The sequence below is a fragment of the Ruegeria sp. BB7 genome (genome assembly GCF_056539365.1).
In genome coordinates, this window is record NZ_JBQFUV010000004.1 from 169,364 (window position 1) to 225,236 (window position 55,873).

At 58.5% G+C, this 55,873-nt stretch carries 59 protein-coding genes and 1 pseudogene (2 of these 60 cut by a window edge); 25 read left to right on the top strand and 35 right to left on the bottom strand.

What is annotated here, in order from left to right; genetic code table 11:
• A protein-coding gene (locus tag ACR0D7_RS10060; protein ID WP_480678946.1) for a uracil-DNA glycosylase crosses the window boundary here: on the bottom strand, positions 1-52 show its start. 713 nt of this gene lie to the left of the window's left edge; 52 of the gene's 765 nt are visible here — the first part of the coding sequence; it begins with the start codon at positions 50-52; its stop codon lies beyond the left edge, outside the window.
• A 774-nt stretch (positions 53-826) separates the two neighbouring features.
• On the opposite strand from ACR0D7_RS10060, the gene ACR0D7_RS10065 reads away from it, so the two are divergent.
• From ACR0D7_RS10065 to ACR0D7_RS10100, 8 genes are all read left to right on the top strand, one after another.
• On the top strand, positions 827-1,762 hold the full coding sequence (locus ACR0D7_RS10065; protein ID WP_480678895.1) for an aspartate carbamoyltransferase catalytic subunit: 936 nt from the start codon (positions 827-829) through the stop codon (positions 1,760-1,762).
• A complete protein-coding gene (locus tag ACR0D7_RS10070; RefSeq protein WP_480678896.1) occupies positions 1,759-2,277 on the top strand; it encodes a hypothetical protein in 519 nt (172 codons plus the stop codon). Before ACR0D7_RS10065 ends, ACR0D7_RS10070 begins: the two co-directional genes overlap by 4 nt.
• A complete protein-coding gene (locus ACR0D7_RS10075; RefSeq protein WP_480678897.1) occupies positions 2,262-2,648 on the top strand; it encodes a hypothetical protein in 387 nt (128 codons plus the stop codon). Before ACR0D7_RS10070 ends, ACR0D7_RS10075 begins: the two co-directional genes overlap by 16 nt.
• Positions 2,645-3,106 (top strand): hypothetical protein, encoded by a 462-nt coding sequence (locus ACR0D7_RS10080; protein ID WP_480678898.1) that lies wholly within the window; start codon positions 2,645-2,647, stop codon positions 3,104-3,106. Before ACR0D7_RS10075 ends, ACR0D7_RS10080 begins: the two co-directional genes overlap by 4 nt.
• Positions 3,103-4,383 (top strand): dihydroorotase, encoded by a 1,281-nt coding sequence (gene pyrC / locus ACR0D7_RS10085; RefSeq protein WP_480678899.1) that lies wholly within the window; start codon positions 3,103-3,105, stop codon positions 4,381-4,383. The genes ACR0D7_RS10080 and pyrC overlap by 4 nt, the downstream gene beginning before the upstream one ends.
• Positions 4,383-4,988: a glycerol-3-phosphate 1-O-acyltransferase PlsY gene (plsY, locus tag ACR0D7_RS10090; protein ID WP_480678900.1), complete on the top strand. Its 606-nt coding sequence runs from the start codon at positions 4,383-4,385 to the stop codon at positions 4,986-4,988. Before pyrC ends, plsY begins: the two co-directional genes overlap by 1 nt.
• Entirely contained in the window at positions 4,985-5,254 is a 270-nt protein-coding gene (locus ACR0D7_RS10095) for a hypothetical protein (RefSeq protein WP_480678901.1), read from the top strand. The genes plsY and ACR0D7_RS10095 overlap by 4 nt, the downstream gene beginning before the upstream one ends.
• Before the next feature lie 195 nt (positions 5,255-5,449).
• On the top strand, positions 5,450-5,923 hold the full coding sequence (locus tag ACR0D7_RS10100; RefSeq protein ID WP_170385615.1) for a YHS domain-containing (seleno)protein: 474 nt from the start codon (positions 5,450-5,452) through the stop codon (positions 5,921-5,923).
• Positions 5,924-6,055: 132 nt separating this feature from the next.
• Here the strand turns inward: ACR0D7_RS10100 and ACR0D7_RS10105 are convergent, their stop codons facing one another.
• Positions 6,056-7,039: a quinone oxidoreductase family protein gene (locus ACR0D7_RS10105; RefSeq protein ID WP_480678902.1), complete on the bottom strand. Its 984-nt coding sequence runs from the start codon at positions 7,037-7,039 to the stop codon at positions 6,056-6,058.
• A gap of 192 nt (positions 7,040-7,231) precedes the next feature.
• Between ACR0D7_RS10105 and ACR0D7_RS10110 the strand changes: the two genes are divergently transcribed.
• Positions 7,232-8,089, top strand: coding sequence for a DUF2189 domain-containing protein (locus ACR0D7_RS10110; protein ID WP_480678947.1), 858 nt, complete (start codon positions 7,232-7,234; stop codon positions 8,087-8,089).
• Positions 8,090-8,111: 22 nt separating this feature from the next.
• Here the strand turns inward: ACR0D7_RS10110 and ACR0D7_RS10115 are convergent, their stop codons facing one another.
• Together ACR0D7_RS10115 and ACR0D7_RS10120 are read right to left on the bottom strand one after the other, a co-directional pair.
• Positions 8,112-9,098: an NAD(P)H-quinone oxidoreductase gene (locus tag ACR0D7_RS10115; protein WP_480678903.1), complete on the bottom strand. Its 987-nt coding sequence runs from the start codon at positions 9,096-9,098 to the stop codon at positions 8,112-8,114.
• Between the two features lie 55 nt (positions 9,099-9,153).
• The gene (locus ACR0D7_RS10120) at positions 9,154-9,846 is read right to left on the bottom strand and encodes a COQ9 family protein (protein WP_480678904.1); all 693 of its coding nucleotides are present in this window, start codon (positions 9,844-9,846) and stop codon (positions 9,154-9,156) included.
• 111 nt (positions 9,847-9,957) lie between these two features.
• Here ACR0D7_RS10120 and rpsU point away from each other — a divergent pair, with 111 nt between their 5' ends.
• Positions 9,958-10,164 carry a 30S ribosomal protein S21 gene (gene rpsU / locus ACR0D7_RS10125; protein WP_005614280.1) on the top strand — a complete coding sequence of 69 codons (207 nt, stop codon included), beginning with the start codon at positions 9,958-9,960 and terminating at the stop codon, positions 10,162-10,164.
• A 297-nt stretch (positions 10,165-10,461) separates the two neighbouring features.
• Complete coding sequence (locus ACR0D7_RS10130; RefSeq protein WP_480678905.1) at positions 10,462-11,466, top strand: CAP domain-containing protein; 1,005 nt, start codon at positions 10,462-10,464, stop codon at positions 11,464-11,466.
• 131 nt (positions 11,467-11,597) lie between these two features.
• On the opposite strand, the gene ppk2 is transcribed toward ACR0D7_RS10130, so the two are convergent.
• Complete coding sequence (gene ppk2 / locus ACR0D7_RS10135; RefSeq protein WP_170385600.1) at positions 11,598-12,515, bottom strand: polyphosphate kinase 2; 918 nt, start codon at positions 12,513-12,515, stop codon at positions 11,598-11,600.
• 290 nt (positions 12,516-12,805) lie between these two features.
• Between ppk2 and ACR0D7_RS10140 the strand changes: the two genes are divergently transcribed.
• Entirely contained in the window at positions 12,806-13,645 is an 840-nt protein-coding gene (locus ACR0D7_RS10140) for a CPBP family intramembrane glutamic endopeptidase (protein ID WP_480678906.1), read from the top strand.
• A 2-nt stretch (positions 13,646-13,647) separates the two neighbouring features.
• Here ACR0D7_RS10140 and ACR0D7_RS10145 read toward each other — a convergent pair whose 3' ends face one another.
• Entirely contained in the window at positions 13,648-14,106 is a 459-nt protein-coding gene (locus ACR0D7_RS10145; RefSeq protein ID WP_480678907.1) for an Lrp/AsnC family transcriptional regulator, read from the bottom strand.
• A 137-nt stretch (positions 14,107-14,243) separates the two neighbouring features.
• Between ACR0D7_RS10145 and ald the strand changes: the two genes are divergently transcribed.
• On the top strand, positions 14,244-15,359 hold the full coding sequence (gene ald / locus ACR0D7_RS10150) for an alanine dehydrogenase (protein ID WP_170385592.1): 1,116 nt from the start codon (positions 14,244-14,246) through the stop codon (positions 15,357-15,359).
• A 188-nt stretch (positions 15,360-15,547) separates the two neighbouring features.
• On the opposite strand, the gene ACR0D7_RS10155 is transcribed toward ald, so the two are convergent.
• On the bottom strand, positions 15,548-16,354 hold the full coding sequence (locus ACR0D7_RS10155) for a mechanosensitive ion channel family protein (RefSeq protein ID WP_480678908.1): 807 nt from the start codon (positions 16,352-16,354) through the stop codon (positions 15,548-15,550).
• Positions 16,355-16,569: 215 nt separating this feature from the next.
• On the opposite strand from ACR0D7_RS10155, the gene ACR0D7_RS10160 reads away from it, so the two are divergent.
• On the top strand, positions 16,570-17,268 hold the full coding sequence (locus tag ACR0D7_RS10160) for a glutathione S-transferase N-terminal domain-containing protein (protein WP_480678909.1): 699 nt from the start codon (positions 16,570-16,572) through the stop codon (positions 17,266-17,268).
• 59 nt (positions 17,269-17,327) lie between these two features.
• Here the strand turns inward: ACR0D7_RS10160 and ACR0D7_RS10165 are convergent, their stop codons facing one another.
• From ACR0D7_RS10165 to ACR0D7_RS10205, 9 genes are all read right to left on the bottom strand, one after another.
• On the bottom strand, positions 17,328-17,777 hold the full coding sequence (locus ACR0D7_RS10165) for a YtoQ family protein (RefSeq protein ID WP_480678910.1): 450 nt from the start codon (positions 17,775-17,777) through the stop codon (positions 17,328-17,330).
• A gap of 104 nt (positions 17,778-17,881) precedes the next feature.
• On the bottom strand, positions 17,882-20,278 hold the full coding sequence (pheT, locus tag ACR0D7_RS10170) for a phenylalanine--tRNA ligase subunit beta (protein ID WP_480678911.1): 2,397 nt from the start codon (positions 20,276-20,278) through the stop codon (positions 17,882-17,884).
• 78 nt (positions 20,279-20,356) lie between these two features.
• A complete protein-coding gene (locus tag ACR0D7_RS10175; RefSeq protein ID WP_480678912.1) occupies positions 20,357-21,151 on the bottom strand; it encodes a CE1 family esterase in 795 nt (264 codons plus the stop codon).
• A 202-nt stretch (positions 21,152-21,353) separates the two neighbouring features.
• On the bottom strand, positions 21,354-21,866 hold the full coding sequence (locus tag ACR0D7_RS10180) for a hypothetical protein (protein WP_480678913.1): 513 nt from the start codon (positions 21,864-21,866) through the stop codon (positions 21,354-21,356).
• Positions 21,863-22,936, bottom strand: a complete 1,074-nt coding sequence (gene pheS, locus ACR0D7_RS10185) for a phenylalanine--tRNA ligase subunit alpha (protein WP_480678914.1) — start codon at positions 22,934-22,936, stop codon at positions 21,863-21,865. Before pheS ends, ACR0D7_RS10180 begins: the two co-directional genes overlap by 4 nt.
• 71 nt (positions 22,937-23,007) lie before the next feature.
• Entirely contained in the window at positions 23,008-24,378 is a 1,371-nt protein-coding gene (locus ACR0D7_RS10190; protein ID WP_480678915.1) for a glutamate--cysteine ligase, read from the bottom strand.
• Positions 24,379-24,443: 65 nt separating this feature from the next.
• Positions 24,444-24,971 carry a hypothetical protein gene (locus ACR0D7_RS10195; protein WP_480678916.1) on the bottom strand — a complete coding sequence of 176 codons (528 nt, stop codon included), beginning with the start codon at positions 24,969-24,971 and terminating at the stop codon, positions 24,444-24,446.
• Complete coding sequence (locus ACR0D7_RS10200) at positions 24,968-25,816, bottom strand: GNAT family N-acetyltransferase (RefSeq protein WP_480678917.1); 849 nt, start codon at positions 25,814-25,816, stop codon at positions 24,968-24,970. The genes ACR0D7_RS10195 and ACR0D7_RS10200 overlap by 4 nt, the downstream gene beginning before the upstream one ends.
• Positions 25,813-26,538, bottom strand: coding sequence for a 16S rRNA (uracil(1498)-N(3))-methyltransferase (locus ACR0D7_RS10205; RefSeq protein WP_480678918.1), 726 nt, complete (start codon positions 26,536-26,538; stop codon positions 25,813-25,815). The genes ACR0D7_RS10200 and ACR0D7_RS10205 overlap by 4 nt, the downstream gene beginning before the upstream one ends.
• Positions 26,539-26,550: 12 nt before the next feature.
• On the opposite strand from ACR0D7_RS10205, the gene ubiA reads away from it, so the two are divergent.
• The 4 genes from ubiA to ACR0D7_RS10225 all read left to right on the top strand — a co-directional run bounded on the left by ubiA (position 26,551) and on the right by ACR0D7_RS10225 (position 30,736).
• Positions 26,551-27,513: a 4-hydroxybenzoate octaprenyltransferase gene (gene ubiA, locus ACR0D7_RS10210; protein ID WP_170385559.1), complete on the top strand. Its 963-nt coding sequence runs from the start codon at positions 26,551-26,553 to the stop codon at positions 27,511-27,513.
• A 64-nt stretch (positions 27,514-27,577) separates the two neighbouring features.
• Complete coding sequence (locus ACR0D7_RS10215) at positions 27,578-29,494, top strand: OmpA family protein (protein WP_480678919.1); 1,917 nt, start codon at positions 27,578-27,580, stop codon at positions 29,492-29,494.
• 1 nt (position 29,495) lies between these two features.
• Positions 29,496-29,816, top strand: a complete 321-nt coding sequence (locus tag ACR0D7_RS10220; protein WP_170327275.1) for a hypothetical protein — start codon at positions 29,496-29,498, stop codon at positions 29,814-29,816.
• A 101-nt stretch (positions 29,817-29,917) separates the two neighbouring features.
• Positions 29,918-30,736: an isocitrate lyase/PEP mutase family protein gene (locus ACR0D7_RS10225; protein ID WP_480678920.1), complete on the top strand. Its 819-nt coding sequence runs from the start codon at positions 29,918-29,920 to the stop codon at positions 30,734-30,736.
• Positions 30,737-30,773: 37 nt separating this feature from the next.
• Here the strand turns inward: ACR0D7_RS10225 and ACR0D7_RS10230 are convergent, their stop codons facing one another.
• Genes ACR0D7_RS10230 through pgsA form a run of 3 tightly spaced genes read right to left on the bottom strand, consistent with a single transcriptional unit; the run spans position 30,774 to position 32,136 of the window.
• Positions 30,774-31,217: a molybdenum cofactor biosynthesis protein MoaE gene (locus tag ACR0D7_RS10230; protein ID WP_480678921.1), complete on the bottom strand. Its 444-nt coding sequence runs from the start codon at positions 31,215-31,217 to the stop codon at positions 30,774-30,776.
• Position 31,218: 1 nt separating this feature from the next.
• A complete protein-coding gene (moaD, locus tag ACR0D7_RS10235; RefSeq protein ID WP_170386136.1) occupies positions 31,219-31,464 on the bottom strand; it encodes a molybdopterin converting factor subunit 1 in 246 nt (81 codons plus the stop codon).
• Between the two features lie 3 nt (positions 31,465-31,467).
• Positions 31,468-32,136 carry a CDP-diacylglycerol--glycerol-3-phosphate 3-phosphatidyltransferase gene (gene pgsA / locus ACR0D7_RS10240; RefSeq protein WP_480678922.1) on the bottom strand — a complete coding sequence of 223 codons (669 nt, stop codon included), beginning with the start codon at positions 32,134-32,136 and terminating at the stop codon, positions 31,468-31,470.
• 183 nt (positions 32,137-32,319) lie between these two features.
• On the opposite strand from pgsA, the gene ACR0D7_RS10245 reads away from it, so the two are divergent.
• Positions 32,320-33,204: a DMT family transporter gene (locus ACR0D7_RS10245; RefSeq protein ID WP_480678923.1), complete on the top strand. Its 885-nt coding sequence runs from the start codon at positions 32,320-32,322 to the stop codon at positions 33,202-33,204.
• Here ACR0D7_RS10245 and uvrC read toward each other — a convergent pair.
• The 6 genes and pseudogenes from uvrC to ACR0D7_RS10275 form a co-directional block, all read right to left on the bottom strand.
• Positions 33,201-35,075 (bottom strand): excinuclease ABC subunit UvrC, encoded by a 1,875-nt coding sequence (gene uvrC, locus ACR0D7_RS10250; protein WP_480678924.1) that lies wholly within the window; start codon positions 35,073-35,075, stop codon positions 33,201-33,203. The two genes, ACR0D7_RS10245 and uvrC, sit on opposite strands and share 4 nt — an antisense overlap.
• A gap of 290 nt (positions 35,076-35,365) precedes the next feature.
• Positions 35,366-36,148: pseudogene (locus ACR0D7_RS10255) on the bottom strand (SDR family oxidoreductase); the annotation flags it as partial.
• 18 nt (positions 36,149-36,166) lie between these two features.
• On the bottom strand, positions 36,167-37,129 hold the full coding sequence (locus ACR0D7_RS10260; protein ID WP_170385534.1) for a calcium/sodium antiporter: 963 nt from the start codon (positions 37,127-37,129) through the stop codon (positions 36,167-36,169).
• A gap of 168 nt (positions 37,130-37,297) precedes the next feature.
• The gene (locus ACR0D7_RS10265; RefSeq protein WP_480678925.1) at positions 37,298-38,095 is read right to left on the bottom strand and encodes a S49 family peptidase; all 798 of its coding nucleotides are present in this window, start codon (positions 38,093-38,095) and stop codon (positions 37,298-37,300) included.
• A 114-nt stretch (positions 38,096-38,209) separates the two neighbouring features.
• Entirely contained in the window at positions 38,210-38,971 is a 762-nt protein-coding gene (locus ACR0D7_RS10270; protein WP_170385529.1) for an ABC transporter permease, read from the bottom strand.
• A complete protein-coding gene (locus ACR0D7_RS10275; protein WP_170573698.1) occupies positions 38,968-39,897 on the bottom strand; it encodes an ABC transporter ATP-binding protein in 930 nt (309 codons plus the stop codon). The genes ACR0D7_RS10270 and ACR0D7_RS10275 overlap by 4 nt, the downstream gene beginning before the upstream one ends.
• Positions 39,898-40,049: 152 nt before the next feature.
• Between ACR0D7_RS10275 and ACR0D7_RS10280 the strand changes: the two genes are divergently transcribed.
• On the top strand, positions 40,050-41,159 hold the full coding sequence (locus ACR0D7_RS10280; RefSeq protein WP_480678926.1) for a CaiB/BaiF CoA transferase family protein: 1,110 nt from the start codon (positions 40,050-40,052) through the stop codon (positions 41,157-41,159).
• A gap of 57 nt (positions 41,160-41,216) precedes the next feature.
• Here ACR0D7_RS10280 and hemE read toward each other — a convergent pair whose 3' ends face one another.
• Entirely contained in the window at positions 41,217-42,251 is a 1,035-nt protein-coding gene (gene hemE, locus ACR0D7_RS10285; RefSeq protein WP_480678927.1) for a uroporphyrinogen decarboxylase, read from the bottom strand.
• Between the two features lie 107 nt (positions 42,252-42,358).
• On the opposite strand from hemE, the gene hemC reads away from it, so the two are divergent.
• Complete coding sequence (hemC, locus tag ACR0D7_RS10290; protein WP_480678928.1) at positions 42,359-43,318, top strand: hydroxymethylbilane synthase; 960 nt, start codon at positions 42,359-42,361, stop codon at positions 43,316-43,318.
• 224 nt (positions 43,319-43,542) lie between these two features.
• Here the strand turns inward: hemC and ACR0D7_RS10295 are convergent, their stop codons facing one another.
• Genes ACR0D7_RS10295 through ACR0D7_RS10330 form a run of 8 tightly spaced genes read right to left on the bottom strand, consistent with a single transcriptional unit; the run spans position 43,543 to position 52,519 of the window.
• Positions 43,543-44,820, bottom strand: coding sequence for an aspartate aminotransferase family protein (locus tag ACR0D7_RS10295; protein WP_480678929.1), 1,278 nt, complete (start codon positions 44,818-44,820; stop codon positions 43,543-43,545).
• Position 44,821: 1 nt separating this feature from the next.
• Positions 44,822-45,925 carry a mandelate racemase/muconate lactonizing enzyme family protein gene (locus ACR0D7_RS10300; RefSeq protein WP_480678930.1) on the bottom strand — a complete coding sequence of 368 codons (1,104 nt, stop codon included), beginning with the start codon at positions 45,923-45,925 and terminating at the stop codon, positions 44,822-44,824.
• Entirely contained in the window at positions 45,922-47,028 is a 1,107-nt protein-coding gene (locus ACR0D7_RS10305) for a mandelate racemase/muconate lactonizing enzyme family protein (RefSeq protein WP_480678931.1), read from the bottom strand. The genes ACR0D7_RS10300 and ACR0D7_RS10305 overlap by 4 nt, the downstream gene beginning before the upstream one ends.
• Positions 47,025-47,309, bottom strand: coding sequence for a cupin domain-containing protein (locus ACR0D7_RS10310; RefSeq protein ID WP_480678932.1), 285 nt, complete (start codon positions 47,307-47,309; stop codon positions 47,025-47,027). The genes ACR0D7_RS10305 and ACR0D7_RS10310 overlap by 4 nt, the downstream gene beginning before the upstream one ends.
• Positions 47,306-48,412 carry a mandelate racemase/muconate lactonizing enzyme family protein gene (locus ACR0D7_RS10315; RefSeq protein WP_480678933.1) on the bottom strand — a complete coding sequence of 369 codons (1,107 nt, stop codon included), beginning with the start codon at positions 48,410-48,412 and terminating at the stop codon, positions 47,306-47,308. Before ACR0D7_RS10315 ends, ACR0D7_RS10310 begins: the two co-directional genes overlap by 4 nt.
• A complete protein-coding gene (locus ACR0D7_RS10320) occupies positions 48,409-48,987 on the bottom strand; it encodes a dimethylsulfonioproprionate lyase family protein (protein WP_480678934.1) in 579 nt (192 codons plus the stop codon). The genes ACR0D7_RS10315 and ACR0D7_RS10320 overlap by 4 nt, the downstream gene beginning before the upstream one ends.
• Positions 48,984-50,066: an alcohol dehydrogenase family protein gene (locus ACR0D7_RS10325; protein ID WP_480678935.1), complete on the bottom strand. Its 1,083-nt coding sequence runs from the start codon at positions 50,064-50,066 to the stop codon at positions 48,984-48,986. The genes ACR0D7_RS10320 and ACR0D7_RS10325 overlap by 4 nt, the downstream gene beginning before the upstream one ends.
• Positions 50,066-52,519, bottom strand: a complete 2,454-nt coding sequence (locus tag ACR0D7_RS10330; RefSeq protein ID WP_480678936.1) for an FAD-dependent oxidoreductase — start codon at positions 52,517-52,519, stop codon at positions 50,066-50,068. Before ACR0D7_RS10330 ends, ACR0D7_RS10325 begins: the two co-directional genes overlap by 1 nt.
• Before the next feature lie 68 nt (positions 52,520-52,587).
• Between ACR0D7_RS10330 and ACR0D7_RS10335 the strand changes: the two genes are divergently transcribed.
• From ACR0D7_RS10335 to ACR0D7_RS10350, 4 genes are all read left to right on the top strand, one after another.
• Entirely contained in the window at positions 52,588-53,475 is an 888-nt protein-coding gene (locus ACR0D7_RS10335) for a MurR/RpiR family transcriptional regulator (RefSeq protein ID WP_480678937.1), read from the top strand.
• A complete protein-coding gene (locus tag ACR0D7_RS10340; RefSeq protein WP_480678938.1) occupies positions 53,472-54,569 on the top strand; it encodes an aromatic ring-hydroxylating oxygenase subunit alpha in 1,098 nt (365 codons plus the stop codon). The genes ACR0D7_RS10335 and ACR0D7_RS10340 overlap by 4 nt, the downstream gene beginning before the upstream one ends.
• Positions 54,556-54,981, top strand: coding sequence for a hypothetical protein (locus tag ACR0D7_RS10345; RefSeq protein ID WP_480678939.1), 426 nt, complete (start codon positions 54,556-54,558; stop codon positions 54,979-54,981). Before ACR0D7_RS10340 ends, ACR0D7_RS10345 begins: the two co-directional genes overlap by 14 nt.
• Before the next feature lie 97 nt (positions 54,982-55,078).
• On the top strand, positions 55,079-55,462 hold the full coding sequence (locus ACR0D7_RS10350) for a carboxymuconolactone decarboxylase family protein (protein WP_480678940.1): 384 nt from the start codon (positions 55,079-55,081) through the stop codon (positions 55,460-55,462).
• A 12-nt stretch (positions 55,463-55,474) separates the two neighbouring features.
• Here ACR0D7_RS10350 and ACR0D7_RS10355 read toward each other — a convergent pair whose 3' ends face one another.
• Positions 55,475-55,873: the end of a DUF2955 domain-containing protein gene (locus tag ACR0D7_RS10355; RefSeq protein WP_480678941.1), read on the bottom strand. Its footprint extends 612 nt past the window's final position; the window shows 399 of its 1,011 coding nt (coding positions 613-1,011); its start codon lies beyond the right edge, outside the window; the stop codon is at positions 55,475-55,477.

The following is a 55,873-nucleotide window of genomic DNA, read 5'->3' on the forward strand; positions in this document are numbered from 1 at the left end:
TCTGCCATTCCAGCAGCGCCCGCGCAGTATGATAATCCAAAGCCGATTCCATACCCCTCAATCTAACCGGCTTTTGATCGAGGGAAAGCGAATAGGGCTTGATCGGGCGACCCGTCGCACCGAGCATTGAGTTATTCATGCTGATAACTTTGCGATTCCTCCTGATTACTCTGCTGCTGATCACACTCAGCGGCCCTGTCTTTGCGCAACTCTTCGATCGCAACGGCCAATGCCGCGCCGGACAAGTTCAGTGCGGCGCAAGATGCTGTTCAGCCGGACAACGATGCAGCTTTGACGGCCACTGTATTCCCTTGGGAGGAACATATTGCGGCGGAGGGCGCACCTGTGGGCCGTTTGAACGCTGCGTGGCAGGCGGAACACGGTGTGCACCTGCCGGCGCAAACAAATGCACCTCGCGTCTGGATTGCCCGGGAGGAACCTTCTGTAACGCGCGGGGCGAATGCGAACGCACCTCGCCTGAGTTTGACCCGAACACGGCGACGCAAAGCTTGCCCACGCTTTGCGACGATGGCCAGTCCTGTTCGGCGGGTTCATCCTGTTTGCCAGGTGGCGGATGCACTCGCCCCGGCTGGTTCCTATGCGAGGAAACGGGCTCGCAGTGCCGCCCCGGTTTTAAATGTTCCGAACAACAGGGCTGTGTACCAATCAAGGCTGTGGACTGCGGCTATGGCAAGTGGTGTAAACCCGGCGAGCAATGTCTGCCCGATGGCGGGTGCGAGAAACTGCCCAAAGGCTCTGATCCTTAGGTTGCCTAGGCGCACGGACCTTCTTATAAGCAGCCCGATTGTCAGACAGGAGCCCGCCCATGCGTTTCGCCCATCGTCACCTTCTTGGCATCGAGCACCTGTCGCAGTCCGATATCACCGCCATTCTTGATCTGGCCGAGAAATACGTCGACATGAACCGCCAGTCGACCAAGCATTCCGACGTGCTGTCGGGGCTGACGCAAATCAACATGTTCTTCGAAAACTCAACCCGTACCCAGGCGAGTTTTGAAATTGCAGGTAAGCGGCTGGGTGCGGATGTAATGAACATGGCGATGCAGGCCAGCTCGATCAAAAAGGGCGAGACCCTAATCGACACGGCAATGACCCTGAACGCGATGCATCCCGATCTGCTGGTGGTACGGCATCCGCATTCCGGCGCGGTCGACCTGTTGGCGCAAAAAGTGAACTGCGCCGTGCTAAACGCGGGCGATGGCAAGCACGAACATCCAACGCAGGCGCTGCTGGATGCGTTGACCATTCGCCGCGCCAAAGGTCGCCTGCACCGGCTGAACATCGCCATTTGCGGCGATGTCGCGCATTCGCGCGTCGCGCGGTCGAACCTGATCCTGATGGGTAAGATGGAAAACCGTATTCGCCTGATCGGCCCACCCACACTGGTGCCCGGCCACTTTTCCGAGTTCGGCGCCGAGATCTACGATGACATGAACGAGGGCCTGAAAGACGTTGACGTCGTGATGATGCTGCGCCTTCAGAAAGAGCGGATGGATGGCGGCTTTATTCCATCCGAGCGCGAATACTACCACCGCTATGGTCTGGACGCCGCCAAGCTGGCGCAAGCCAAGCCCAACGCCATCGTCATGCACCCCGGTCCGATGAACCGCGGGGTCGAGATCGACGGCACGCTAGCTGATGACATCAACCGATCCGTCATTCAGGAACAGGTTGAGATGGGCGTCGCCGTTCGAATGGCTGCAATGGAACTGCTGGCCCGCAACCTGCGCGAGGCCGCATGAACGATCTGGCCGTAGCCCCTCATGAACATGGCGTGATCCGCCTGTTCGCGCTGAACATGCGTCCAGAAGAGGCGAAGTTCCTGCGCGAGCCCGGTGCCGCCGATCAAGTTCTGGGGGTCGCTGGGTTGGATATGAATCAAATCGATGTCTTCCCTGTCTCCGACCTCGAAGATCTTGGGCTGTACGGTTATCTAAATGAAGGCTGCGGTGTGTCGGCCGATCAGCTGGATCGCATTGCGCTCGACGCTATAACAGGTTGGGTCATGGTGGTTCGCAGCGCAGCCTTTGGTGGGCGCGCGGCCACTTTGATCCCTGACCGGCGGCTGCACCTTTTTGGCCCTTTCACGGAAGAGGCGACCAACTGGACCGGTGGACCAATCGCAGCCGAAAGCGCGAAACCGTACTCGGCCCCTCAGACCGCACCACAAGACGATAAACCCCGCCGCATTGGCTCGGCGGTTCTGGCACTGGTAATACTTTTGGCCATCGGAGGTGCCCTGTGGCTGATCCTGTGACTTTCGCTCCTGATAAAGGGGCCTATATCCGCACCAACGCATGGATGGCCGCCGTTGCGATGGCGGGGGCAATGATCGTCCTATGGCTGATCGGCAACCCCTATCCCTGGACTGGCGCACCTGCGGGCCTTGCCGCCATAGGCTTTCGCGCATGGTATCTGGCCTCGGAAGAACTGGTCGCCACATGGGAAATGACCGAGACCACCCTAACCGGCCCCGGTCCCCGCAAGGTCGCGCTGAATCAGATCAAGGCCGTCAATACCATGGGCAGCTTTGTCCAGATCGTCACCAAAGGCGGTGACAAGCACCTGATCAAATACCAGGCAGACCCAGCCGCCACCAAGGCCGCAATCGAAAGGGCGATTGGATGACTGATTCCAAAGACGGTTGGTGGCAAGCGCAAATTCCCAGGGATGAAGAGGTTTTGTGGTTTGGCCAGCCTGATCAGGCGTTTTTCCCGTCGCGTTTCAAACAACTGTACAAGAGTATGATCGTTCTGACTGTAGGGGTGTGGCTTGCCAGCCCCTGGATCATTGAAACACCCTGGGACTTTTGGAAGCTGCTTCTTTGCACGGGTTTCTTTGGTTTCGTGCTCTTTGGAGATCGCTATACCCGAACGTCTCGCTACTACGTAGTGACCTCGCAAAACGCTTGGGAAATCAACAAGCACATCAAATCGAAAAACCTGACAATCGATCGCTTCCTCCATTTCTCAGAAAAACGCGAAGGAGTGGCCTTTGACGGCCACCCGTATTTCTCGTTTGAGCACCTATTGAACCCGGATGCCGCGTTGAAGGCATTGCACCAAGCCCAAGAGGCCACGAAATGACTGACGCTCTTTTCACAAACGCCCGCCTGATTGACCCGGAATCCGGCACCGACAGCCTGGGCTGGCTAAACGTGAGCAATGGTCGGATTACCGCGCGGGGCGATGGAAATGCCCCCGCGTCGGATGCACAGATCGTCGACTGCGGCGGCCAGTGCTTGGCGCCCGGCATTGTCGATATCGGCGTAAAGGTCTGCGAACCGGGCGAGCGCCACAAGGAAAGCTATAAATCGGCTGGTCTGGCAGCGGCAGCGGGGGGTGTGACCACCATTATCACTCGCCCCGATACCAGCCCCGCCATTGATACGCCGGAAAGCCTGGAGTTCGTCACCCGCCGCGCGCAGGCGGATACGCCGGTCAACGTGCTGCCAATGGCGGCTTTGACCAAAGGCCGTGAGGGACGTGAGATGACCGAGATCGGCTTCCTGCAGGATGCCGGAGCGGTTGCGTTTACTGATTGCGACCATGTCGTGGCCAATACCAAGGTATTTTCCCGCGCCCTGACCTATGCCCGTTCATGCGGCGCACTGGTTATCGCGCACCCGCAAGAACCCGTTCTCAGCGCCGGAGCAGCCGCCACCAGCGGCAAATTCGCCACCCTGCGTGGGCTGCCTGCCGTCTCGCCCATGGCCGAGCGGATGGGTCTGGACCGTGACATCGCTCTGTTAGAGATGACCGGCGCCAAATACCATGCCGATCAGATCACCACCGCACGCGCCCTGCCCGCGCTGGAACGTGCCAAGCGCAACGGGTTGGACATCACTGCGGGAACCTCAATCCACCACCTGACGCTGAATGAATTGGACGTCGCCGATTATCGCACCTTCTTCAAGGTCAAGCCGCCGCTGCGGTCCGAGGACGACCGCCAAGCGGTGATCGAGGCAGTGCGGACTGGGCTGATCGACATAATCAGTTCCATGCACACGCCGCAGGACGAGGAAAGCAAGCGCCTGCCGTTTGAAGAGGCGGCCTCGGGCGCAGTGGCACTGGAAACACTGCTGCCAGCGGCTCTGCGCCTGTATCATTCGGAGCAGCTGGACCTGCCGACCCTGTTCCGGGCCATGGCGCTGAACCCGGCAAATCGACTGGGGCTCGACTGCGGTCGCCTAACCGAAGGTGCACCCGCCGATCTGGTGCTATTCGACCCGGATGTGCCCTTTGTACTGGACCGGTTTTCACTAAAGTCAAAATCGCAGAACACACCGTTTGACGGCCAGCGGATGCAGGGTAAGGTCACAGCAACTTATGTTGCAGGCCAAGAAGTTTACCGGAGATCCTGATGCCCCCCTTCGACAGTTCGATAACCCAGCTTATCCTCTGGGCCGCGCTTGGTTATCTGATGGGCTCGATCCCTTTTGGCATGATCATTGCCAAAGTTATGGGGCTGGGCAATTTGCGCAATATCGGGTCCGGCAATATCGGCGCGACCAATGTTTTACGTACCGGCAACAAGGCCGCGGCTGCACTGACACTGATATTCGACGCAGCAAAAGGCGCGGTGGCCGTGCTGCTGGCGCGCGCATTAGCTGGGGAAGACGCCGCCCAGATTGCCGCATTGGCCGCGTTTCTGGGCCATTGCTTTCCCATCTGGCTAAGCTTCAAGGGCGGCAAGGGCGTAGCCACGTTTCTGGGTTTGTGGTTGGCACTGGACTGGCGCGTGGGCGTGGCGTGCTGCCTGACGTGGTTAGTGGCTGCCGCTATCTGGAGGATTTCGTCCCTCGGAGCACTCCTCGCTGCGGCTTTTTCGACCATCTGGGTCATTGTGCTGACTGATGGCTCTACCTTCTTGCTGGGCATTATTTTGACCCTGCTGGTCTATTGGCGCCACAGCGCCAATCTGGCCCGGATCAAGGCAGGCACCGAGCCAAAAATCGGCCAGTCTTGACCGCACCTGACTCTTTCCTGTCTGCGTTCTTCGCCATCCCGTCGGGATCATCGACGGGGCAGAGCAATGGCCGTCGCTACATTGTCAGCCGGTCAGAACAGGTTTCGGGCAAATCCCACAAATTGGTCGCGCACGAATTCGGCGGAACCGACTACATCAGCCTCAACCTCTATCTGACACGCGACAGCGGAGCATTGTTGAGGCCATGCGAGATGTCTTCAGAAAAAGTCATCGACTTCGTGCTGGCATTTAAGCCCGACGAATGACGCCACTTCGCGCATTTTTGAACAGCCTCTCTTTGTATCCGCACAATCACAATTGATTGCTTTGAACGTGATCAAAGCGCTGCCCAGTTAGGGATCGTACCGGGCAATTGCCGTTCGGACATAACAATCTCAACGGGATACCAAAGCGCAATTTTCTGCGTCATCCGGTATTTCAGTTCACGAAAGGTGAAACAAATGAACAAGTTCAAATCCATTCTGGGCGGCGTTGCCCTGTCCGTCGCAATTGCAAGCTCGGCGCTGGCCGCAGGCGTTGAGCTGAACGCAAGCTCGACCGGTCTGGCAATGCAGGGCTACGACCCTGTTGCCTATTTCACCGAAGGCGCACCAGCCAAAGGCGACTATCGCATCACTGCACTGCACAATGACGCGCTGTACCGCTTTGCCAACGAAGAAAACAAAGTTGCGTTTGAAGCCAACCCAGAAGCATACCTGCCGGCATATGGCGGCTATTGTGCCTTCGGCGCTGCGATGGGCTTCAAATTCGACGGCGACCCGACCCACTGGAAAATCGTTGACAACAAGCTGTACCTGAACCTGTCGAAAGACATTCAGGAACGTTGGGAAGGTGATATCCCGGGCTTTATCGAGCAGGCCAGCACCAACTGGGAAACCATTGCTGACAAAACTCCGGCAGAGTTGCAGCAGTAACCCTCTGACGTCTAACAACACTGCGGCGACGGGTCCCCCGTCGCCGTTTTCTGTTTTCCCGTTCTGGGCCTGAGGCGCCGTTAGATACTGGGGCAAATCAGGCCCGGCATGATGCCGCCGGGCCGACCATCCTTACAGTTCCAATACCGTGCTGCCGGTGGTTTGCCGGGCCTCAAGCGCACGATGCGCGTCAGCCACCTGATCCAGCGGGAAACGCTGGTCAATATGAATCTTAACTTCTCCACCCCCGACCTTGCCACACAGACGCCGGGCCATCGCCTGGCAGACCGCGCTATCGGCAATGTGGGTGAACAGGGTTGGCCGCGTGATCTTAAGCGACCCCTTCTTGGCCAAAATCCCGATATCCATAAGCGGCACTGGCCCCGAGGCATTACCGAAGGAAATCATCATCCCCAGTGGTTTCAGACTATCCAGAGATCCGTTGAACGTGCTGGCCCCGATCGAGTCCATCACCACATCCACTCCTTCGCCGCCGGTGATCTCGGCCACCTTCTCGGCAAAGTTCTCGGTGCGATAGTTGATGCAATGGGCCGCGCCGTTGAACTTCGCCAGGCTGCATTTGTCGTCCGTCCCGGCCGTACCGATCAGAGTGATCCCTTCTGATTTGGCCCACTGGCAGGCAATCAACCCGACGCCGCCCGCAGCTGCATGAAACAAGACTGTGTCGCCGCGCTTTAGCGGTGTCGTTCGGTGAAACAGATATTCAACCGTCATCCCCTTGAGCATCATTGCCGCTGCCGCGTCGTAAGAAATCCCATCAGGCAACGGGCACACCTGTGCGGCATTCATCACGCGCGCCTCAGAATAGGCCCCGGCAGGCGCGGCGGCATAGGCTGCGCGCTGGCCGGGCTCAAGATGGGTTACCCCTTCGCCGACGGCTTCAATTACGCCAGCGGCTTCCATGCCCAGCGGGTGCGGAAGACTTAACGGGTAAAGCCCCGTCCGCTGATAAACATCAATGAAATTCAGCCCGCAGGCGTGGTGGCGGATACGGACCTCACCGGGGCCGGGATCGCCCACGGAGCGGTCTTCGATCTTCAGAACTTCGGGGCCGCCGTGTTCATGAATGACGACGGTTCTTGCCGTTTGCTGCATGCTGACCTCCTGTTGCCTGACCCCAAGCTAACACGCCTGAAAATAAGGGCAATCGGCTCGAATCTGCATCACGCAACCGCAAGGTGAAAAAATGTGCTATACTATTCGTCGGGCGTTGCTGGCTGGTCCGGCCAAAGGTAACTGTCTCCGGATCCACTCTGCTGCGCTGCAATGCAAAGGGAGAGGAAAATGATGGCCAAAACGATTGGAAACCCGATCAGCTGGGCCGCTAGAAACATCAGTGCGACCGGCGATCACATAGCAGAAAGCGTGAACCGCATCGGCAGCGCAGATACACGGCACTTGCCGGTGGTGCAGACCCTGACAATGCAGGATCTGAAAGCCTGTTTGCGGGCGGGTTATAACGATTTTCTGGAAACTCGTGCCGATGCCATATTCATCGTCCTGATCTACCCCATCGCGGGCTTGTTGATGTTTGGCTTTGGCTTGAATCGCAACATGGTGCCATTGCTGGCCCCACTGATTATGGGATTTGCCCTGATTGGCCCTGTTGCTGCAGTAGGCCTGTATGAAATCAGCCGCAAACGCGAACATGGAGGCGACGTGCATTGGCTGGACGCGTTCGGTGTGTTCCGATCGCCCTCATTCGGGGCAATTTTGATGCTGGGCTTTTATCTGGTCATGTGGCTGTTGATCTGGCTGATGGTCGCGCAGAGCATTTTTGTCCACACGCTTGGCCCTGACCTGCCCACATCCTTCGGCGCGTTCGTAACGCAGGTGTTCACCACAGGCGCAGGCTGGACGATGATCATATTCGGCAACGCTGTAGGCTTCCTGTTTGCCCTGGTCGCGCTGGCGATTAGTGTGGTCAGTTTTCCGCTACTGCTGGACCGCAAAGTGGGTCTGCCAGTGGCGGTTGTGACCTCGGTCCGGGTGCTGCGCCACAATCCGAGCGTCATTCTGGCATGGGGCTTCATCGTCGCCGCGATGTTGGCTATCGGTGCGATTCCGATGCTTCTGGGTCTGATCGTCGTTATGCCGGTACTGGGCCACGCCACATGGCACCTGTATCGCCGGGCCGTCGCCTGAAACGGCCCGTGTCCTGTTCAGGTTAACCCGCCACGTTCAAAACGATCTTGCCGATATGTTTTGAGCTTTCCATATGTGCATGCGCGGCGGCGGAATCAGCTAGCGCGAACTCACTGTCCATCACGGGCGCAATTCTCCCGGCGTCCAGCAGTGGCCAGACCGCCTCTCGCAGATCCTGAGCAATCCTTGCCTTGGCCAGATCACTTTGCGGGCGCAAGGTGCTGCCTGTAATAGTCAAGCGGCGCATCATTACATGGGCAAAGTTCACTTTAACCACCGGCCCCTGCAGGAATGCGATTTGCACCAGACGCCCATCATCCGCCAGCGCCTTAATGTTACGTGGGATATAGTCGCCACCCACCATATCGAGGATCAGGTTCGCGCCACCCTCGGCCCGCATCAACCCAACGAAATCCTCATCGTGGTAGTTTATCGCCTTCTCGGCACCCAGCTTGACGCAGGCCTCGCATTTCTCATCCGATCCGGCGGTGGCAAAGACGCGGGCACCAAAGGCATTGGCCAGTTGGATCGCCGTTGTCCCAATCCCGCTCGAGCCACCATGAACCAGAAACCGTTCACCGGCCTTCAGACCGCCGCGAGTGAAGACGTTCGACCAGACAGTAAATAGGGTCTCGGGTAAGCAGGCAGCTTCTTTCATGTTCATGCCCGATGGGATTGGCAAACAATGGGCCGCAGGGGCTGCCACATATTCGGCGTACCCCCCGCCCGGCACCAACGCGCAGACATTGTCCCCCAAAGACAGGGAATCAACCCCGGCCCCGATGGCGACCACTTCACCCGAAACCTCCAGCCCCGGTAGATCGCTGGCACCCGGCGGCGGGTTGTAAGAGCCAGCGCGTTGCAGCGCATCTGGGCGGTTCACCCCGGCATAAGCAACCTTTATCACCACTTGGCCCTGCGTCGCTTCGGGCATCGGGCGGGTCGTCAGTTGCAGAACTTCGGGACCACCAGGTTCGGTGATCTCAACAGCGCGCATCATCTGGGTCATGGGCAAATCTCCTTTGCCCAATGCCTAGCAGGCAATTTCTGGAAGGCCCAGATGCTTACTTGCGCGGGTTCAGCATCCCGGGCAGATCATCCCGCATTTTCACAGGGGGCTTCACCTGACTGGCTAACCAGTTCGGCACTGCCAGAAACGGTTTGAACAGCGGATTGCCATTCACCTGCGCCTTGAGCTTTTCGAATTGCATGACGTTGTCGATGCGACGGTCCAGAAATGCCCATGTTTTCTGGTAATCCGGCGAATCATCCCCCAGCCAGAACAACAGGGTCGAGGAATAGACCCCGGACAAGGTCGCGCGCTTGGTGTACCAATTCACATCATCCGAGGTATCGCCCAGCGTATCCCAGATCAGATCGCAGGTCTGCCACAGCGCCTTTGCGCCATCCGCCGCATGGGTTGGCAGCGAAAACAATGTCATGCCCCGGCGCACCAGTTCCTTGTCTGGGACAGCCTCAAGCCGGAACCGGACGGCGGCGGCCACGCGGTCGCGGAATTTCAGCTCGCTCAGGTCGGTGGATTTTAGACGCTCTACCATGGCCGCATCCCCGCGTGCGTGGAATGCCAGCGCCAGATCAACCGCGCCACGGGGGCAGATCGCGCGCGCCAGACCGTCATCCAAATCGCAATCGGCGATCGCCGCGCGAAAGCTGGTCTCGGACCAGCCATCAAAGGGTACATGGGTCAGAATCGCGTCCAAAAGCTGTTGTTTTGCATCTTCATAGGTCACTGTCATGGCGGTTCTCCGGTTCTGGGGACCAGTACTAGACAAGTTAGACCGGCTTTGCTATACGGCCAACTCCTGCAATTTCCTTGCAACTCTATCTAGAAAGGTGGTGACAACCACATGCAGGTTAGTGTTCGCGACAATAACGTCGATCAGGCGCTTCGTGCCCTGAAGAAAAAGCTGCAGCGCGAAGGCGTGTTCCGTGAAATGAAGCTGAAGCAACATTTCGAGAAACCGTCCGAGAAAAAAGCGCGCGAGAAAGCTGAAGCGATCCGCCGTGCCCGTAAACTGGCACGTAAGAAAGCACAGCGCGAAGGTTTGCTCTAAGCACCTGACGCTCGTCCAGCTTTGGATGACACTATTTGACGACCCCCGAGGCCCCGCCCGGGGGTTTGTCGTTTCAAGCACCGGTTGTAATCCGCCGAATCAGCCACAGCCGTGTGCGACAAGCTGCCAAATCCGTTTCAGCACCATTTTGCTCGGCATTTTGCAGCGCAGCGAATCTCGCTTAGGTAGCGTCCCTGCGCTGAAATTCCCCTAAAAGTTCAACAGCTCTATCCGTTCTTCCGACGCCCCCTGTAACTGGCCTCGTCTATCCAGACGACCATTCAAACGGAGGCAACAATGTCGACTGCAAGTACATTCGAGCAAGAAATGCTGGCGCTGATCAACGACGAGCGCACATCCCGTGGGCTAAACCCGCTGCAATTGGAAACACAGCTGAACGACTCGGCCGAGGATCACAGCACCTGGATGCTGAACACCGACACCTTCAGCCACACAGGCTCGGGCGGTTCCAGCGCAACAGAACGGATGGAGGATGCCGGGTTCGATTTCACCGGCAACTGGCGCTCGGGCGAGAACATCGCATGGCAATCGGAACGCGGCGCCGAAGGCATCAGCGATGACGTCGAACAGCTGCATCAAAGCCTGATGGACAGCCCCGGCCACCGCGCCAACATTCTGAACCCCGATTACGAATTTATCGGAATCGGAATTGAAGAGGGCGACTACAATGGATGGGACGCCGTCATGGTGACCCAGAACTTTGCCACCACAGATGCCGAAGTGGTGCTGGACAACGGTGCCACCCCAACCCCGCCCACGGACGACGTGGCGGAACCCGAAAACCCGGTGTCCGAAAAGCCGGACGACGACATACCAGACACCGACGTCACTGAGACCGAAGACCCGGACGACGTTACGCCCGATACAGAGGACACCGAAACCGACGATCCAGACGAGGAAGCACCGGACACTGACGTCACCGAGACCGAGGAACCAGTCGAAGAAACTCCCGATACAAACATCACAGAAACCGAGGAGCCGGAGGAGGAAACTCCGGGTACTGACGTCACAGAATCAGGTGACTCCACCTTTGAGTGCTTCGACGTTGAAATCTTCCTTGCTGCAATCGAAAACTTCGTGAACGATTTACTGATACTGGTCGACGAATTCAAAATGGATGCATCAGAACCAGCGGACGATGATGATTTCCTGCTGACTTGGGGCATTTGCGACGACGCACCATCCGCGCCCGAAGGCGCACCGGGCGAGGAGCCAAACCCTATGGACACTTTCTTCGAGCCGATCGCTTTTGACAGCGGATGCATGATGGACTTTATCTGATACGCAGACAGCGGCGCATCCTCAGGATGCGTCGCAGCCCCTTTCGCGATCATTCCACGCAGGATTCAGTCGTTCCCGAAGGACACGGGAACACAAAGAAAATGCCCCGACACCGGGGCATTTTGTTGTGATCAGTAAATCTTGGGCACGTGCAGTTCGTCCGGCAGAACGCGGCGTTCATATTCCGGGTTATATTTACGATCCGGCAAGTTGACCTTTTCCTGCGGGACATCCGTATAGGGGATCTTGGTCAACAGGTGTTCGATGCAGTTCAGACGCTCGCGCTTCTTGTCGTTGCCTTCGACAATATACCACGGCGCCTCGGGGATATTGGTGCGGAAAAGCATATCCTCTTTCGCCTTTGTATAGGCCTCCCAACGGATGCGGGATTCCAAATCCATCGGCGACAGTTTCCACTGCTTCATTGGGTCGTGGATGCGCATAAGGAATCGCAACTGCTGTTCTTCATCCGTGATCGAGAACCAGTATTTCAGCAGGATAATCCCCGAGCGCACCAACATCCGTTCGAATTCGGGAACGTCCTGAAAAAACTGTTCGACCTGATCGTCACTGGCAAAGCCCATCACCCGCTCGACCCCGGCGCGGTTGTACCAGGACCGGTCGAACAGCACGATCTCACCGGCCGCAGGCAGATGCGGGACATAGCGCTGGAAATACCATTGGCTCTGCTCCCGGCGGCTGGGCGCAGGCAGGGCAACCACCCGCGCAACACGTGGATTCAGCCGCTGAGTGATCCGCTTGATCACCCCGCCTTTACCGGCACTGTCGCGACCTTCGAACAGGATGCAAACTTTGGCCCCGGTATGCTGCACCCAATCTTGCACCTTGATCAGCTCGGCCTGAAGGCGCAGCAGATTGCGGAAATAGACCTTGCGGTCCAGCATATCCGGGTGCTGGTCCTTGTAAATCTTGCGAACCTCCATTGAAAGCATCGGTTCGCTGAACTCAATCTCGAAATCTTCGTCGAGCGTGTCTTCCAACTCGGCTTCCAGCCAGTCCTTGGGGGCATCGTTATTTTCGTAAACCAAGATCTTATCCTTATCGTCTGTCGGGTCGGACTGTAAATCGCGCGTGTAACCGCCTGATGTCATCAGAGGAATTGATAATAGCCCCGCCCCAAGCGAGACCGCAAACGGTGATGAGGCAAGGTAATGAAAAAAGGGGTTCGGTCTTACTGGAAATCTGAGCCTAACAGTAAGAGGAAGCAAGCGTCAGAATTGCCGCATTGCCAACGGTTTGGCGTAAACCCGCCGTAAGGATACTTGCAATCGGTTACTTTGAGACGGCACAAGTGCTCCGGTCGAACCATGAGGTGACCGTGGCACATTTTCTGTCCTTGCTGCCCGCAATCTGGCCTTGGCTTATACTGATTGCTGGCCAAATCAGTGTGATCTCGGGCCACCAGGCGATGGGCCTAACCCTGCTTGCAGTATTCGGGGGAATCGCTCTGGTGCTTGGGTTGGCGACACCTCTGGCTGCGGCGATTGCAGTAGCAGGACTATTGGGTGCAGCGGTCTTATCCCGTCTCAGCGGGCCTGCGGCCCTTATTGGCCATCTGGCGCTGATTTTGTGGTGCCTTGCGTTGGGGGTGCATCTGGTCCCCGGCTTCCATAACCTTTTGGTTCTGGATCAAGTTCGGGCCGGGCCAGAAAGCTCTGAGTTTTCTATGTATCTCAACCTGGACAAACCGCTGGTTCTATTCGCCGTTTTACTGGCCTGGCCCAGGATAACCCAAAGCGCAAAGCTAACCAGAAGAGGCCTTTTGGGAATTGGATTATTGGCCCTGCCTACCCTGTTTGGACTGGGCCTTATATCGGGCGCGGTTCGGCCCGAAATCGGCCTGCCCGCTTGGTGGCTTATCTTTGCACTGTCAAACTTGTTTCTGACTTGCTTGACAGAAGAGGCTTTTTTTCGTGGCTATCTGCAATCAGCCGTTATCCCGAAAACCGGTTCAGTAGTGGGAATCTCAGTTGCCAGCCTGTTGTTCGGCCTGGCCCACGCGGGCGGTGGGGCGGCTCTGGTTGTGTTCGCCTCGATCCTCGGGGCAGCCTGTGGATTGGGGTATTATGCAACCGGTCGAATTTGGGTACCGGTTTTGATGCATTTCGGCTTCAACGCTTTGCATCTAGCCCTTTTCACGTATCCGGGCCCGGTCTAGCGCTATACCGGCAAAGCAGTCGTCTTGAACACCGTGCGCAGGGCAAACGAACTTTGCATCTGCGCCACTCCGGGCAACCGTGATAGATATTGTCTGTGGATGCGGGCAAAATCCTCGGTGTTTTCGGCAACAACTTTCAGGATGTAATCCGCTGTACCTGCCATAAGGTGGCATTCGAGCACGTCGGGAATGCGGGCCACGGCCTTTTCAAATGCGTTCAAAACTTCTTCGGCCTGCCCCTGCAGGGTAATCTCGACAAACACCGTCGTGGGCACGCTCATCTTGCGCGCATCCAACAGCGCCACAGAGTTGCGGATATAACCGTCCGCCTCTAATCTTTGCACCCGCCGGTGGCAGGCCGAGGGAGACAGATTGACCTGCTCGGACAGCTCTGCATTCGACATCCGGCCATCCCGCTGCAGGGCTGCGAGAATCTTTCTATCAGTCGTGTCGATGCTCATTTACGCAATTCCTTTGCGAGATTCTGTTAATATAGTCGAAAATTTCCCGAAAAAAAGCCAATTCCCGGGCAGAGTTTCACAGAAATTGCGGCCAGGATCGCCCATTATTTAAGCAGTTTATGAACGGAGGAACAAAAATGAAAATCGGTTGCCCCAAGGAAATCAAACCTCAGGAATTCCGCGTCGGCATGACACCCAACGCCGCGCAAGAGGCCATCGCGCGTGGTCATGAGGTGGTGATCGAAACCAATGCCGGGATTGGCGCAGGTTTCGAAAACGACGACTATATCGCAGTTGGTGCGCAGATCGTCGATACCGCCGAAGAAGTGTTCGCCACAGCTGACATGATCGTCAAGGTCAAGGAACCGCAGGCGGTTGAGCGCAAGATGCTGCGCGAAGGCCAGCTGCTGTTCACCTATCTGCACCTGGCACCCGACCCAGATCAAACCAACGACCTGTTGGAATCGGGTTGTACCGCGATTGCATATGAAACCGTCACGGCACCTGGTGGTGGTCTGCCACTGCTGGCCCCCATGTCCGAAGTTGCAGGTCGCCTTGCACCGCAGGTTGGCTCGTGGACCCTGCAAAAGGCAAATGGCGGTCGTGGCGTTCTGATGGGTGGCGTTCCGGGCGTGAGCCCTGCCAAAGTCGTCGTTATCGGCGGCGGCGTTGTCGGCACGCATGCTGCAAAGATCGCTGCAGGCATGGGCGCGGATGTCACCATTCTGGATCGCTCTCTGCCCCGTCTGCGCTACCTCGACGACGTGTTTGGCGGCACTTTCAAGAACCAGTACTCGACCGCTGGTGCCACTGCTGAATTGATCCAGACCGCTGACATGGTCATCGGTGCGGTTCTGATCCCCGGTGCGGCTGCCCCCAAACTGGTAACCCGCGAACAGCTGTCGACCATGAAGCCCGGCGCGGCTCTGGTTGACGTTGCGATCGACCAAGGTGGCTGCTTCGAAACCTCGAAGGCAACCACTCACGCCGATCCGGTTTACGAAGTTGACGGCATCATGCACTACTGCGTCGCCAACATGCCCGGCGCGGTTGCTCGTACGTCCACCATCGCACTGGGCAACGCGACCATGCCGTTCATGCTGTCGCTGGCAAGCAAGGGCTGGAAACAGGCCTGCAAGGACGATGCACACCTGCTGGCAGGTCTGAACGTCCACGCCGGCAAGCTGACCTACGAAGCCGTCGGCACCGCCCTCAACATCGACGTTGTCGATCCGACAACTCTGCTGAACTAAGAGAGCTCCCGCCTCTGAAAGCGTCCTTTTCCAAAGGGCGCTTTACAGAATTGGGCATAGCGCCGCGCCAAAAGCGCGGCGCTTTTGTTTCTGGCCTAACAGTAGAACACATAAAAAGGGCACCGCGCCTTCGCGCAGTGCCCGACCCAACAAGGGAATATCAATACCTGACCGACAGGCGGAAGACTTTACGCCTGCTTGTGAATTTCCACCGAATGCGGATACGGAATCGACACGCCTTTGGCATCGAACGCCTCTTTTACCGCTTTGGTGATTTCGAACTTCACATCCCAATAATCTGCCGCCGCACACCACAGGCGGGCGGTCAGGTCTACCGAGCTGTCACCCAGATTGGTGACGCGCACCCAAGGTTCTGGGTCGCTGTGTATACGCCCATCCGCCTTGGCGATATCCAGAATGATCTTCATCGCCTCATCAGCGCTGTCGCCATAATCGATACCGAACACCAGATCGACACGCCGCGTGTCGTGAGCCGAATAGTTGGTAATCACAGAGCCCCAAGACTGACCGTTCGGCACAATGATCTGCACATTGTCCGGCGTCACCAATTCGGTGGTGAACAGGTTCAGGTCCTTCACCGTCCCCGCGGTGCCACCGATATCGACATACTGGCCCAGCTTGTAGGGGCGGAACACCACCAGCATGACACCGGCGGCCAGATCGCTGAGGGTTCCCTGCAGCGCCAGACCAATCGCCAGCGACGCAGCACCCAGAATGGCAACGATACTGGTGGCCTCGATCCCGAAGATTCCCAGTACGGCAACCAGAACCATCGCCAGAATGGCCCATTTGACCAAGCTGGCCGTGAAATTGCCCAGTGTCGGGTCTATCTTTGGGGTCGAATTGATCCGGCGGCGCACGACGCCCCCGACTGCACCAGCCACAATCCAACCGAGGACAAGAACGACCAGCGCCTTTACCGCGCTTATGATCAACGGGGCAAACACGCCCACCTGTGTTACGACCTCATCCACGCGCATCTCCTTTCAACAACAAGAAACCCGCGCCTTTTGCGCGGGATTTGGCGAATACTGAGGCAAAATAAGCCTTTGGTCTAGGTGCCAGTTTCCAGGGATTTCCCCGTTGTTCACCTACAAACACGCACTGACCGACAGCGCACACGTCCAAGCCTTAAAAGACGATCCCACAGCACCTACCTTTCACGCGACATCCAAACAGGAGCCCCTTTATGCTGGATACCTATTCTCACCCGATCATGAATCGCTGGCCCGCTCAGTTCCCCGATCAAATTCAGCTCTATTCATTCCCGACACCCAATGGCGTCAAAGCCTCGATCATGCTGGAGGAAACCGGCCTGCCCTATGAGGCGCACAAGGTCACCCTATCGGATGCGGATGTCAAAAGCGCCGAGTTCCTGTCGCTGAACCCAAACAACAAGATCCCCGCGATCATCGACCCCAATGGCCCGGACGGTGAACCCATCGGCCTGTTCGAAAGCGGGGCAATCCTGCTGTATCTGGCCGAGAAAACGGGCAGGTTCATAGGCCAGACTAAAGCCGACAAACACCGCGTCACCCAATGGTTGATGTTCCAGATGGGCGGCATTGGTCCGATGTTCGGACAGTTGGGCTACTTCCACAAATTCGCTGGCAGCGAGATCGAAGACCCCCGCCCGCGTGAGCGTTACGTCAACGAGGCCAAACGCCTGCTGAATGTCCTGAACCAACAGCTGGAAGGGCAGCACTGGATCGCCGGAGACTATTCGATTGCCGACATGGCCATCGCCCCTTGGCTGCGCGGGCTGGATTTTTATGAAGCCAAAGAGTTGGTCGGCTGGGACGATCACACTAACGTGGTGGCCTATCTTGATCGCTTCCTTGAGCGGCCCGCCGTACAAAAAGGGCTGGTGACGCCCGCACGGGACTGATCGCCAAGCAAACTGCTGAAACAGGGCTTGCGGCCGCAGTGGCGCGCAAGCCCTATTTTTTAGCCCGGCAGCTTTCCGGTCAGCACATACCGCAGCACTTCAACTACTTGGACCGGTTCTTCGGCCACGGCCAGCGCGGCAGCGTCGACCTCTTTCAGCGCGTGCTGGTGGTCGGGACCGTGCAGCACAATCAGCGACTTGCCCAGCGCCGCCGCATAGCCCGCGTCAAAGGCCGCGTTCCACTGCTTATATTTCTCACCAAACCGCACGACGACCACATCGGCATCCGCGATGCCTTTGCGGGTTCGGATCGCATTGACCATCGCGCCCTTGTGGTCATGCCAGTACTTGTTCGGCTCGGCCCCCAGAATAGCCACACCGCAATCGTCGCTGGCGTCGTGATCGGTGACCGGGCTGTTGAAGGTGATATCCAGCCCCTGCGCGCCGTCGATGATCTGCTCGCGCCAGTCGGTATGGATTTCGCCAGAGAGGTATACGTTCAGACCCATGGGTGTCTCCGCTTTTGTTTCCAAGTCTACTTATGACGCAATCCGGAAAAGCCCAACGAAAAACGCGCCCGTAGGCGCGTTGATCTCTTTCCGGAAATCAGGTTTTAGCCGCGCAGAACGCCGCCGGTTGCCTTGGTGACCTTGGCGATGATCTTCTCGGCCACCGCTTCGATGTCTTTTTCCTTCAGCGTCTTGTCTGTCGGTTGCAGACGTACAGTGATGGCCAGAGATTTCTTGCCCTCACCCAGACTGCCGCCGATGAATTCGTCAAAGACGCGCACATCTTCGATCAGCGCCTTGTCGGCACCCGCTGCGGCGTTCACCAGCGTCAGCGCCTCGACACCCTCATCAACGACAAAGGCAAAGTCACGCTCGACAGCTTGCAGGTCACGCAGCTCCAGCGCGGCACGGGTGGCACCGGATTTTCGAGGCAAAGGCACCTCGTCCGGCCAGATGGTAAACGCCATTGCCGGGCCTTTGATGTCCATCGACTGCAGGACGCGCGGGTGCAGTTCACCGAACACGCCCAGCACCTTTTTCGGACCCAAACAGATCTTGCCATGGCGGCCCGGATGCCACCACGCATCGCTATCGCGCAGAATCTGCACTTTGGCGGGCGCGCCGATGGCCGCCAGCACCGCCTCGGCATCTGCCTTGGCGTCGAATACATCCGCCAAGCGAGACGCACCATGCACATCCTTGGGACCGCTACGACCAACCAACAGGCCGGTGATCTGCGTTTTCTGATCGCCGGGCTCTCCGTCATGGAAGACCGGGCCAACCTCGAACAGCGCCACGTCCGCATAGCCGCGCGCCTGATTGCGGGCCGCGGCCTGCAGCAGACCGGGCAGCAGATCCGGGCGCATGTGGCTCATCTCGGATGAGATCGGGTTTTCCAGCTGAGTCGCCGCATCCCCGCCACCAAACAGTCCAGCCGAAGCCTGATCGATGAACGTATAGGACACACATTCGTTATAGCCCAGCGCCGCGCAGGTGCGACGCGCCATGGATTGACGGCGCTGCGTCGGGGTCATCACAGGTTTCGGGATGCCATCCGTGATACGCGGCAGTGGTTTGCCCTGCAGCTTTGTCAGGGATGCAATCCGCGCGACCTCTTCCACCAGATCGGCTTCACCCATGATGTCGGGGCGCCAACTGGGAACATGCGCCATCTCACCTTCCAGACGGAAACCAAGACGGGTCAGGGTCTGGCGTTGTTCGCTTTCGGGGATGTCCATACCGACCAGAGACTGCACTCGAGCGGCGTCCAGCTTGTAGGCACGTGAATGGTCCGGCGCCTTACCAGCTTCAACAACCTTGGAAACCTCACCGCCGCAAATATCCAGAATCATCTGGGTCGCCTGCTCCAGCCCCTCCAGCGTGTATTTCGGGTCAACACCGCGTTCAAAGCGGTACCGCGCATCGGAGTTGATCTTCAACGCACGTCCGGTCAACGCGATTTGCACATGATCCCAGAACGCACTTTCAAGGAAGACATTCACCGTTTCTTCGGTACAGCCGGTTTCCTCACCACCCATGATACCGGCGATGGATTCCGGGCCTTTGTCGTCCGAAATCACCATCATGCCGGGCTGCAGGGTGTATTCCTTTTCGTCCAGCGCAACCAGTTTTTCACCACCCTTGGCGCGGTGCACCCGCAGATTGCCCTGAACCTTATCCGCGTCGAATACGTGCAGCGGGCGGTTGTGGTCGAAAGTCATATAGTTGGTGATGTCCACCAAGGCCGAGATTGGGCGCAGACCGATCGCCTTCAACTGATCCTGCAGCCATTGCGGGCTGGGGCCATTCTTGACGCCGCGGATCAAACGGCCGGTGAAATGCGGCGCGCCATCCAGAGTATCCTCATCAATGGTCACCTTGATCGGGCTTTCGAAATCACCCGGCACCGGCGCATAGTCGCGATCCTTCAGCGTGCCCACACCGCGCGCCGCCAAATCGCGCGCGATCCCCTCGACACCCAGCGCATCCGGGCGGTTCGGCGTGATCGCAATCTCGATCATCGGGTCAATCTTCGAGGGCTCATTCTCGGCCAGCCAGTCGATGAACCGATCACCAACCTCACCCGAGGGCAGCTCAATGATACCGTCATGCTCGTCCGACAGCGCCAGTTCGCGCTCCGAGGCCATCATGCCAAAGCTTTCGACACCACGGATCTTGCCGACGCTGATCGTCAGATCCAGACCGGGGATATACATGCCCGGCTTGCAGACCACGACGGTGATGCCTTCGCGCGCGTTCGGGGCACCGCAGATGATCTGCAGCTCACCCTCATTCGTGTCCACCTTGCAGACGCGCAGCTTGTCGGCGTCGGGGTGTTTCTCGGCATGTTTCACGTAACCGAGGGTGAAATCCTTCAGCCGGTCAGCCGGATTGACGATCTCTTCGACCTCAAGGCCAAGATCGGTCAGCGCCTCGGCGATCTCATCGACCGAAGCATCAGTGTCGAGGTGGTCTTTCAGCCAGGAGAGAGTGAATTTCATTGCACGGGGCCTTTTTTGGCAAACATCCAGTCGGCACAGGCAATGGCAAAGATTGGGCCGGGGTGCAAGCGCTGCGCGTTACGGATAGGTGGGGGTGCGGCCCAAAAGCTCATCCAATTGCCGCCCGATCCAGCCATGGGGGATGAAATGCCCGCCGGGATGGGTATCCAGCGTAACCCGCCCCTGCGTGCAATCCGCCCATTCCACCCGGCTGAGTGTCAGGATCGGAACTACGCTCCAATCGCCGCGCGGAGTAGCCCCGTTGCAGTTGTATTTCTCGCGCCACAACGCCACCGGATAGGTCGTATCGCCACCCGCGCCATAGGGAAAATCCATCACTGTATCGCTGAGGCCGTGCACATGGCGCACCTCGCGCGGGGCTTCGGGGCAATGTTCGGTCTGTCGGATGGTTCCGGCCACGCCCAGCAACGCAGCGATATCATCGCCCGACTGACAGGCAAACCGCCACGCCATCGCGCCGCCGAAGGAATAGCCCGAAACATAGATGCGGTCGGGATCAATCGGGTAGCGCTTGGCCACATCCTTTAACACCCGGTCGGCAAAACCCACATCGCCTGTGTCCGAGGTCCAGAAATCCCAGCTTTTGCCCAGCCCGTTTGGGGCCACCAGCAGCACGCCGCGCAGTTTCGTTGCCCCGGCGATGCGTTCATGGTTCACCACCACGGTTCCCTGCCGCGCCCAGCCATGGAAATGCAGCAGAACGGGCAGAGGCGTTTCACCATCCCAGCCGTCCGGTTCCAGCACGTGATACGAGCGGTCACCGACCTGACAGGCGGTATCGCCGTGACAGGATTCAATGGCGGTGGCTTGGGTGGCGGTCAGCAGGAAGAGGCAGAGCAGTCGGTAAATCATCCGTCGAACCCTAGCGAGCCTGCGCCCGCTGTCACGTCACAACCCCGTGGGCGCATGTAACTAGCCGCGCTGTCGCCGGACCGCGGGATGGAGATCCAAGGTTTGAGTTGGCACTTTATGCCAGCCAAATCCGCGCACTATCAAAGTATGGCGCAAGCGGAGAACAAAACGTCAGACCTGCGGTAAATTCGCCCAATCTTGCCTAGCTCAAGTCTTCTTTCATGGCAGAAATCATCTCATCTGACACAGACACAATCTTCGCTAGGTAATGCCGATCAACAACTCTTTGTTCCTCAGTTTTTTTGAGCCATTGCGCTTGAGACAACGAGATTACGTGATCTCCAAAATCAATGTAAATTCCTCTTAGATTCAAAGCGCAGCTGTACACCTCTTTAGGGGCGATCAGTTTTAGCTCTTGAAGGTAACGATATAGATTTGAAGTTTGCTTCGAAATGTTGGTGTTCTCGGGACCCGAGCTAATCTCATTCCAAAGCAAACCACATTGATGAACGTATTCAGCGTACACTTTGCGGCGTTCATCTCTACGCAACTCAGCTCGCTCAGACGCCGCCTTCTTATAGTAGAGGTAAATTGCACCAGCCAAAGCAATCAACGGACTCAGATTTGCCACCAAAGCCCCAACCCACTCAAGAAAAGCGGGTAGCCAAACGAAGTCATGTACTAAGTTCTCGACAACCGAAGTAGATTCACTCACCTACTCAAACCACCATGCAGGTTCGGCATATCCAGCGCCGCAAACCCATAGTGACGCAGCCAGCGCAGGTCGCTATCAAAGAACGCCCGCAAATCTGGAATGCCATATTTAAGCATCGCCAGACGGTCGATCCCAATCCCGAACGCAAAGCCCTGATAGACCTCGGGATCAATCCCACCGGCGGAGATCACCTTGGGGTGGACCATGCCCGAGCCCAGAATCTCCATCCAGTCGTCGCCCTCGCCGATTTTCAGCTGACCGTTATCCCAGGAACAGCGGATATCGACCTCGGCCGATGGCTCGGTAAAGGGGAAGTGCGAGGCACGGAAGCGCAGCTCTACATCGTCGACCTCGAAGAAGGCCTTCACGAACTCTTCCAGAACCCATTTCAGGTTCGCCATCGAGATGTCCTTGTCGATGGCCAGCCCTTCGACCTGATGGAACATCGGCGTGTGGGTCTGGTCATAGTCAGCGCGATAAACGCCGCCCGGACAGATAATGCGGATCGGCGCGCCTTGCAGCTCCATCGAGCGGATTTGCACCGGGGATGTATGGGTACGCAGCACATGCGGCGGGCGATCATCGCCTTCGGCGCGGTGCATATAGAACGTGTCCATCTCGGCCCTTGCGGGGTGGTGGCCGGGGATGTTCAGGGCGTCAAAGTTGTGCCAGTCGGTTTCGATCCGCGGCCCTTCGGCCACCGAGAAGCCCAGTTCAGCAAAGATCGCCGTCAGTTCCTCGGTCGCCTGGCTGATCGGGTGGATCGAGCCCTGACGGCGCGCGCGGGTCGGCAGGGTCACGTCCAGCCATTCGGTGCGCAAACGCTCATCCAGCGCGGCATCGGCCAATGCTGCTTTTTTCGCTACAAGCGCCGAGTTGATCTCGTCCTTCAGGGCGTTCAGTGCGGGGCCTGCAACCTGACGTTCTTCGGGCGTCATCTTGCCCAACTCGCGCATCTTCAGCGCGACCTCGCCTTTTTTACCCACGGCGGAGACGCGGATCGCCTCAAGTGCGTTTTCGTCGCCTGCTTCGGCGATCTGCCCCAGATACTTTGCCTTAAGATCGTCCATGACGGCCCTCTGAAATTGGTCGACAACCTGCTATCGGCCAATCCCTGCGAATGCAACCCGGACCGAGCGGATCAGTAGCTGTATTCCGGGAACACCCGCGTCAGATCACCATTCCAGTCGCCATTGTAGTGATCCAGCAACTCATCGGCGGGGACCTTGCCCGTCTCAAGGCTGTCTTTCAGGGCGTTCAGGAAATGCGTCTCGTCCGGCACCAAACCACCGGCACCGGGGAAGGCGCGGGATTTCAGACCAGCCTCGGAAATCGAAACCACTTCACGCGCCAGATCGTGCATGTTGATGTTGCCGGCCTGAGCTTGAAGACCGTCCTTGGCGGCCTCGATCCGCAAGGATTCGCGGGTTTCCGCGTCCCAGCCTTTGACCAGATCCCACGCGGCATCCAGCGCGCCTTGATCATAGGTCAGTCCAACCCAAAAGGCGGGCAGCGCGCACAGGCGGCGCCACGGGCCACCATCGGCGCCGCGCATCTCCATGAATTTCTTGATCCGCGCTTCGGGGAAGGCGGTGGTCAGGTGGTCGGCCCAGTCGGACAGGGTCGGCGTCTCACCGGGCAGCGCGGGCAGCTTGCCTTGCAGGAAGTCACGGAAGGACATGCCCAGCGCGTTGATATATTCGCCGTCGCGATAGACGAAATACATTGGCACATCGAGCGCGTATTGTACGTAGCGTTCGAACCCAAAGCCGTCTTCGAACACGAAGGGCAGCATACCAGTGCGCGCATCATCCAGATGCCGCCAGATATAGCTGCGCCAGCTTTTCTGACCGTTCACCTTGCCCTCAAAAAACGGAGAGTTCGCGAACAGGGCCGTTGCGACCGGCTGCAGCGCCAGCGCCACACGCAGTTTCTGCACCATGTCGGCCTCGGACCCGAAGTCGATATTGACTTGAACCGTGCAAGTGCGGCGCATCATGGCACGGCCCATGGTGCCGACTTTCTCCATGTAGTCGTTCATCAGCCGGTAACGGCCCTTGGGCATCAACGGCATCTCGTCATGGGTCCAGATCGGGGCCGCGCCCAGACCGATAAAGCCCACGCCAATCTCGTCGGCGATATCCTTCACCTCGCGCAGGTGGGTGTTTACCTCATCGCAGGTCTCGTGAATCGTCTCCAGTGGAGCACCCGACAGCTCCAGTGCGCCACCGGGTTCGAGGCTGACATTGGCGCCGTCCTTTTCCAGACCGATCAGATGCCCAGCTTCGCGCACTTCAGCCCAGCCGTGGCGATCGCGCAGCCCTTCGAGCACCGCAACGATCGAGCGTTTACCCTCGAACGGCAAGGGTTTCAGAGTGTCTTTACAATAGCCGAACTTCTCATGCTCGGTCCCGATGCGCCAATCCTGCTTGGGCTTACAGCCCGATTCCAGATATTCGGCCAGTTGCTCATGGCGTTCGATCGGCCCGCCGCCGGACTGGGGGATGGACATGAACCGTGCTCCGATCCTGATGTGTCTGTCTAGTTGGTCAGTCGTGAGGGTAAACCGCCCCAGTGTCAATGCAGGGTTAGATGAGCCGGGCGCGTTGACGTGCGCTCCCAGATCACTACCGGATGCAGGGACCCGCCGTTCAGTTCAGACAGCATTTGTTCGGTTTTCAGGCCCGGTAAGGTCGAGAACACATCAAACAACGCCTCAGCGCCTTCGGCATTCACAGGAATGTGAAGCACCGGCTGACCCGGTTGTTCCAGCACCCAATGCGCGGGTGAGGAAGTCGGGTCCAACGCAAGCCTCTCGATTTCCCGTGTGGCAATCATGCCGCCTTCTAACGGGCCAAGATAGGTGATCTGGCCTTCGTCGATGGTCACAACACCGGGGCCGCCAACACCCGTGCGAAAACGGACGCGTTGAATACCAACGACGGCGAGGGCCACGGCAGCAAGAACCAACACCCAGCCCAGCCAACCCAACAGCCCGCCAGGTCCACTGATCCAGCTGAGGCCCACCAACAGGACCGCCGCAGCCACCAGCACCTCGCGCCAGCGCCACAGGGTCAGTTTGGCTTCGGGTCGGATGAAACTCATGCCGTGTCCTTTGGGTTTGTGAACAGGATCAGCGAATACTGGCCCGCCGGTTGAAATCCAATTCCGATATAGGCACGCGCGGCGGAATCGGAAGCCGCAAACAGCACCGCGCGGGACGCTCCGGCCTCGCGCGCCTCAACCAGATGCAGCGCCACAGCCAGTCTGGCATGGCCCAGACCGCGCAGGTCCGGCGGCGTGTAAACCCCTCCGATTTGCACGATCTCGGGTAGGCGGGCGTTGAAGCCGGTCATGGCAACCGGCTGGCCTTCGATCAGCAACGCGCGGTGCGAGTCGCGTTCGATATACGTTGCGACATCCGCTTTCGCCTGCCCTCGCGCCCGATCAGGCGCGAAATCCATGGTCTCGATCAGATAGCTTTCCCGCCACTCTTGGGTGACCGCCTTATCGAGCGCCTCCAAAGGCACAATCTCGGCACTGTCATCTTCGGGCACAACCAGCTTGTCCAACTCCAACGAAAATCCTGGTTCGTCATTGTTCAGGGTCGCGGGGCGATCTGCCCAACTTGCCAGTCGCATGACCCGACGAGCCTGAGACGCCTCGGCGGCCAAGCCAAACAGCTTGCGGCCCCGGATCAGGTCAACCGCTGCCTCAAGCTCTGCGTCGGTGCAATCGGGACATTGCGGCAGGACCATGCCTTCGTTGGTGATGCTGAATACGGCGCGGGGTTCATCCCCCAGAACCCAAGCGTTCAACGCGCGCGGATGTGCACCGTGAAGACCATGATCCCGCAAATTGGCCAGCGGAAACATCGAAGTCTGAATATGTTGTGAGAGGAATACATCGATCAGCGGCACATCGGTTTCAGTCGCCGCTCGCCACGTCACGACCAATCCCCCAAAGCCTGTTGCCACATGGTCAAGGCCGCCACGGCGGCCGTGTCGGCGCGCAGGATACGCGGGCCAAGACTCACCACATGCGCGAACGGCAATCCGGCCAACCGGGTGCGTTCTTTTTCCGAGAACCCACCTTCCGGGCCAATCAAAATAGCCCAGGGGTGACCCTTTTCGTGCGCCGCCAGACGCAAGGCCGAGCCCACCTCGGCTTCGTCGCAGAACATCAGCTGACGGTCTCCGGGCCACGCGTCCAGAATTCGATCTAACCGTTGCAGATCGGCGACCTCGGGCACAAAAGTGCCACCACATTGTTCGGCAGCCTCAACAGCGTGGGCCTGCAGCCGATCCTGACGGATGCGTTCGGAATTGGTGAACTCGGTCTGCACCGGCATGATCCGGGCCGCGCCCATTTCCGCTGCCTTTTCAACGATAAAATCGGTGCGCGCCTTTTTGATCGGGGCGAACAGGAACCACAGATCGGGCGGCATTTTAAGCGGTTTTGTCTGCTCCACGCAGCTCAGAACGCCACCGCGTTTGCCCGCCTCAGCAACCTCGGCCAGCCACTCTCCGTCCCGGCCGTTGAACAGGGCCACATGGCCGCCCACAGCCAGCCGCATAACGCCAAACAGGTAATGCGCCTGCTCACGCGTCAAATCTACCGATTGCCCCTGACCCAGAGGGTGCTCTACATACAGTCTGATCTTTGCACTCATGAGACGTTACATATGCAAGGCAACGCCCCAACACCAGACGGTCAGGTCGCCGATGCGGTCAGTGGCAACTGGGTCGATTCATATGCACCCGCTTTTACCCGGCCCTACCTTCGGCTCAGCCGCGCGGATCGGCCCATCGGTACATGGTTGTTGCTGATTCCCTGTTGGTGGGGTCTGGCGCTTGCGATCCTCAGCGATGGCACCCCCCGATGGGAAGACCTCTGGATTGCTATCGGCTGTGCCATCGGGGCCTTCCTGATGCGCGGCGCGGGCTGCACGTGGAACGACATCACCGACCGAAAGTTCGACGGACAAGTGGAACGAACTCGGTCGCGACCGATTCCATCCGGGCAGGTCAGCGTGCGGCAAGCTGTGATCTGGATGGGTTTGCAATGTCTGCTTGCACTGGGAATCCTGCTGACGTTCAACCAAGCGGCCATCGCCATGGGTGTACTGTCTCTGTTGCCAGTTACAATCTACCCCTATGCCAAACGCTTTACATGGTGGCCGCAGGTGTTTCTGGGGCTGGCCTTTAATTGGGGCATCCTGCTGACCTGGGCTGCGCACACTGGAACGGTCGGCGCACCCGCGATCACGCTGTATCTGGCCGGCATCGCCTGGACGCTTTTCTACGATACGATCTATGCCCATCAGGACGCCGAGGACGACGAGCTGATCGGCATTAAATCCACCGCACGGCTGTTCGGCACCGACACCGCCCGCTGGCTGAAATATTTTCTTGTGGCCACGGTCTTCCTAATGGGTTTGGCCATTATCGACGGTGCACTTTCTCAGGCCTCGTTGCTGGCGTTGGTCGTTGCATTGGCGGGACCATGGGCTATGGGCTGGCACATGACATGGCAATTGCGCGGGTTGGATACCGAGGACAATGCAAAACTGCTGCAACTGTTCCGTGCCAACCGCGATACTGGCCTTATTCCGCTGATCTTCCTCTGCGTCGCGCTGTTGCTCTGATTGCACCTTGGCGCGGGCCTCTGTAAGAGTGCGCACAACCGCTTGAGGAGTCGATAAACCGCACATGCGTTTGCCCTATTTCTTTGCCGTTTCTCTTATCTTTCTCGTGTCTGCAGGCCTGTGCCTTATGACCGCCAGCTTTGCGGTGACAAAGGTTGAAGAAACGTCCGAATTCGCGGTGCGCCGCGCGCTGGACCTGAAAGGGCACGACTGGACCGAGGTGCATTCGGACGGCTTGCGTGTCGTATTGACGGGGACCGCAACGGACGAGGCCACCCGTTTCAGCGCACTGACCGCAGCGGGTACAGAAGTCGATACCTCGCGCGTGATCGACGAAATGGAGGTGGCACCTACAACCGAACTGGCACCGCCCCAATTCTCCGCCGAGATTTTGCGCAATGACAGCGGTATTTCCGTAATCGGCCTGATCCCAGCCAGTCAGAACCGCGACGCACTGATGAAACGATTGCGTGATCTGGATGATGACGGCCGTGTTTCTGACCTGCTGGAAACCGCAGACTATCCCGAACCCAAAGGGTGGGATAACGCCATTAGCTATGCGCTGGACGCTTTGAACCTGCTACCTCGCTCCAAAATCTCGGCCAGCCCCGGACTGGTAAAGATCACAGCAATTGCCGACAGCCAGCAGGAAAAAGAACAGCTGGAACAGTATCTCACGCGCGCCGCGCCGCCCAGCCTGCGCATCGGTCTGGCGATCTCGGCACCGCGGCCAGTAATTACACCTTTTACCTTGCGCTTTCTGATCGGCGAGGATGGCGGGAAATTCGATGCGTGCTCGGCTCAGGATGAGAATGCCCGGTCTGCGATTGCCGCCGCCGCGCAGGATGCCGGTCTGACAGGCCCCTTCACTTGTACCATCGGTCTGGGCGTACCCTCACCCCGCTGGCCCGAGGCCGCTACACTTAGCATTCGCGCCTTGGCGGAGCTTGGCAAAGGGTCGGTGACGATCTCGGACGCGGATATCACACTGGCAGCAGCACAAGGCACAGATGCCGGAACCTTTGATCGGGTGGTGGGCGAGCTTGAAAATGCCCTGCCCCCGGTCTTTGCACTGCATGCGGTCCTACCTCCACCCGAAACGGATGAAGGCGAAGGCCCGCCCGAGTTTACTGCCACGCGCAGTCCCGAGGGGCTGGTCCAGATGCGTGGTCGTCTGACTGATGAAACCCAGCGCGAGATGGTCGATAGCTACGCCCGCGCCGCCTTTGGGTCCGAACGGGTCCATACTGCACCCCGTATCGCACCAGAGGGCCTGCCAATGGATTGGCCCGTGCGTATTCTGACCGGGCTTGAGGCGCTGGCCCAACTTCACAATGGAGCCCTGACGGTCACACCGGACGATCTTGTTTTGACCGGCGTCAGCCATGACCCGGACACACGCGCCCAAATCGCCGGACTGCTATCCGAGAAGCTGGGCGACGCGCAAGAATTCACCTTGTCGATCACCTATCATGAACCGCCCGAACCCGCCGACAAGCTGCCCGACCCAGAAATCTGCGAAGAACGCATCGCCGAGGTTCAGGCCAGCACCAAGATCGCATTCGAGCCCGGCTCTGCCACCGTCGCCGCCGATTCACGCGACACGGTAAACCAGATCGCGGACATCCTGCGCGAATGCGGCCCGATCCGGCTGGAGATTCAGGGTCACACCGACAGTCAAGGGCGCGAAGAGATGAATCAGCAGCTCAGCCAGGCGCGGGCACAATCCATTCTGAACGAGCTGCGTGGACGCCGTGTGCCCACCGCCAGCTATACTGCTGTAGGATATGGCGAAACGCAGCCCATCGCTGACAACGATACCGAAGAAGGCCGCGAAGAGAACCGCCGCATCGAATTTCACCTGATCCGACCCGAGCCGGTCGAGAACCCAGAAACCGGGCTGGACGCGATCGAGGCTGAAACAATCAAGGCCGATCAGACGGACAATGCCGCCTCAGACGCGGATGCAGGGGACCAATAAGTTGAACCGTATCGAATTCATCATCGCCACCGCCATCATCCTGTTCGCGGCCTTCTGCATGGGCTGGTTCGCCAATTGGCTGGCGCACCGACTGTCCCGCGTGCGCCAAAGCGACGTGGCCGATCTGGACCGCATGAGCCAAGAGCTGCACGAGGCCGAGGAAACCCGCGATCAGGCGATCACCTACCTGCAACAGCGCGAGGCCGAGTTGACCAATCAGTTGACACAGGCCGAGGCCGAACTGGCCGCCGCCATGGACGGCCTACGCGCCGCCCGGCAAGAGGCCGAAGAATTGCGCGGGCGTATCAACAACGCAGATTAAGGGAAAAAGCCCTATCTGGGCAGGCATCATCAGATAGCCGGATTTTTCACTCTCATTTTACTCGCAATTCTGTTGGGTCGTCACCAACATGAGGGCGATCAATGTCAAATCAAACAGACAAATTCGAGCTATTCAAAAGCCTGCACTTTGGGTCTGAAGCTTTTGTCATGCCCAACCCTTGGGACGCTGGCTCGGCCCGGTTGCTGTCCAATTTGGGCTTTGAAACATTGGCAACGACCAGCGCTGGCTTTGCGTTCTCGAAAGGCAAACGCGACTCTTTTGCTGAGCTAAGCAGGGATGAGCTTCTGGACAATGCCTCTGACATCGTCAAAGCGGTTCCCCTGCCCGTTTCCGCCGACCTTGAAGCAGGCTTTGGGGATGCACCCGAAACCTGCGCCGAAACCATCCGAATGGCCGCAGAGATCGGCTTGGTTGGTGGATCAATAGAAGATGCGACAGGCAATCCCGACGCCCCCATCTATGACCTGCACCAAGCGGTTGATCGTATTCAGGCTGCTGCGGAGGCTGCCGCAGAATTACCTTTCTTGTTGACCGCACGGGCAGAAAACTACCTGTGGGGTCGTGCGGACCTGGGTGATACGATCAAACGATTGCAAATGTTTTCCGAAGCAGGCGCTGCCGTACTCTATGCACCCGGTTTGCCCGACATAGACGCGATTAGAACCGTGTGCCGTGAAGTCGACAAACCGGTGAATATAGTGATGGGGTTGAGCGGACCTGTCTATTCCGTATCCGAGCTTTCCGAAGCAGGCGTTCGGCGGGTCAGCGTCGGCGGGTCATTCGCGCGCGCCGCATTTGGCGCATTGAAACGGGCCGCCGATGAAGTAAAATCCAAGGGTACGTTCAGCTATTCGGCCGATGCGATTTCTGGTGATGAGCTTGGCAGGCTTGTGAACTGAAAATGGCGCGGACCCAGTTTGCGTTCGGATCAAACTGTCACCAGCGTGTCAGCGCGTCCTCGTCCTCATCCTTGGCAGCGACCCACGCCTCACCTGACTTGGTGATCTCTTTCTTCCAAAAAGGCGCGCGGGATTTCAGGTAATCCATCAGATACTCGGCCGCCTCGAACGCGTCCTTGCGATGCCGAGCAGCCGTGGCCACCATCATGATCCGGTCCCCCGGAGCCAACCGCCCGTGGCGATGGATGACCAATACATCCCCCAACGACCAGCGTTGCTGCGCCTCTTGCGCGATCTTGGTCAGGGCGCGTTCGGTCATGCCTGGGTAATGCTCGATCTCCATCACATCCAGATCGCCCGAGGCCAGATCCCGCACGACACCGGTAAAGGTCACAATGGCCCCATTTGCGTCGTCACCGTTGGCAAAGGCGTTGGCCTCGGCGCCCAGGTCGAACTCTTGTTCCAGAACCACGATGCGCATGTCAGCCGCCGGTCATGGGTGGGAAGAATGCCACCTCGCGCACTCCGGACAGCGAAGCGTCAAAATCTGACAGCTCCTGATCCAGCGCGACGCGAAGCGCGGACAGGTCGGCAAAGGCTGCAGCATAGCGGTCTTCACGCGCGCTGAGTTCGGCGACCAGATCGGATACCGTCGCGGCCTCGGTCTCGACCCGCTCTTTCGGCAATCCGATCCGTTCTCGGACCCAGGCGAAATACAGCACGTCCATCACTTAGCTCTCCTTCAGGTGGGGCATGGCTTTACGTAGGTAGTCATAGCCGGTGATCAATGTCAGCGTCGCGGCAATCCACAACAGCCACAGACCAATCCGGCCAGACCAGAACATCCCCTCAAGGTGCCAGCGTAACCCGTGCAGGTCTTCAATCTGCCCCGTCAGAACCTGATCCAGCGTTTCTGCATCCATCCCGATTGAACCCATCACAAAATGGTGCTCGAATATCCCCTGCGAGAACAAGATAGCAATTGCCACCATTTGCGCGGTGGTTTTCCACTTGGCCAGCTTTGTCACCTTCAGTGTCCCGGCCACGTCACCCAGATATTCCCGCAGACCCGAGACAAAGACTTCGCGGAACAGGATCACGGTTGCTGGCAAGACCAACCAGGGCGTCCAGTGCTCGGCAGAATAGCCCACCAGTATCATCAGCGCGATTACGACCATCGCCTTGTCCGCGATGGGGTCCAGCATGGCCCCGATCTTGGTTTCCTGCTGCCAGGCGCGGGCCAGATAGCCGTCGAACCAGTCAGTGATAGCCGCCGATAAAAACAGGATCAGCGCGAACCAATCCGCGTAAGGGCGGGTGAAGTACAAAAACATCACGGCCAGACCGGGGGCTGCAAGCAGGCGTAGCACGGTCAGAATATTGGGCAGGTTCCATTTCATGGTTCGGACATTACATTGCCGGTCGCAGACATAAAAGGCGGCCCCGTAAAAAACTGGCCAGATCACAGGCAGTTGCGGCAGCGTTGGTCAAAGGGTCGCAAGCTGGAACTCTCAGTCAGATACCCCCTTGGCGCGCGATCCCTTTGCGGTCAGATTGACGACCAGTTTCAAAGTAACGGCGCAATGACAGCACATATTCAAACCGATGCCCGGTCCAATCTGATCGGCAGCGCCTGGATGATCCTGGCGATGGCGCTGTTCGCGCTGGAAGACGCTTTGCTAAAGGGGGCCTCGACCGCGTTGCCAATCTGGCAGATCCTGCTGCTTTTCGGTTCAGGTGGAGCGGTGATCTTTGCGATTGTGGCCGCGCTGCGTGGGACGTCATTGTTTCACCCCGATGTGTTGTCGCGCCCAATGAAAGTGCGGGTCTTGTTCGAAATCCTTGGGCGGCTGTTCTATGTGTTGGCGATCGCCCTGACACCTTTGTCCGCGGCAACGGTGATCCTGCAAGCCACACCTCTGGTCGTGGTCGCAGGCGCAGCGCTGTTCTTTGGCGAAACGGTCGGGTGGAGACGGTGGAGCGCCATTCTGATCGGCCTGATCGGTGTGGTCATCATCATTCAACCGACCGGAGACAGTTTCTCGGCCCTGTCCATACTGGCCGTGCTGGGCATGTTGGGTTTTGCTGGACGCGATCTGGCCAGCCGTGCCGCACCCGCAACACTGGGAACCGAGGTGCTGGGTTTCTACGGCTTTCTTTGCATCATCATCGCCGGCTTGGCCTATCAGTTCTGGGAAGGCGCTCCGCTTGCGCCCGTTGACCTGCATACCGGACTACATTTGACCGGGGCGGTTCTGATGGGCACCGCCGCCTACGCCTCGTTGATGAAGGCAATGCGGACAGGCGAAGTTTCCGCCGTCACCCCGTTCCGCTATTCCCGCCTGTTGTTCGGGGTGGCGTTGGGCGTGGTCATGTTTGGCGAGCGACTTGACCAGACCATGTGGATTGGCAGCACACTGATTGTGGCCTCGGGGCTGTATATCCTGTGGCGCGGACGTCAGGCTTAGCCCTTGTCGTGGAAGAAATCATAGACCTTCTGCGCCAACCCGGCTGAAATTCCGTCAACCGCCTTCAAATCCGCCAGATTAGCCCGGCTGACCGCCTTTGCACTGCCGAAATGCGCCAGAAGGGCGCGTTTACGGGCGGCCCCCACTCCGGGGATTTCGTCCAGCGGTGTTGCGCCCACGGCCTTGGCCCGTTTCGCCCGGTGGGTGCCGATGGCAAAGCGGTGCGCCTCATCCCGTAAGCGCTGGATAAAGTACAGTACCGGGTCATTGCGTTTCAGGGCAAATGGGCGCTGACCAATACGGTGGAACTCTTCCTTGCCGTGGTCTCGGTCCACGCCCTTTGCGATGCCGAACATAGGGATGTCCTCGACCCCATGGGCCTGCATGATCTCATGCACGGCGCTCACCTGCCCGGCCCCGCCGTCGATCAACAGAAGGTCGGGCCACAGACCCTTGTCGCGGTCCGGGTCCTCTTTTTGCAGGCGCGTGAAACGGCGGGTCAAAACCTCTTTCATCATGCCAAAATCATCGCCCGGAGTCAGGTCATCGCCGCGGATGTTGAACTTGCGATAGGCATTTTTCATGAACCCCTCAGGGCCTGCCACAATCATGCCTCCCACCGCATTGGTGCCCTGAATGTGAGAGTTGTCGTAGACTTCGATCCGGTCCGGCGGATTGTCGAGATCAAACGCTTCGGCCACGCCACGCAGCAGTTTGGCCTGCGTCGCGCTTTCCGACATGCGGCGCGCCAGCGATTCACGTGCATTGCGCAGGGAACCGGCCACCAGCTCCTGTTTTTCGCCGCGCTGGGGCACGAGGATTTCAACCTTGCGGCCCGCTTTCTCGGTCAGCGCCTCCTGCATCAAATCGGCGTTTTCTATTCCGTCGGACAGGATCAATTGCCGGGGCGGTTCCTTGTTGTCGTAGAACTGGCCAAGGAACGCCTCCATGACCTCAGCAGCCGAAACATCGGGCCCCACGCGCGGGTAGAAATCCTTGTTGCCCCAGTTCTGATTGGCACGGATGAAGAACACCTGCACACAGGCCTGCCCGCTATCCATGTAGAGGCCAATCACATCCGCCTCGGCCACTCCGCGCGGGTTGATGCCTTGGCTGGTCTGCACCTGCGTCAGCGCCCGGATACGGTCGCGCAGACCGGCGGCGCGTTCGAACTCCATCGCCTCAGAGGCGGCCATCATCTGTTCGGCCAACTCCTCCTGCACCTTGGTCGAGCGGCCCGACAGAAAGCGTTCCGCATCCTTGACGCTTTCGCGGTAATCCTGCTCCGAGATCAGCCCGACGCATGGTCCGGAACAGCGTTTGATCTGATACAACAGACAAGGCCGTGTCCGGCTGTCGAACATCGAATCCGAGCAGTTGCGCAACAGGAATGCCTTCTGCAACTGGTTCAACGTCCGGTTCACCGCGCCCGCGCTGGCAAAGGGGCCAAAATAGGCGCCCTTTTCTTTCTTCGCCCCGCGATGTTTCTTGATCTGCGGATAGGCATGATCCTTGGCGACCAGAATGTTCGGGAAACTCTTATCATCGCGCAGCAGCACGTTGTATTTTGGCTTGAGCTGCTTGATCAGGTTCTGCTCCAGCAGCAGCGCCTCGGTCTCGGTTCGCGTGGTCAGGAACATCATCGAGGCGGTCGCGGCGATCATCCGTTCGATCCGGCCCGAATGACCGGGCCGCGCATAATTCGACACCCGCGCCTTGAGGTTTCGCGCCTTTCCCACATACAGAACCCGGCTGTCCGCATCCAGCATCCGATACACACCCGGCGAGCTGTCCAGCGTCTTCACATAGCGCTGAATGCAGGCATAGCCGGTGGGCTGAGCATCCGGGGTCTGGTTGTCTTGGAGTGTCATGGGCCTCAGATATGATTCTCTGACAATGGCTGCAATCTTGAGGCTCTCAGATCAAGAGAAAACAAATCCACGGTTTCTGTGGATAAGTGTGATGATAAGTTTCCTGACACTACGAAATTCCCTTGATTCATTAAGAAAACCTTGAACTGCCCAAAAAATAGGCAGCATTATAAGTATTTGTTTTTAAAAGAAAGAAAATCCTACACAAGACAAGTGCATGAAAAAAAAGACATTTTCACGATAGGCAGGTAACAGAAACGCGAACGGTGCAAAACTTGCAGCAGATTTACTTATTCTACACCCAATACATCCGGTGTCTGCCAGCCCAAATGCTGCCCGCCATCCACACACAAAAGCTGTCCGGTGACGGCTTGGGCATCCAGAAAATACCCCAGCGCGGCGGTAATATCTGACGGGTTCGCGCCTCGCTCTAGCAGAGTGTTGGCCCGCTGCGCGTTGAAATGATCCTCACTCTGGCGGTGTCCCTGCATGGTCGGCCCCGGCCCGATGGCGTTGACGCGGATCGCGGGGGTCAATGCCTGCGCGGAAGTACGGGTCAACGCCCAAAGGCCCATCTTGGCAATCGTGTAAGACATGAATTCAGGCGTCAGTTTACGTACCCGCATGTCGACCATGTTGACGATCAAACCAGTGGCGACGGGTTCGCCTGCCTCGTCCGTGTCGGGTGTTAGCCCCTGTTCCGCCATCGCCTGTGTCAACACGAAGGGAGCGCGCAGGTTGCTGTCCATATGCCGGTCCCAGCTTTGCCGCGTGGTGGTGTGGATGTTGTCATATTCAAAGATTGAGGCGTTGTTGACCAGACAGGTGATCGGCCCGCCCAGAGCCTCAGCCGCGCGAGGTAGCAGCGCGCTGACCTGCGCCTCGTCCAGAAGGTCTGCCTGCAAAGCCACCGCCTTGCGGCCCAGAGCCTGAACCTCGGCCACGGTCTCCTGCGCGGGGTGTTCCGAGGTGGCGTAATGCACGGCGACATCATAGCCGCGTCGCGCCAGATACAGCGCCATGGCCCGTCCAAGGCGAATTCCGGCACCGGTCACTAACGCTCGGGTCATGGACGCTTCCTCTTGATCAAATCACGCCAGCAACACGACGATGTAGACTGCATATAGCAGGGTCAACACAAAGCCCCAGGTGCGCGTGATGTCCTGTTTGAAAAACACGAACGGGGCCAGCAGCAGCGAGGCACCCAGCATCACCCACAGGTCGAACCGCAGGAACTCAGGATCTACGGGAATCGGTCCGACCAGCGTAGCAATCCCGACGATGGCCAGCAGGTTGAACATGTTCGATCCGATCACGTTACCCAGAGCCACATCCGCCTGCCGCCGTAGCGCAGCCATCACTGTTGTCGCCAATTCCGGCAGAGAGGTCCCAACGGCAACCAGTGTCAAGCCGATCACTGTTTCGCTGACGCCATAGGTGAGGGCAATCACGGTCGCGTTCTCGACCAGAAGATGCGCACCCATGGGCAGGCCGATCAGACCTAGAACCAGATAAATTGAAATCTTCCAGTAGGCCATGTTGGGGTCGGCCTCTTCGAGGCCGTCCAATTCTTCATCCTCGGCGCAGGCCTGACCACATGCTTTGCGATGCGCGTGTGCCTCGCGAAACGCATTCCAGAGGACCAGACCCAATGCCGCCAGCAGAATCGCTCCGCTAACCAGAGTGAACACACCGCAAAAGGCCAAACCGATGAACAGGACCGAGGCCAACAGCATGAAAACATAGTTCCTGCGGCTGTTGCATTCGCTGGTGTGCAATGTCGACAGCAAGGCTGGCAGGCCCAGAACCAACAGGATATTTGCTGTATTCGACCCGACCACATTACCTAGGGCAATGCCCGGCGCGTTTTCCTTGATCGCGCTGATGGCAATCAAAAGCTCGGGCGCGGAGGTGCCAAAGGCTACGATCGTCAGGCTGACGATCAGCGCCGGCACGCCCATACGCAGGCTCAGGTTCACCGCGCCACGCACAAGGGCATCGCCCGCCAGCAACAGGATCAGCAGACCGAGGCCGGATAACAGCCATGCCGTCATGTACGGCCTCCTTTTTCGCAGGCGCAGGGGCCTTTGCCGATCCTGAATCGCCCACAGCGTGGGCACCTTGCCGATTGCAACCGTTTCTGGCCCGGAAAGCGCAACTTTCCGAACATCGCCAATACTCCCATGGCGATCAAAAACAGAGTGACAATCTTGATAATCACGTCACAAACCGAAACGCGCGTAGGCAGCGCGCTCCTCAAGCCCGGCAATGGCGTCCTGTGCTAAGGACGCACCGAACCGCGACCACAACGGTTTGCGCAGCCCATAACGGCGGAATTTGACCTTGTCGCCAAACCGTTCCTGCATCTTTGGTTTCAGATGCGCGATGCCGTCGATCAGGCCCAGTTCTTGGGCACGTCGCGCCAACCAGATTTCTCCGGTGAACAGGTCCTGGCTTTCGTCCAGCTTACCACCGCGCCGGTTTTTGACATGGGTGATAAAGTTCTCATGGATATCGGCCAGCAACCCTTCCAGCCGGGCGACATCCTCTTTTTTTTCAGGCGCAAACGGGTCCAGCATGGACTTCGATTTGCCGGCGGTGTGTACGCGGCGCTCGATACCCTGTTTTCGCAACAGGACATGCGCGCCGAACCCCGAGGATATCACCCCAATCGATCCCAGAACCGAGCTGTCATCGGCATAGATCTCATCTGCAGCCGCCGCCAGCCAATAACCGCCCGAAGCGGCGACATCCTCGACAAAGGCGATGACAGGAACGTTCAATTCTTCAGATAACCGCCGGATTCGCGCCCCGATCAATGAGCTTTGCACCGGCGATCCACCGGGTGAGTTGATCTCAAGCGCGACGGCAGCGGGCTTGCCTTTGCGAAAGGCTTTCTCCAATACCGGGGCCAGCGCGGTGTCGGACATTGACCCGCGTCCGGCCATTCCGATGGCTCCGGACAGGCGCACAACGGCCACACAAGGTTGTTTTTTGAGAAACGGCAGGCTGAGTTTCATGGGAGCCGATGTAGAGTGCACCCAACCGGTAAACAAGGGACCGTTTGGCCGATATACGAGACGTGAACACATTTCCTGAGGGCAGTGGGCAAAAATGCAACGCCATCCTGCCGGTTAGTTTCGGATGCGCCAACCAGTTTTAAAGATCCAACCGATGATGCCCAGACACGCGCCGGTAAAGGCCAGAATGGCCAGCAGGCTGAACCCAATCGGAACATCCGCAAGCCCGTAGAACGACCAACGGAAGCCCGAAATCAGGTAGACCACCGGATTGAAAAGCGTGATCGTCTGCCACAAGGGCGGCAGCATCGAAATGGAATAAAACGTGCCCCCCAAAAAGATCAACGGAGTCACCACAAGCTGCGGCACCAGCGACATTTGCTCAAAGTTGCTGGCCCATATACCGATGATAAACCCCAAAAGGGAAAAGCTGAGACAGGTCAGGATCAGAAATGCTGCCATTGCAAAGGGGTGCTCAATGCGCAAATCCACAAAAAAAGACGCAGTGACCAGTATAACCAAGCCCACGAACAGCGCCTTCGTTGCCGCCGCCCCAACATAGCCGATTACAATTTCGATGAAATTGATAGGCGCTGAGAGCAGCTCGTAAATCGTGCCCAGAAACTTCGGGAAATATATTCCGAAGGATGCGTTGGAAATCGCCAACATCACCACTGATAGCATGATCAGCCCCGGCACGATGAACGCACCATAGGACACACCCTCAATCTCTTGAATACGGCTGCCGATGGCGGTGCCGAAGACCACGAAATACAGCGAAGTCGACAGGACGGGCGACAAAAAGCTCTGCGCCAGGGTACGGAAGAACCGGGCCATTTCGAACCGGTAGATGGCAGCAACAGCGGACCAGTTCATGCGGGCTCTCCGGACACCAGATTAACAAAGATTTCCTCAAGGCTCGACTGCCGGGTCTGCACATCCCGCAACACCAGCCCCGCCTGCGCCACGTCGTTCAACAACGTGGTGATGCCGGTACGGTCCGCATGGGTATCATAGGTATAGACCAGCGCATCGCCATTGCCGTTCAGCACCAGATTATGGGCCGCCAAACTATCCGGGATGGTATGGATGGGCTCACTCAGCATCACCTCAAGCTGCTTTTTCCCCATCTGCGCCATCAGCGTGTCCTTTTCCTGCACCAACAGCAATTCGCCCTTGTCGATGACGCCAACGCGATCGGCAATAGCCTCAGCCTCTTCGATGTAATGCGTTGTCAGGATGATGGTGACGCCGGCCTGCTTCAGTTCGGCCACGATCTCCCACATGTCCTTACGCAATTCGACGTCGACACCAGCGGTAGGTTCATCCAGAAACAGGACGCGCGGTTCATGCGACAGCGCCTTGGCGATCAACACCCGGCGTTTCATACCTCCGGACAACTCCTTGATCGCGTTCTTGCGCTTATCCCACAGGGACAGTTTCCGCAGAATGTCTTCAATCCTTGCATCATCACGGCCGAGCCCAAACAAGCCGCGCGACAGGCGAACCGTGTTCCAGACCTTTTCGAACGGCTCCAGAGCGATCTCCTGCGGCACCAGCCCGATCATCCGGCGCGCAGCACGGAAATCGGTTTGAATATCGTGGCCGCCCACCGTCACCGTCCCCGAGGTCGGCGTCGTGATCCCGCAAATGGTCGAAATCAGCGTTGTCTTGCCTGCCCCGTTCGGACCAAGTAGCGCCAGAATCTCCCCCTGTTCGATATCCAGAGACACGCCTTTAAGCGCCTCAAACCCATCAGCATAGGATTTGCGCAAGTCCTTGATCGAAAGAATGGTCGTCATGCAAGTACCCCGTTCTGGAGGCGACCCTACCCCGCCCAACCAGCACAGAACAGGTCAATTTCGCACAAGCCCCTGCGCTTTTTTGTGTTCTCAACGTACTGCTTGCAATTTGCCGGCGATCCCTGAACCCTGCGTAAAAACGAGGGGGCACAATGCTGAACGGTATCCGGATTATCGAGGTCGAAGGATTGGGGCCCGCCCCCTTTGCCGCCATGCTGTTGGCGGATTTGGGCGCCGACGTCATCACCATCCACCGCAAGGGGCAGCCGGTGACGCCGGGCATGCCCGAACGATCTATTCTAGATCGCGGGAAGCGGTCGATTGAACTGGATCTGAAAGACGCAAATGATTTGGAGATCGCCAAACGCCTGATCACCTCAGCCGATGCGTTGATCGAAGGCTTCCGTCCGGGCGTGATGGAAAAACTTGGCCTTGGTCCCGACCTTTGTGACCGAATTAACCCCAGACTGGTCTATGGTCGGATGACAGGCTGGGGCCAGGACAGCCCCCTGTCGAAAACGGCCGGGCATGACCTGAATTACATCGCCCTGTCCGGTGCGCTCTGGTACGCGTCTCAATCTGACCAACCGCCGCAAACTCCCGCCACACTGGTGGGCGATATAGGGGGCGGCGCGATGTATCTGGTCGCGGGCCTTCTGGCCGGGCTGCTCAACGCGCAGAGAACGGGCAAAGGCACGGTGGTCGACGCATCAATCTATGATGGCTCGGCACATATGATGAACCTGCTGATGAGCCTTGGCCAAACCGGAAACCTGTCTGGCACACGCGGCGAAAGTCTTTTGGACGGCCCACATTGGAGCCGCACCTATACCTGCGGTGATGGTGGGTTCGTGACGGTGCAATGCCTTGAACCCAAATTCTACGCGCTGTTTTTGGACAAAATGGGCTTGTCAGATGACCCCGAGTTCCAACAGCAATTTAACCGCGCAACATGGCCTGCACTGACTCGACGCTTGATCGAAACATTCGCCAGCGAACCAAGAGACCATTGGGCAAACCTCTTTAGCGGCTCCGATGCCTGCGTCGCCCCAGTTCTCAGCCCGACCGAAGCGCAGTCCCATCCAATGAACGCGGCACGTCAGACATGGCGCAAGGCAGATGGCAGCCTACAAGCCGCAGCCGCCCCCAGATTCTCAACCTCCGAATGGCAATCCAAACCCAGCCCCGCCCGGGGTGAACACCGTCAGGACATCCTGAAAGAGCTTGACGCACAACAGGCATCCGCCTCTTCATCTGGCTAAAAATATCCCGGGGGATGAATTGGCCACAGGCCAAGAAGGGGGCTGGCCCCCTTTCCTTTACCGCCCGCGCACCGTGTCGATCATCAACTGAACGTTCTCCGGATCCGCATCCGGCGTAATCCCGTGACCGAGGTTGAAAATGTGCGGCCTCTTCGAGAACGCCTCGACAATCCGTCGTGTTTCATCCACCAGCGCCTGCCCGCCCGTTACCATATGAGAAGATGCCAGATTGCCCTGAACGCAGCCATCCACCTGCACATGTTCGGCAGCCCATTCTGGTGACACGGAGTTGTCCAGGGCCACGCAGTCCACTCCGGTTGCCTTGGCAAAACCGATATAGCCATCCCCAGCTTCACGCGGGAAACCTATCACCGGAATACCGGGATGGCGCGTCTTGATGGCCTGAGTGATCACCCGGCAGGGCTCGACCGCATATTTCTGGAATGCCTCGCCTTTCAGCGACCCCGCCCAACTGTCGAAAATCTTCACCACTTCGGCCCCAGCCTCGATCTGCGCGGAAAGGTATTCGATGGTTGCCTGCGTAATCCGATCCAACAACGCCTCGAACAGGGCGGTGTTTTCCTCGCGCAGTGCATGGGCAGGCCCCTGATCCGGCGTGCCGCGCCCGGCAATCATATAGGTCGCGACAGTCCAGGGCGCGCCTGCGAATCCTATCAGAGTCGTCTCGGAGGGCAATTCCCGCGACAGGATACGGACCGTCTCGTAAACCGGTGACAGGGTTTCATGAATATCCTCGACCGGCTTCAGCACATCAAATTCTAATTGCTGCGTGATGGTCGAAAGTCGTGGGCCTTCACCCGTGACGAACCACAAATCCGCGCCCAGCGCCTGCGGCACCAACAGGATGTCAGCAAACAATATCGCAGCGTCAAACCCATAACGGCGGATCGGCTGCAACGTCACCTCAGCGGCCAGCTCAGGATTATAGCACAGTGACAGAAAATCCCCGGCCTGCGCGCGGGTTGCGCGATATTCGGGCAAATAGCGGCCAGCCTGACGCATCATCCAGATAGGCGGCACATCCTGTACTTCGCCCGCAAGTGCCCGCAGCAGTTTCTTTGTCTCGGCCATCTTTGTCCCCAATCGTCTGGTTTGCCGCAACGGGTCGGCCCTCAGTGGCAATTTGTCAAGGTGTGCCCCCATTGTCAGGGCAATGTGACGCGACTAAAGCTTGGCCCATGACACTGACCCTGCCCACACCCGACTCACCGCTGAAGATTGGCACCCGTGGTTCGCCTCTGGCGCTGGCACAAGCCTATGAAACCCGGCAACGGCTGGGCACCGCCTTTGACCTGCCTGACGAGGCGTTCGAAATCATAGTGATCAAGACCACCGGCGATAACCGCGCCATGATCGACGCGGACCGCCCGCTGAAAGAGATCGGCAACAAGGGCCTGTTCACCAAGGAAATCGAAGAGGCAATGCTGCGCGGCGATATCGACATCGCGGTGCATTCGACCAAAGACATGCCGGTAGAACAGCCCGAAGGTCTGGTACTCGACACGTTTCTGCCGCGCGAAGATGTGCGCGACGCGTTCATCTCACCCAGCCTGAACTCGATCCACGACCTGCCGCAGGGTGCGGTGGTCGGCACGTCGTCGCTGCGCCGCCGGGCGCAATTGCTGAACCGGCGCCCCGACCTGAACGTGGTCGAGTTCCGCGGCAACGTGCAGACCCGGCTGAAGAAACTGGCGGACGGCGTGGCAGATTGTACATTTCTCGCAATGGCTGGCATCCGCCGCCTGAACATGGATAACGTCCCGGCGACCGCCATCGCCCCAGAGGACATGCTGCCCGCCATTGCACAGGGCACGATCGGCATCGAGCGTCGTACTGAGGATTCCCGCGCAGCGGGTATGCTTGAAGCGATTCATCATACCGAAACTGGCCAACGTCTGACTGCAGAACGAGCACTGTTGGCAGCTCTGGACGGGTCCTGTGAAACGCCCATCGCCGGGTTGGCCGAGGTACAGGATGGTCAGCTACGCCTGCGCGGCGAGGTGCTGCGCCCCGACGGGTCCGAGGCAATTTCAGAAGATATCACCGGCACCATCGCCGATGGCTCCGAAATGGGCCGCGCGATGGCAGAAAAACTATTGAAGCAAGCGGGCCCGGGTTTCTTCGACTGGAGAAATTAGTAAAAATTTGAGTAATGTGAACTACTTCACTGTCGGGAACATGGCGATCTGGCATCAAGGTCCCATGCCGATCACCATGACGGGTCAATCTCGATAAAGTCGAAAAATTTTTCAGTATATTCGCTTAAGTGGTATTCGAGGGGGCGAGAGTTTACCCAGTTCACTGATCGGTTAGGGCCGCTGTCATATTTCGACGGCGGCCCATTTCTTTTCAATGCTGACGGTCACGTAGCACTGATTGCCTGCACAGCCTTATCAACAGCATCACGGGTTTTTTCCAGATCTGCCTTTGTCACCGCAAGGGACGGGTAAAGCTTGCCGGGGGCTTTGAAAATCCCTTGGTCGCGCAACGTAGCGTTGTAGATCACGTTGCGGTGCGGGTCATCATGTTTGGCACTGCGATAATCGCGGCAGGCGCCATTGGTGAAATAGATATCAAACAGCGTTTCATCGCCGATGATCTGATGCTCAATACCCGCCTTGCCCAGCGCATCCGCCTGCATTTGCTGCAACGCGACTCCGGTTGCGCGTAGCTGGTCATAGGTATCGTCGCGCCGCAGGATCTCCATCGTTTTCAAGCCCGCGACCGAGGCAACCGGGTTGCCTGACAGCGTACCCAGTTGCATCAGCCAACCCTCTTCGCCCACCTTTGCCTTGTCAAAATGCTTCATGATTTCGGCGCTTGCGCCCAGCGCAGCCAAAGGGAACCCACCGCCGGTGATTTTACCCAAGGTGCAGATATCGGGGGTAACACCGTATTTCTCTTGCGCGCCGCCATAGGCCAGACGAAACCCGGTGACGATCTCATCGAAGATCAGCAGGACATTGTGCTTGTTGCACAGGTCGCGCAGACCTTGCAGATAGCCGGGCCAAGGCGGGATGATGCGCTGCAGCGGCTCAACCATGATCGCTGCAACGTCGTCATGTTCATCGAGCAGAGCAGCGACCGCCTCAAGATCGTTGTAGGGCGCAATCAGCATCTGTTCGGCCACACCTGCTGGGATCCCTGCGCTGTCCGGTACAGCCTGCGGGAAATTAACCCGCTTCGACGGCGCAAGACTCATCTGAGCCTCGGCGCTCATGCCGTGATAGCCACCTTCGAATTTCAGAATTTTGTCACGCCCGGTGTAAGCGCGGGCCAGACGGATCGCGTACATATCCGCTTCGCCACCTGAAGCGACAAAGCGGATCTGCTCGCAGCACGGCACCGCATCAATGATCGTTTCGGCCAGTTCAATACCTTTGGCGTTATTGGCAAAGAAGGTCATGCCCTTGGGAAGTTGTTCCAGAACGGCCTCCATCACCTCGGGGTGGCCATGGCCCAACAGCATCGGGCCTGAGCCGATCAGATAGTCGATGTATTCATTGCCGTCTTCGTCCCAAACACGGCTCCCCTCGCCACGGGCGATGATGATACCCGGGTCGAAATTGCCAAAGCCGCCAGCGGGTAATACCTCATTCGCGCGGGCGATCCATTCGGACTGAGTGTTAATTTTCAGCATCTTACACGATCTCCAACATCGGGGAATCCAGGGTTTCGAGATCAGGCACCACACCTAACCCCGGACCTTCCGGCGGGGCAATCCGGCCGTTTTCACGGTTTGGTGCGTTCGGACAAACACGCGGTGCAACATAGGACGACAGATCACAGGTGTTCAGCAGTGATCCATGCGGGGTCGAGGCCGCAAAATGCAGCGAAGCCGCTGTCACGATATCCGATCCCCAGGTGCATTCAGCGCAGATTTCAGCCCCCAGATGCACGGACAGGTCCCGCGCGCGGTGCATGGCAGACAAACCGCCGAACTTGGACAGTTTCAGCGCGACCGCGTCCATACATCCCAATTCATGCGCCCGTAGCAACGAAGTCAGGTCAAAGGCGCCTTCGTCAATCTTCATCGGCAAACCGGTGGCCTGTCGCACAGCGGCGCAGTCTTCCAAGGTTTTGCAGGGCTGTTCCAGCATAACATCCAGATGTGCAACCGCACGGCCTGTCCGGGTGGCCTGCAGGCGCGATGCGCCACAGTTCCAGTCGCCATAGACCAGCGGCCCCTGTCCCACGGCCTCGCGCACTTTGATCAGCCGCTCGGCATCGGCCTGCCAGTCACCTTCCACGCCCAGCTTGACCTGAAACTGGCGTATGCCGGTCTGATAGGCCGCCTGCGCGATCCGCGCCATTTCGTCGGGTGCGATACAGGTGATCGAGTGATACAGCGGCATGTCCTTCCGCGTCCGACCACCCAGCAAAGCATAGACCGGTTGGCCCGTGGCCTGCCCAAACAGATCCCACAGGGCGATATCGACGATGGATTTCGCATAGAGATGCCCCTGTAGAAACGCATCCAGTTTACGCATCGGCGCATCTACACCGAACGGGGACATGCCAAGAATTTCCGGACCCATCTCCGCCACCGCGCCCGGAACGCCGCCCGCATAGGCGGGTAAATAGTGGGGGATCGGGCAGACCTCACCCCATCCCTTCAGGCCGCTATCCGTCTCAAGACACAGGATATGAGAGGTCACGGTCGCGCAGGTTTTGCCCTCGGCCATGTGATAGGTTTCATGGCTAGTCAGATCGACGGACCAGAGGGTTATCTTGCTGATTTTCATCCGTATACTCCAACCGGATTGCCCAGCGCGTCCTCATCCGGATGCACACCGAGACCCGGCGTTTCCGGCAAGTGTAGGTGACCGTCGACGTTGCGCGGGCCGCGCCCACCCGCAATATCGACGGTGATCATATCCTGACAGGCCCATACAGCGTGGCAATTGGTGTCCGGAATGGTGGCGGCCAGATGCAAGGCCTCGGCATCGGCCAGAACCGAGCCACCCGTGGCCATGACGAACATATCGATACCATGCGACAGCGCGATATCCCGTATCCGCGCGGCTTTGGTCAGACCGCCGACGCGGTTGAGTTTGATCCCGAAGATCTCGGCGATCCCATCGCGGGCAATGCGGGTTGCATCCTGCAGGGTCACGAGGCTCTCATCCACCGAAACGGGCGAGGCATGACGGCCCGAGATCGCGGCGATATCGTCCAGCGTCTCGCCAGGTTGTTCGAACATCACGTTCAGGTCTTCGCATGCGCTCATCACCCGTAGGGCCTGTTGTCGAGTCCAGCCGCGGTTGACGTCATAGAGCACAATCTCCCCCGGCCGCCGGATGCTTTCGACGTCGCGCACGCGAGCAATGTCCCGTTCCACATCACCGCCGATTTTCACCGAATGGGCGATGTAGCCTCGGCTGCGATAGCGTTCCATAACCTCGCGGGTTTCCTCGATGGTCTTGGCTCCAACCGAAGAGGCAATCGGACGCGGCGTCCGCGACCCTCCGCCCATCAGATCGGCGATCGGCAGGCCCGCCGCCTGACCGGCGATATCCCAGCAGGCCATGTCGATCGGGCTTTTCGCATAAAGGTGGCCGGGCAGCGCAATATCCATTGCGCGCTCCACCTCCAACACCTTGCGCGGGTCGAGGCCGAGGATGAATGGCGCCATAGTCTGAATCCCCGCGCGGATTCCAGGCCCGTGCGCTGGGACGTATGTGTGCCCCCATGGGGTTCCCTCGCCCCAGCCAACCAAACCCGCATCGGTTTCGATTTTCACAATCGTCGCGTCGAGCGTTTCGAACTTCAACCGCCCGCCAGACAGCCAGTATGGATGCTCTAGCGGCAGATCGACATGATAGACTGACAGTCGGGAAATCTTCATTTCAGCTCTACTTCAACAAATGACATAGGGTCGCCCTCAGCATTGATCACATTGTGTTCGACGCCTTCATCCCGGCGATAGGCCGTGCCGGCGGGAACCGTCACGTCATTGACTGTTCCGTCGGGCAGTTCTAATCGCATGTGGCAATCGGTGATGGCCGTGATGACATAATCCATCGTGTGACGGTGCCATCCGGTTTCCGCGTCAGGAGCAAAGTCAAATCGCGTCACCCGAACACGGGCGTCGTCAATCATCTGAGTTGCCGTCGCCTGCGGTCTCATAAGCGGAACTCCTCAATCGGTTCTCCCAGACTTTCGAAATCCGGGGCCACCCCCAATCCTGGAGCGTCCAAAGCGTAAAGCTTGCCATCACGCGACACCGGCCCGCCGATTCCGGTTGATCGGGTATTGTAATTCATCAGATCAGTGGTGTTCTGCAGATATTCGGGCGGGGTCGAGGCTGCAAAATGGGCGACGACAGAGGAGGCAATTTCGCCACCCCATGTATCCTCACTGACCACCGGAATGCGGTTGTCGACCAGATAATCCCGCACCCGCCGCGCCTTGCTGAGCCCACCGAGGTTCGAGATTTTCAGACAGCAGATTTCGGCCCCGCGATCCGCAACGATCCGTTGGGCCATATGGATGCCGGTGACGCATTCGTCCAACTTCATCGGTTGTTCAGCCACACGGCGCACCTGTTGGCACTCCTCATAAGTGCGGCAGGGCTGTTCTAGAATGAAATCCAGATCGCGCGTCGCACGTGCCACCCGGATTGCATTGTCAACTCGCCAACCCTGATTGGCATCGGCCATCGCCTTTTCTCCGGGTTGAAGCAAAGGCACCGTGGTGCGAATACGGTCGATATCGGTGACCCAGTCGCCGCCGACCTTGACCTGAAATTGGCGATAGCCCTGATCTCGGTAGCCGTTCATCTCGGCCACGGTCTCATCCACCGCTTTCTGCGGAGGGACCCGGTACATCGGGGCACCATTGGTCAGTTTGCCGCCCAGCAGCATCCAGACCGGTTGATCACAGGCCTGCCCCAGAATATCCCAGCAGGCCGCATCGAACGGCGCTTTGGCATATCCGTGCCCCTGCACCAGATGATCCATCAGCTGCTCGATCTGCCCCACTTGCCGCGGGTCTTCGCCCAACAGCTTTGGCGCCACCAGCCGCGCCAGTGCCGCGACGCCCTCGGAATGGGCAACCATGTAATTCTCGCCACAAGGCGTGAACTCACCGCAGCCCTGTAATCCGGCATCGGTGTCGATGACAACGACCGAGGCGATGGCCGTTTCGATCGCATTGCCATCACCCCAGACATAGGCCCCACCCACATAGGGCAGACCGATCTGGTAGATGCGGATGCGGGTGATTTTCATGCGGCATCCATTCTGGGCAGATCGCCCATACCTTCGCCACGCCAGAGGACAAAAGTCAGGATCGGCTGGTCGGTCGTGGTCATTGCGTGGCTTTGCCAGCTGTCATGGTGACGCGTCTGGTTCGGGCCGACATAGGTTTCGTTCCCGTCGACACGGAACACCGCCCCACCTGCCAGCGTCAGGTACAACTCTTCGGCCTGATGGCTGTGCCAATCATAGTTCAGCCCCGCCCCCCAATAGCCCACATAACCTCGCAACCGGGTCGAGTGGAAATGACCAGTCGGACCAAACAGCTCGTAATACCCATATTTGCTCAGGAAGTCCGCACCAACTTCCTCTTCTGTATAAGTATGCTTCCATTGGGCCAGATGTGCGGTTGCCTTAATTGCCGCAACCAGGTCGCGTGTTGACGCACTGCCGTCGAGATCAATGTCGCGCACCAAATCCGTGGCGGGTATTGGCGCAGGCTGCAGACCCGTCGGCGCCAGATCGTCAGGCCATGCCGCGAATGCAGCAAGGTCGGGATGCACCTGATGCAGTTGCCGGGCCGCCTCTAATACGTCGTCCAGAGTCATGGGATCACCACGATGTTGCCGGTATGCTGTTTTGCGATGAAGGCGGCTTGCGCTTCGCGCAGCTCCTCCAGCGGATAGGTCGCGGCGAGGGCGGGTTTGATCTCACCGGCCTCGATGTATGTCACGAGGTTCCGCATGACTTGCGGGTCGATCACGGTTGAGCCGGTGAAGGTCAGATCGCGCAGGTAGAAGGTCCGCAGGTCGAAATCCACCATCGGGCCAGCGATTGCACCGGAACAGGTGTACCGCCCGCCGCGCTCCAGAATGTCGATCAGGTTTGGCCAATAGGGGCCGCCGACCACGTCAGCCACAACGGTGATCTTTTCCTCGCCAAGCACCGCACGCAGGTTTTCGGGTGCGCGAGGCAGGATCAGGTCAGGGCCAAGTTCGGCCACATCGGCATGCTTGGCCTCGGACGCCAAGGCGATTACCCGCGCCCCGCGGCGCTTGGCCAGTTGCACCAGCGCACCGCCGACGCCGCCCGAGGCTCCGGGAACCAGAACGGTGTCTTTTTCGGTCACATTGGCGCGGGTCAACATCCCTTCGGCGGTGGAATAGGAACAAGAGAAGGTCGCCAGTTCCGCATCCGACAGACCCGAGTTAATCGGCACCGCGTTGACTGCCAGCGTCGTGGCGTATTCAGCGAACCCTCCGTCCCGTTCCGATCCGAAATAGCCGGTTTTGTCCATGTTGTCGGGGTCCGTCGGATCACGCAGCCATCCATCAGTGATGACACGCTGACCGACGCGGGCGCTGTCGACGCCTTCACCTACCGCCACGATTTCACCGCAGATATCGGCCCCCTGAATACGCGGGAAAGTGATCGGTGCTCCGCCCCAAGTGGGATCGTCTTCGCCCACCTCTTCGAACGCGCCTCCGGTGGTCGCGTCAGTGACGGTTTTCGAGTACCAGCCCGAGCGTGTGTTGACGTCTGTGTTGTTCAGACCGCAGGCGGCGACCTTTATCAGAACTTCTCCGGCCGCCGGATCCGGGCGCGGCCAGTCTTTGTGCAGAACCATCTGCTCCAAGCCGCCATGGCCCATCGTGACCATGGCTTTCATTGTGTCGGGCAGACTCATCACGCAGTCTCCAATGCGGCGTCGGTGCGCGGCAGCAGGCTTTGCGGATCATAGGCAGGTTCCCCCAGCACGCGGGCTGCGCGGGGTTTGCCGTGGACCACCACCTGCAATTTGGTACCGGGTGTTGCGGCCTCGGGCTTGATATACGCAAAGGCGAGAATTTTCCCGACCGTATGGCCATAAGCCACCGAGGCCGTCGAACCCACGACACGCCCGTCCAGCATCACCGCTTCACCACCGTGTCCGTCAATCTCGCCGTCAGGCTCGATTTCCAGATAGGCGCAGATCCATGGAAGGTCGGTGTTCAGCGTCTTGTCCTTGCCCAGATACGCCTTGTCGGTGCGGGCAAAGCGCAGTACGTCGGCTTCAGCCAGAGTGACCTCATTGGTCAGCTCGCCCGCACCTTTGAAGCCCTTCTCCATCCGCATCACGTTCATGGCAAAGCTGCCGTAGTCGGTAATGCCGTGCGGCTCACCCGCCGCCCAAAGAGCGTTATAGACGTCAAGGCAGGCGGCGTTGGGCATGTGCAGCTCCCATCCCAGTTCACCGGCATAGGACATGCGGAAGGCCCAGACTTTATGGCCCGCGATTGTGATCTCTTGCGCCAAGAGCCAACGGAACCCGGCATTGGTCAGATCGGCATCGGTGCAGCGTGCCAGCACGTACCGGGAGCAGGGGCCGTTAAGCGACAGGGCCGACCAGTCGGCGGACAGCGCGGTGATCTGCACATCCTCATCCGCGCGCTGTTGCGCCAGATGATCCAGAAGGCGCTGTTCGAAGAAAGCGGCACAGACCAGATAGAACCGGTCTTCGGCCATGCGGACAATTGTCGTCTCCAGCTCAATCCGACCCCGGCGGTTCAGCATATGGGTCAGCGTGATCGAGCCCACCTTTTGCGGCATCCGGTTGGCAGTCAGCCGGTCCAGAAAGGCATAGGCGTCCGGACCCGAAACCTCGACTTTGGTGAAGGCGGTGACATCCATGATGCCGACGCTCTCACGCACCGCTTTGACCTCGGCCGCGACCATTTCGTCGGCTGGCGTACGGCGGAAGGAGTAGTGATCGCGCTGTTCCACCCCATCCCGTGCAAACCAACGAGGGCGCTCAAACCCATAGACCTCTTCATGCACCGCGCCTTTGGATTTCAGCAGCTCATTCAGCGGCGACGGCTTGATTGGACGACCCTCGAGACGGTTGAAATGCGGGAAGGGGATTTCGTGACGCAGGCAATAATCCTCTTCGGCCTTGATCACCTGCCAATCCTTGGTGGCATAGCTTCCAAACCGGCGCGGATCGAACTCGCGCATCGAGATATCGGCAGCCCCATGCACCATCCAGCGCGCCAGCTCACGCGTCAGACCCGGCCCCCAGCCGATGCCGATCTGCGTCCCGCAGCAGCACCAGTAGTTCTGCACACCCGGCGCCGGTCCGATCAGCGGGTTGCCATCCGGCGGGTGCGAAATCGCCCCGTGTACGTCACGCTGAATGCCCAGCTCGGCAAAAATCGGCATCCGGTTCAGGCTTTCCTCAAGCCACGGCATCACCCGGTCGTAATCAGCATCGAACAGCCAGTTCTCGTACTCCCAAGGGCAATGGTCGTGCCAGACCGAATTCGGATTCTCTTTCTCATAAATCCCGATTAGGCCGCGTTGCTGCTCCATCCGGATATAGCCCGAGACTTTACAGTCATCGCGGATCACCGGCAGTTCCTTGTCCAGATTCTGGAACTCGGGCACCGGTTCGGTCACGAAGTAATGGTGCGTCATCGAGGTCATCGGCAGTTGCAACCCGGACCACTCGCCCATCTGGCGGGCATAGGTCCCGCCTGCGTTCACCACATGCTCGCAAGTAATGGTGCTCTGTTCGGTCTCAACCACCCATTCGCCGTTGTCGGCCTGCGTGATGTTGGTGGCGCGGCAGTTGCGGAAGATGCGCACGCCTTTCTGACGCGCCCCGGTCGCCATCGCCATGGTCACGTTGGTTGGATCAACATGACCGTCATCCGGCGTGTGCAGCGCTCCCAGCACACCTTCGAGATTGTAGAACGGGTGCAGCTCGGCCACCTTCTCGGGGCCAACCAGTTCGATGTTGAAGCCCAGCGAACGCCCCACCGACAGGGTATGGCGCAGCCAGTCCATCTCATCCTCGGTATAGGCCAGACGGAACGAACCGCAGCCATGCCATGTCACAGGCTGGCCTGTTTCAGCCTCCAACTGGCCGGAATAAAGACCAATGTTGTAGTCCACGCATTTGCCCAGCCCGAAGCTCGAGGTCGAATGCGTGATCTGGCCCGCCGCATGCCAGGTGCTGCCGCTGGTCAGCTCAGCCTTTTCCAGCAAGACGGTATCGTCGCCCCAGCCTTCATGCGCCAGATGATAGGCCAGACCGACCCCCATGACGCCGCCTCCGACGATTACCACGCGGACGTGGGTGGGCAGATTCTTCTCGGACATGATTTTTCCTCTTCCCGAGTCGCGTTTCTGCTCGACAGGCTAATTCCACAAATGTACCATCGTCAATCATGAATGACACAAATGTATCATCAATCGTTCTCGACCGCCTCACCGAGGAATGGGATGCCCTCACCCCCGAGGCGCAGAAAGCCGCACGCTACGTGCTGGAAAACCCAACAGATGTTGGGGTTTCAACGGTGCGAGAGATTGCCGAGGCCGCAAAGGTCAAGCCCAACACCTTTGTCCGGATGGCGCGGCAGGTGGGGTTCGAAGGCTACGAAGATTTCCGCGCTCCGTTCCGCGATGCGATTCGTAAAGGGGGCGTGTCGTTTCCTGACCGCGCCCGCTGGTTGCAAAACATCGGCAAGTCGGGGGAACTGGGAGGGCTCTATGCCGACATGGTCGGCGCGGCGATCCGCAATATTGAGGACACTTTCGCTGGAATCGACGCCGCGCGCCTGAAATCTGCGGCTGAGGACATCTGGAATTGCCGTCAGATTTTCACGCTGGGTGTCGGCGTCAACAACGCCAACGCACGTAATTTCACCTATCTTGCCTCGACCGGGATGAAGCAGTTCCACGCCATCCCGCGCCCCGGCTCGACCCCGGTGGACGATCTGGCCTGGGCAGATGAGCAGGACGTGCTGATCGCCATCACCTGCCACCCCTACCGGACCGAGGTAATCGACGCGATCAAGCTGGCCCGGCAACAGGGGCTGACCGTCGTCGGCATCTCGGACAGCCCTGCCAGCCCGGTCATCCTGAACGCGCAGCACGGCTTTGTCGTTGCTGCCGACACCCCGCAATTCTTCCCGTCCTCCGTTTCGACCATTGCACTGCTGGAAACGCTGCTGTCCTTCGTGATTGCGGTTTCCAGCGATGAAATCGTCGAACGGGTGGAACGGTTTCACCAACGCAGACACCAACTTGGCCTCTACGCGGAGGAGCCCGAATGAACGCACCCCTGACCCACTCACTGGACGCGCGCTACTATACCGACCCTGCGGTTTTCGAGCAGGAGATGCAGGGCCTTCTCGCTCGAACGTGGCAATTTGCAGGCCATATCGCGCAGGTCCGGGAAACGGGGGATTACTTTGCGTTTGAAATCGCCGGCCAGAACCTGTTCTGCATTCGCGGCCGCGACGGTGAAATTCGGACCTTCTACAACGTCTGTCAGCACCGCGCGCATGAGATGGTGACCGGCGCGGGCAACACCCGCGTCGTTGTCTGCCCCTACCACGCCTGGACCTACGAGTTGTCCGGCCAGTTGCGCGCCGGGCCCAATATCAAATCCGTCCCCGGCTTTGACCGCAGTGCAATCTGCCTGACCTCGGTCCGCACCGAAGTGTTTAACGGATTCATCTTCGTCAACCTCGACGATGACGCCGCCCCCATGGACGAATGGTACCCCGGCGTGCGCGAGGAAATCCGCGCCTTCGTGCCTCACATCGACGATCTGGAACCGCTGGAATGGGTCGAGATTCCGGAAAACTGCAACTGGAAGGTCAGTATCGAAAACTACTCGGAATGCTATCACTGCCCAACCAACCACCCGACTTTTGCCGAAGGCGTGGTCAAGCCCGAGACCTATAACATTCAACCCGACGCAGGCGGTGGATATGTGCTACGTCACACGACCGAGTGCCAAAGCCTCGACAAGATGACCTATCCCATTGACCTGTCGGTACCGCACGCAGGCGACTATCAGTCGTGGTTCCTTTGGCCGATGTTCTCGTTCCAGTGCTACCCGGGCAACGTGCTGAACACCTACCATTGGCGTGCAAATGATCCCGACCACTGCACCGTCTGGCGCGGTTGGTATACCGAGGGCGGATCGGAAAGTGCCGTAATTCGGCAACTGGCCGTACAGGACCGTGAAACCACCGTCGAGGAGGACATTCGTTTGGTCGAAAGCGTCCACCGTGGCCTGAAATCGCGCGGCTACCGCCCCGGTCCGCTGGTGCTGGACCCCGGCTGCGGGGTGATGTCGGAACACTCGATCGCCCGGTTGCAACAATGGATGCGCGAGGCGGTGGATGGGTGGACCTAGTGTATTTTCTTCCGCATTGGTTTTTGCAGCTTGCCTGACCACTCCCGCAGCCGCATGTGGTATTTTTACCGGAGAACGGACATTTCTTGAGCATTTGCCAACAAAAGCTCAGCAATCCCAGTTTGTAGCATTCGTCGAGATATCCGAGCTCACATCTGAGCCTTCGTGTTTTTCGGGCGAGCGTCTTTGCATAGCCGAAATAGTTAATGTCAAAGTCATCACCCCCATAAAAGGTGCAGCTTCAGACCAAAGCGTGCAGGTTGCTCAAGTGAAGAATAGCTGCGTTGTCGATGAAAACGTTCGTCCTGGGGAACAGTATTTTATAGCAGGTGAAGTTATCGACGGCGTAGTTTGGAGCGGCCCAGCCGGAGCACAGGGATGGGATCGGACTTGGAGGCCGCCTTGGAATTAACTGCGACTTGCATTGCGCACCATTCCTGCAGTTGATGAAACCAACACTGAGTCAGTTCTAGTTACCGTCTGACGCCTTAACAGATCGGAGACCTCACATGGCAGATATTTTCGACGAAGACCTTTTCCTAAAAGGGCTAGAGCAACGCAATGGCACGCTTGGCGCCGAGTATGTGGAAAAAAACATGGCGGCCGCCGATGATTTTACCCGCCCGTTTCAAGAGGCGATGACGGCCTGGTGCTGGGGGTTCGGCTGGGGCGACGATGTGATCGACGCCAAGACCCGCTCGATGATGAACCTTGCGATGATCGGCGCGCTTGGAAAAATGCACGAATGGGAAATCCACTGCAAAGGCGCCATCAATAACGGTGTCTCGAAAGAGGAAATCCGCGCCATCATCCATGTTGTCGGTATTTATTGCGGGGTACCTCAGGCGTTGGAGTGTTTCCGCGTTGCCCGCAAGGTGTTGGAAGCCGTGTAACGCGCGCTGGCCTCAAGCTGGGTTCTGACGCTTCCTTTCGGGCCAGAACTCATCCACCACGATATAGGCCACGATCACAAAAGTTGCGGCACTGGCGACCTGCAATACTCGCGTGATACTCTTCACATCGGCCTCGTCCGAGAACGGCGCAATTGAGCCTCCGTAGACGATCAGAGCCGTCGTGATTGCTGACCCCGCAGCAGCGGCCAGAGGGATCTGAGCTTTCCCCAATGCGCCCAGTGTTACGCAAAAGAAAAAGCACAACAGCACCGGTGTCAGAAACACCGGTGCTATGACGTTAACCTCATAACACAGGATCGAAACTGCTGCGCCCAGCAGATTTGCCGTCAGCATGGCAATGGCAACGGTTTTACCCGCAGACGGCATCGCCGCCAGTTGTTGGCTTAGCAG

Bases quoted from the DNA above. Each gene is read 5' to 3' on its own strand.
- ACR0D7_RS10065 (WP_480678895.1), top strand. From the start codon at position 827: ATGCGTTTCGCCCATCGTCACCTTCTTGGCATCGAGCACCTGTCGCAG.
- ACR0D7_RS10070 (WP_480678896.1), top strand. From the start codon at position 1,759: ATGAACGATCTGGCCGTAGCCCCTCATGAACATGGCGTGATCCGCCTG.
- ACR0D7_RS10080 (WP_480678898.1), top strand. From the start codon at position 2,645: ATGACTGATTCCAAAGACGGTTGGTGGCAAGCGCAAATTCCCAGGGAT.
- pyrC (WP_480678899.1), top strand. From the start codon at position 3,103: ATGACTGACGCTCTTTTCACAAACGCCCGCCTGATTGACCCGGAATCC.
- plsY (WP_480678900.1), top strand. From the start codon at position 4,383: ATGCCCCCCTTCGACAGTTCGATAACCCAGCTTATCCTCTGGGCCGCG.
- ACR0D7_RS10100 (WP_170385615.1), top strand. From the start codon at position 5,450: ATGAACAAGTTCAAATCCATTCTGGGCGGCGTTGCCCTGTCCGTCGCA.
- ACR0D7_RS10105 (WP_480678902.1), bottom strand. From the start codon at position 7,039: ATGCAGCAAACGGCAAGAACCGTCGTCATTCATGAACACGGCGGCCCC.
- ACR0D7_RS10110 (WP_480678947.1), top strand. From the start codon at position 7,232: ATGGCCAAAACGATTGGAAACCCGATCAGCTGGGCCGCTAGAAACATC.
- ACR0D7_RS10115 (WP_480678903.1), bottom strand. From the start codon at position 9,098: ATGACCCAGATGATGCGCGCTGTTGAGATCACCGAACCTGGTGGTCCC.
- ACR0D7_RS10120 (WP_480678904.1), bottom strand. From the start codon at position 9,846: ATGACAGTGACCTATGAAGATGCAAAACAACAGCTTTTGGACGCGATT.
- rpsU (WP_005614280.1), top strand. From the start codon at position 9,958: ATGCAGGTTAGTGTTCGCGACAATAACGTCGATCAGGCGCTTCGTGCC.
- ACR0D7_RS10130 (WP_480678905.1), top strand. From the start codon at position 10,462: ATGTCGACTGCAAGTACATTCGAGCAAGAAATGCTGGCGCTGATCAAC.
- ACR0D7_RS10145 (WP_480678907.1), bottom strand. From the start codon at position 14,106: ATGAGCATCGACACGACTGATAGAAAGATTCTCGCAGCCCTGCAGCGG.
- ald (WP_170385592.1), top strand. From the start codon at position 14,244: ATGAAAATCGGTTGCCCCAAGGAAATCAAACCTCAGGAATTCCGCGTC.
- ACR0D7_RS10160 (WP_480678909.1), top strand. From the start codon at position 16,570: ATGCTGGATACCTATTCTCACCCGATCATGAATCGCTGGCCCGCTCAG.
- ACR0D7_RS10165 (WP_480678910.1), bottom strand. From the start codon at position 17,777: ATGGGTCTGAACGTATACCTCTCTGGCGAAATCCATACCGACTGGCGC.
- pheT (WP_480678911.1), bottom strand. From the start codon at position 20,278: ATGAAATTCACTCTCTCCTGGCTGAAAGACCACCTCGACACTGATGCT.
- ACR0D7_RS10175 (WP_480678912.1), bottom strand. From the start codon at position 21,151: ATGATTTACCGACTGCTCTGCCTCTTCCTGCTGACCGCCACCCAAGCC.
- pheS (WP_480678914.1), bottom strand. From the start codon at position 22,936: ATGGACGATCTTAAGGCAAAGTATCTGGGGCAGATCGCCGAAGCAGGC.
- ACR0D7_RS10190 (WP_480678915.1), bottom strand. From the start codon at position 24,378: ATGTCCATCCCCCAGTCCGGCGGCGGGCCGATCGAACGCCATGAGCAA.
- ACR0D7_RS10195 (WP_480678916.1), bottom strand. From the start codon at position 24,971: ATGAGTTTCATCCGACCCGAAGCCAAACTGACCCTGTGGCGCTGGCGC.
- ACR0D7_RS10205 (WP_480678918.1), bottom strand. From the start codon at position 26,538: ATGAGTGCAAAGATCAGACTGTATGTAGAGCACCCTCTGGGTCAGGGG.
- ubiA (WP_170385559.1), top strand. From the start codon at position 26,551: ATGCAAGGCAACGCCCCAACACCAGACGGTCAGGTCGCCGATGCGGTC.
- ACR0D7_RS10215 (WP_480678919.1), top strand. From the start codon at position 27,578: ATGCGTTTGCCCTATTTCTTTGCCGTTTCTCTTATCTTTCTCGTGTCT.
- ACR0D7_RS10225 (WP_480678920.1), top strand. From the start codon at position 29,918: ATGTCAAATCAAACAGACAAATTCGAGCTATTCAAAAGCCTGCACTTT.
- ACR0D7_RS10230 (WP_480678921.1), bottom strand. From the start codon at position 31,217: ATGCGCATCGTGGTTCTGGAACAAGAGTTCGACCTGGGCGCCGAGGCC.
- moaD (WP_170386136.1), bottom strand. From the start codon at position 31,464: ATGGACGTGCTGTATTTCGCCTGGGTCCGAGAACGGATCGGATTGCCG.
- pgsA (WP_480678922.1), bottom strand. From the start codon at position 32,136: ATGAAATGGAACCTGCCCAATATTCTGACCGTGCTACGCCTGCTTGCA.
- ACR0D7_RS10245 (WP_480678923.1), top strand. From the start codon at position 32,320: ATGACAGCACATATTCAAACCGATGCCCGGTCCAATCTGATCGGCAGC.
- uvrC (WP_480678924.1), bottom strand. From the start codon at position 35,075: ATGACACTCCAAGACAACCAGACCCCGGATGCTCAGCCCACCGGCTAT.
- ACR0D7_RS10260 (WP_170385534.1), bottom strand. From the start codon at position 37,129: ATGACGGCATGGCTGTTATCCGGCCTCGGTCTGCTGATCCTGTTGCTG.
- ACR0D7_RS10265 (WP_480678925.1), bottom strand. From the start codon at position 38,095: ATGAAACTCAGCCTGCCGTTTCTCAAAAAACAACCTTGTGTGGCCGTT.
- ACR0D7_RS10270 (WP_170385529.1), bottom strand. From the start codon at position 38,971: ATGAACTGGTCCGCTGTTGCTGCCATCTACCGGTTCGAAATGGCCCGG.
- ACR0D7_RS10275 (WP_170573698.1), bottom strand. From the start codon at position 39,897: ATGACGACCATTCTTTCGATCAAGGACTTGCGCAAATCCTATGCTGAT.
- ACR0D7_RS10280 (WP_480678926.1), top strand. From the start codon at position 40,050: ATGCTGAACGGTATCCGGATTATCGAGGTCGAAGGATTGGGGCCCGCC.
- hemE (WP_480678927.1), bottom strand. From the start codon at position 42,251: ATGGCCGAGACAAAGAAACTGCTGCGGGCACTTGCGGGCGAAGTACAG.
- hemC (WP_480678928.1), top strand. From the start codon at position 42,359: ATGACACTGACCCTGCCCACACCCGACTCACCGCTGAAGATTGGCACC.
- ACR0D7_RS10295 (WP_480678929.1), bottom strand. From the start codon at position 44,820: ATGCTGAAAATTAACACTCAGTCCGAATGGATCGCCCGCGCGAATGAG.
- ACR0D7_RS10300 (WP_480678930.1), bottom strand. From the start codon at position 45,925: ATGAAAATCAGCAAGATAACCCTCTGGTCCGTCGATCTGACTAGCCAT.
- ACR0D7_RS10305 (WP_480678931.1), bottom strand. From the start codon at position 47,028: ATGAAGATTTCCCGACTGTCAGTCTATCATGTCGATCTGCCGCTAGAG.
- ACR0D7_RS10310 (WP_480678932.1), bottom strand. From the start codon at position 47,309: ATGAGACCGCAGGCGACGGCAACTCAGATGATTGACGACGCCCGTGTT.
- ACR0D7_RS10315 (WP_480678933.1), bottom strand. From the start codon at position 48,412: ATGAAAATCACCCGCATCCGCATCTACCAGATCGGTCTGCCCTATGTG.
- ACR0D7_RS10320 (WP_480678934.1), bottom strand. From the start codon at position 48,987: ATGACTCTGGACGACGTATTAGAGGCGGCCCGGCAACTGCATCAGGTG.
- ACR0D7_RS10325 (WP_480678935.1), bottom strand. From the start codon at position 50,066: ATGAGTCTGCCCGACACAATGAAAGCCATGGTCACGATGGGCCATGGC.
- ACR0D7_RS10330 (WP_480678936.1), bottom strand. From the start codon at position 52,519: ATGTCCGAGAAGAATCTGCCCACCCACGTCCGCGTGGTAATCGTCGGA.
- ACR0D7_RS10335 (WP_480678937.1), top strand. From the start codon at position 52,588: ATGAATGACACAAATGTATCATCAATCGTTCTCGACCGCCTCACCGAG.
- ACR0D7_RS10340 (WP_480678938.1), top strand. From the start codon at position 53,472: ATGAACGCACCCCTGACCCACTCACTGGACGCGCGCTACTATACCGAC.
- ACR0D7_RS10345 (WP_480678939.1), top strand. From the start codon at position 54,556: ATGGGTGGACCTAGTGTATTTTCTTCCGCATTGGTTTTTGCAGCTTGC.
- ACR0D7_RS10350 (WP_480678940.1), top strand. From the start codon at position 55,079: ATGGCAGATATTTTCGACGAAGACCTTTTCCTAAAAGGGCTAGAGCAA.